53 protein-coding genes, 1 tRNA gene and 1 pseudogene (1 of these 55 running past the window's edge) are annotated in these 57,671 nt (G+C 51.1%); 44 read left to right on the top strand and 11 right to left on the bottom strand.

All coding sequences use genetic code 11. The features are described 5' to 3' along the window. Positions 1-380, top strand: a pseudogene (locus tag LIZ87_RS12060) (cell wall-binding protein); the annotation flags it as partial. Positions 381-541: 161 nt separating this feature from the next. Here LIZ87_RS12060 and LIZ87_RS12065 read toward each other — a convergent pair. Beyond that, on the bottom strand, positions 542-835 hold the full coding sequence (locus LIZ87_RS12065; RefSeq protein ID WP_227147284.1) for a hypothetical protein: 294 nt from the start codon (positions 833-835) through the stop codon (positions 542-544). Between the two features lie 5 nt (positions 836-840). Continuing rightward, on the bottom strand, positions 841-1,203 hold the full coding sequence (locus tag LIZ87_RS12070; RefSeq protein ID WP_227147287.1) for a hypothetical protein: 363 nt from the start codon (positions 1,201-1,203) through the stop codon (positions 841-843). 187 nt (positions 1,204-1,390) lie between these two features. On the opposite strand from LIZ87_RS12070, the gene LIZ87_RS12075 reads away from it, so the two are divergent. Next, complete coding sequence (locus tag LIZ87_RS12075) at positions 1,391-1,594, top strand: hypothetical protein (RefSeq protein ID WP_227147290.1); 204 nt, start codon at positions 1,391-1,393, stop codon at positions 1,592-1,594. A 306-nt stretch (positions 1,595-1,900) separates the two neighbouring features. Further along, positions 1,901-2,155 (top strand): YlmC/YmxH family sporulation protein, encoded by a 255-nt coding sequence (locus LIZ87_RS12080; protein ID WP_227147461.1) that lies wholly within the window; start codon positions 1,901-1,903, stop codon positions 2,153-2,155. 361 nt (positions 2,156-2,516) lie between these two features. Here the strand turns inward: LIZ87_RS12080 and aroD are convergent, their stop codons facing one another. Continuing rightward, positions 2,517-3,275: a type I 3-dehydroquinate dehydratase gene (gene aroD / locus LIZ87_RS12085; RefSeq protein WP_227147293.1), complete on the bottom strand. Its 759-nt coding sequence runs from the start codon at positions 3,273-3,275 to the stop codon at positions 2,517-2,519. Between the two features lie 314 nt (positions 3,276-3,589). On the opposite strand from aroD, the gene nrdR reads away from it, so the two are divergent. From nrdR to LIZ87_RS12100, 3 genes are read left to right on the top strand one after another with little or no spacing between them, the layout of a single operon-like run. After that, positions 3,590-4,042, top strand: coding sequence for a transcriptional regulator NrdR (nrdR, locus tag LIZ87_RS12090; RefSeq protein WP_227147296.1), 453 nt, complete (start codon positions 3,590-3,592; stop codon positions 4,040-4,042). An 18-nt stretch (positions 4,043-4,060) separates the two neighbouring features. Further along, positions 4,061-4,567: a YqeG family HAD IIIA-type phosphatase gene (locus tag LIZ87_RS12095; protein ID WP_178316749.1), complete on the top strand. Its 507-nt coding sequence runs from the start codon at positions 4,061-4,063 to the stop codon at positions 4,565-4,567. A gap of 25 nt (positions 4,568-4,592) precedes the next feature. After that, positions 4,593-5,459, top strand: a complete 867-nt coding sequence (locus LIZ87_RS12100) for a shikimate dehydrogenase (RefSeq protein WP_227147299.1) — start codon at positions 4,593-4,595, stop codon at positions 5,457-5,459. A 148-nt stretch (positions 5,460-5,607) separates the two neighbouring features. On the opposite strand, the gene LIZ87_RS12105 is transcribed toward LIZ87_RS12100, so the two are convergent. Beyond that, positions 5,608-6,153 (bottom strand): shikimate kinase, encoded by a 546-nt coding sequence (locus tag LIZ87_RS12105; RefSeq protein ID WP_227147303.1) that lies wholly within the window; start codon positions 6,151-6,153, stop codon positions 5,608-5,610. Between the two features lie 360 nt (positions 6,154-6,513). Here LIZ87_RS12105 and efp point away from each other — a divergent pair, with 360 nt between their 5' ends. The 4 genes from efp to LIZ87_RS12125 all read left to right on the top strand — a co-directional run bounded on the left by efp (position 6,514) and on the right by LIZ87_RS12125 (position 12,917). Beyond that, positions 6,514-7,071, top strand: coding sequence for an elongation factor P (gene efp / locus LIZ87_RS12110; RefSeq protein WP_178317322.1), 558 nt, complete (start codon positions 6,514-6,516; stop codon positions 7,069-7,071). A 100-nt stretch (positions 7,072-7,171) separates the two neighbouring features. Beyond that, positions 7,172-8,959, top strand: a complete 1,788-nt coding sequence (gene argS, locus LIZ87_RS12115) for an arginine--tRNA ligase (protein ID WP_178317321.1) — start codon at positions 7,172-7,174, stop codon at positions 8,957-8,959. 96 nt (positions 8,960-9,055) lie between these two features. Continuing rightward, the gene (locus LIZ87_RS12120; protein WP_227147305.1) at positions 9,056-12,202 is read left to right on the top strand and encodes a DEAD/DEAH box helicase; all 3,147 of its coding nucleotides are present in this window, start codon (positions 9,056-9,058) and stop codon (positions 12,200-12,202) included. Between the two features lie 79 nt (positions 12,203-12,281). Next, positions 12,282-12,917 carry a flavodoxin family protein gene (locus LIZ87_RS12125; RefSeq protein ID WP_178316068.1) on the top strand — a complete coding sequence of 212 codons (636 nt, stop codon included), beginning with the start codon at positions 12,282-12,284 and terminating at the stop codon, positions 12,915-12,917. Between the two features lie 492 nt (positions 12,918-13,409). Here LIZ87_RS12125 and LIZ87_RS12130 read toward each other — a convergent pair whose 3' ends face one another. Further along, a complete protein-coding gene (locus LIZ87_RS12130) occupies positions 13,410-13,796 on the bottom strand; it encodes a pyridoxamine 5'-phosphate oxidase family protein (RefSeq protein ID WP_227147308.1) in 387 nt (128 codons plus the stop codon). Between the two features lie 176 nt (positions 13,797-13,972). Here LIZ87_RS12130 and LIZ87_RS12135 point away from each other — a divergent pair, with 176 nt between their 5' ends. The 13 genes from LIZ87_RS12135 (at position 13,973) to LIZ87_RS12195 (ending at position 26,604) form a co-directional block, all read left to right on the top strand. After that, the gene (locus tag LIZ87_RS12135) at positions 13,973-14,362 is read left to right on the top strand and encodes a winged helix-turn-helix transcriptional regulator (RefSeq protein ID WP_227147311.1); all 390 of its coding nucleotides are present in this window, start codon (positions 13,973-13,975) and stop codon (positions 14,360-14,362) included. A gap of 296 nt (positions 14,363-14,658) precedes the next feature. Beyond that, a complete protein-coding gene (locus tag LIZ87_RS12140; protein ID WP_227147314.1) occupies positions 14,659-15,231 on the top strand; it encodes an NADAR family protein in 573 nt (190 codons plus the stop codon). Next, positions 15,224-16,090, top strand: coding sequence for an NUDIX hydrolase (locus LIZ87_RS12145; protein WP_178314512.1), 867 nt, complete (start codon positions 15,224-15,226; stop codon positions 16,088-16,090). Before LIZ87_RS12140 ends, LIZ87_RS12145 begins: the two co-directional genes overlap by 8 nt. Before the next feature lies 1 nt (position 16,091). Beyond that, on the top strand, positions 16,092-16,907 hold the full coding sequence (locus LIZ87_RS12150) for a TIGR02452 family protein (protein WP_227147317.1): 816 nt from the start codon (positions 16,092-16,094) through the stop codon (positions 16,905-16,907). A gap of 129 nt (positions 16,908-17,036) precedes the next feature. Beyond that, positions 17,037-17,522 (top strand): MarR family winged helix-turn-helix transcriptional regulator, encoded by a 486-nt coding sequence (locus LIZ87_RS12155; RefSeq protein WP_178314516.1) that lies wholly within the window; start codon positions 17,037-17,039, stop codon positions 17,520-17,522. Beyond that, positions 17,523-19,352, top strand: coding sequence for an ABC transporter ATP-binding protein (locus tag LIZ87_RS12160; protein WP_227147320.1), 1,830 nt, complete (start codon positions 17,523-17,525; stop codon positions 19,350-19,352). Continuing rightward, on the top strand, positions 19,349-21,259 hold the full coding sequence (locus LIZ87_RS12165) for an ABC transporter ATP-binding protein (protein ID WP_227147322.1): 1,911 nt from the start codon (positions 19,349-19,351) through the stop codon (positions 21,257-21,259). Before LIZ87_RS12160 ends, LIZ87_RS12165 begins: the two co-directional genes overlap by 4 nt. Before the next feature lie 228 nt (positions 21,260-21,487). Next, the gene (gene rsxC / locus LIZ87_RS12170) at positions 21,488-22,813 is read left to right on the top strand and encodes an electron transport complex subunit RsxC (protein ID WP_178314751.1); all 1,326 of its coding nucleotides are present in this window, start codon (positions 21,488-21,490) and stop codon (positions 22,811-22,813) included. Between the two features lie 15 nt (positions 22,814-22,828). After that, complete coding sequence (locus tag LIZ87_RS12175) at positions 22,829-23,770, top strand: RnfABCDGE type electron transport complex subunit D (protein WP_227147325.1); 942 nt, start codon at positions 22,829-22,831, stop codon at positions 23,768-23,770. Further along, positions 23,767-24,381: an RnfABCDGE type electron transport complex subunit G gene (locus LIZ87_RS12180; RefSeq protein WP_178314747.1), complete on the top strand. Its 615-nt coding sequence runs from the start codon at positions 23,767-23,769 to the stop codon at positions 24,379-24,381. The genes LIZ87_RS12175 and LIZ87_RS12180 overlap by 4 nt, the downstream gene beginning before the upstream one ends. An 11-nt stretch (positions 24,382-24,392) precedes the next feature. Continuing rightward, positions 24,393-25,211: an electron transport complex subunit RsxE gene (rsxE, locus tag LIZ87_RS12185; RefSeq protein WP_227147328.1), complete on the top strand. Its 819-nt coding sequence runs from the start codon at positions 24,393-24,395 to the stop codon at positions 25,209-25,211. A gap of 12 nt (positions 25,212-25,223) precedes the next feature. After that, positions 25,224-25,799: an electron transport complex subunit RsxA gene (gene rsxA / locus LIZ87_RS12190; RefSeq protein ID WP_178314743.1), complete on the top strand. Its 576-nt coding sequence runs from the start codon at positions 25,224-25,226 to the stop codon at positions 25,797-25,799. 16 nt (positions 25,800-25,815) lie between these two features. Further along, a complete protein-coding gene (locus LIZ87_RS12195) occupies positions 25,816-26,604 on the top strand; it encodes an RnfABCDGE type electron transport complex subunit B (RefSeq protein ID WP_227147331.1) in 789 nt (262 codons plus the stop codon). 88 nt (positions 26,605-26,692) lie between these two features. Here the strand turns inward: LIZ87_RS12195 and LIZ87_RS12200 are convergent, their stop codons facing one another. Further along, entirely contained in the window at positions 26,693-27,409 is a 717-nt protein-coding gene (locus LIZ87_RS12200; RefSeq protein WP_227147333.1) for a GntR family transcriptional regulator, read from the bottom strand. A 137-nt stretch (positions 27,410-27,546) separates the two neighbouring features. Then, a complete protein-coding gene (locus tag LIZ87_RS12205; RefSeq protein ID WP_227147335.1) occupies positions 27,547-28,029 on the bottom strand; it encodes a nucleoside deaminase in 483 nt (160 codons plus the stop codon). 582 nt (positions 28,030-28,611) lie between these two features. On the opposite strand from LIZ87_RS12205, the gene LIZ87_RS12210 reads away from it, so the two are divergent. The 7 genes from LIZ87_RS12210 (at position 28,612) to LIZ87_RS12240 (ending at position 35,899) form a co-directional block, all read left to right on the top strand. Next, a complete protein-coding gene (locus tag LIZ87_RS12210) occupies positions 28,612-29,442 on the top strand; it encodes a cell wall hydrolase (protein ID WP_227147337.1) in 831 nt (276 codons plus the stop codon). 126 nt (positions 29,443-29,568) lie between these two features. Next, on the top strand, positions 29,569-30,033 hold the full coding sequence (locus tag LIZ87_RS12215; RefSeq protein ID WP_227147339.1) for a YhcH/YjgK/YiaL family protein: 465 nt from the start codon (positions 29,569-29,571) through the stop codon (positions 30,031-30,033). Between the two features lie 218 nt (positions 30,034-30,251). Continuing rightward, positions 30,252-30,734 (top strand): GntR family transcriptional regulator, encoded by a 483-nt coding sequence (locus LIZ87_RS12220; RefSeq protein ID WP_178315319.1) that lies wholly within the window; start codon positions 30,252-30,254, stop codon positions 30,732-30,734. Then, the gene (locus LIZ87_RS12225) at positions 30,727-31,626 is read left to right on the top strand and encodes an ABC transporter ATP-binding protein (RefSeq protein ID WP_227147341.1); all 900 of its coding nucleotides are present in this window, start codon (positions 30,727-30,729) and stop codon (positions 31,624-31,626) included. The genes LIZ87_RS12220 and LIZ87_RS12225 overlap by 8 nt, the downstream gene beginning before the upstream one ends. Then, entirely contained in the window at positions 31,580-33,949 is a 2,370-nt protein-coding gene (locus tag LIZ87_RS12230; protein ID WP_227147343.1) for a DUF6449 domain-containing protein, read from the top strand. Before LIZ87_RS12225 ends, LIZ87_RS12230 begins: the two co-directional genes overlap by 47 nt. 54 nt (positions 33,950-34,003) lie before the next feature. After that, positions 34,004-34,076, top strand: a tRNA-Ala gene (locus LIZ87_RS12235). A gap of 155 nt (positions 34,077-34,231) precedes the next feature. Then, positions 34,232-35,899, top strand: a complete 1,668-nt coding sequence (locus LIZ87_RS12240) for an acetolactate synthase large subunit (protein WP_227147346.1) — start codon at positions 34,232-34,234, stop codon at positions 35,897-35,899. A gap of 27 nt (positions 35,900-35,926) precedes the next feature. Here LIZ87_RS12240 and sdaAA read toward each other — a convergent pair whose 3' ends face one another. Both sdaAA and sdaAB read right to left on the bottom strand, forming a co-directional pair. After that, positions 35,927-36,859: an L-serine ammonia-lyase, iron-sulfur-dependent, subunit alpha gene (gene sdaAA / locus LIZ87_RS12245; protein WP_227147349.1), complete on the bottom strand. Its 933-nt coding sequence runs from the start codon at positions 36,857-36,859 to the stop codon at positions 35,927-35,929. A gap of 103 nt (positions 36,860-36,962) precedes the next feature. Then, positions 36,963-37,622, bottom strand: a complete 660-nt coding sequence (gene sdaAB / locus LIZ87_RS12250; RefSeq protein WP_178317388.1) for an L-serine ammonia-lyase, iron-sulfur-dependent subunit beta — start codon at positions 37,620-37,622, stop codon at positions 36,963-36,965. A gap of 424 nt (positions 37,623-38,046) precedes the next feature. Here sdaAB and LIZ87_RS12255 point away from each other — a divergent pair, with 424 nt between their 5' ends. The 12 genes from LIZ87_RS12255 to LIZ87_RS12310 all read left to right on the top strand — a co-directional run bounded on the left by LIZ87_RS12255 (position 38,047) and on the right by LIZ87_RS12310 (position 51,827). Further along, positions 38,047-38,631 (top strand): VanZ family protein, encoded by a 585-nt coding sequence (locus tag LIZ87_RS12255; protein WP_178317387.1) that lies wholly within the window; start codon positions 38,047-38,049, stop codon positions 38,629-38,631. Between the two features lie 99 nt (positions 38,632-38,730). Continuing rightward, positions 38,731-39,051, top strand: coding sequence for a PD-(D/E)XK nuclease domain-containing protein (locus LIZ87_RS12260; protein ID WP_178317386.1), 321 nt, complete (start codon positions 38,731-38,733; stop codon positions 39,049-39,051). A 112-nt stretch (positions 39,052-39,163) separates the two neighbouring features. Continuing rightward, entirely contained in the window at positions 39,164-39,367 is a 204-nt protein-coding gene (locus LIZ87_RS12265; RefSeq protein WP_227147352.1) for a hypothetical protein, read from the top strand. Next, positions 39,364-40,395 carry an FtsW/RodA/SpoVE family cell cycle protein gene (locus LIZ87_RS12270; RefSeq protein WP_227147355.1) on the top strand — a complete coding sequence of 344 codons (1,032 nt, stop codon included), beginning with the start codon at positions 39,364-39,366 and terminating at the stop codon, positions 40,393-40,395. The genes LIZ87_RS12265 and LIZ87_RS12270 overlap by 4 nt, the downstream gene beginning before the upstream one ends. Positions 40,396-40,400: 5 nt before the next feature. Continuing rightward, positions 40,401-43,172: an NACHT domain-containing protein gene (locus tag LIZ87_RS12275; RefSeq protein ID WP_178317384.1), complete on the top strand. Its 2,772-nt coding sequence runs from the start codon at positions 40,401-40,403 to the stop codon at positions 43,170-43,172. Positions 43,173-43,357: 185 nt separating this feature from the next. Beyond that, positions 43,358-44,431: a histidinol-phosphate transaminase gene (hisC, locus tag LIZ87_RS12280; protein WP_227147357.1), complete on the top strand. Its 1,074-nt coding sequence runs from the start codon at positions 43,358-43,360 to the stop codon at positions 44,429-44,431. 45 nt (positions 44,432-44,476) lie between these two features. Next, entirely contained in the window at positions 44,477-45,619 is a 1,143-nt protein-coding gene (gene ytvI / locus LIZ87_RS12285; protein ID WP_227147362.1) for a sporulation integral membrane protein YtvI, read from the top strand. A gap of 39 nt (positions 45,620-45,658) precedes the next feature. After that, a complete protein-coding gene (locus tag LIZ87_RS12290) occupies positions 45,659-47,017 on the top strand; it encodes an MATE family efflux transporter (protein ID WP_227147364.1) in 1,359 nt (452 codons plus the stop codon). A gap of 30 nt (positions 47,018-47,047) precedes the next feature. After that, entirely contained in the window at positions 47,048-47,500 is a 453-nt protein-coding gene (locus tag LIZ87_RS12295) for a DUF523 domain-containing protein (RefSeq protein ID WP_227147367.1), read from the top strand. Next, entirely contained in the window at positions 47,497-49,476 is a 1,980-nt protein-coding gene (locus LIZ87_RS12300; RefSeq protein ID WP_227147370.1) for a L,D-transpeptidase family protein, read from the top strand. Before LIZ87_RS12295 ends, LIZ87_RS12300 begins: the two co-directional genes overlap by 4 nt. Positions 49,477-49,652: 176 nt before the next feature. Further along, complete coding sequence (locus tag LIZ87_RS12305) at positions 49,653-50,159, top strand: DUF6465 family protein (RefSeq protein ID WP_227147373.1); 507 nt, start codon at positions 49,653-49,655, stop codon at positions 50,157-50,159. 177 nt (positions 50,160-50,336) lie between these two features. Continuing rightward, positions 50,337-51,827 (top strand): RsmB/NOP family class I SAM-dependent RNA methyltransferase, encoded by a 1,491-nt coding sequence (locus LIZ87_RS12310; protein WP_227147377.1) that lies wholly within the window; start codon positions 50,337-50,339, stop codon positions 51,825-51,827. A 128-nt stretch (positions 51,828-51,955) separates the two neighbouring features. On the opposite strand, the gene LIZ87_RS12315 is transcribed toward LIZ87_RS12310, so the two are convergent. Together LIZ87_RS12315 and LIZ87_RS12320 are read right to left on the bottom strand one after the other, a co-directional pair. After that, complete coding sequence (locus LIZ87_RS12315; RefSeq protein ID WP_178315457.1) at positions 51,956-52,906, bottom strand: RluA family pseudouridine synthase; 951 nt, start codon at positions 52,904-52,906, stop codon at positions 51,956-51,958. Further along, positions 52,903-54,174, bottom strand: coding sequence for a DNA polymerase Y family protein (locus LIZ87_RS12320; protein WP_178315455.1), 1,272 nt, complete (start codon positions 54,172-54,174; stop codon positions 52,903-52,905). The genes LIZ87_RS12315 and LIZ87_RS12320 overlap by 4 nt, the downstream gene beginning before the upstream one ends. 193 nt (positions 54,175-54,367) lie before the next feature. On the opposite strand from LIZ87_RS12320, the gene LIZ87_RS12325 reads away from it, so the two are divergent. Together LIZ87_RS12325 and LIZ87_RS12330 are read left to right on the top strand one after the other, a co-directional pair. Beyond that, positions 54,368-55,579 carry a D-alanyl-D-alanine carboxypeptidase family protein gene (locus LIZ87_RS12325; RefSeq protein WP_227147464.1) on the top strand — a complete coding sequence of 404 codons (1,212 nt, stop codon included), beginning with the start codon at positions 54,368-54,370 and terminating at the stop codon, positions 55,577-55,579. A 112-nt stretch (positions 55,580-55,691) separates the two neighbouring features. After that, on the top strand, positions 55,692-57,671 hold the 5' portion of the coding sequence (locus tag LIZ87_RS12330) for an SH3 domain-containing protein (RefSeq protein WP_227147380.1). It continues 306 nt past the right edge of the window; 1,980 of the gene's 2,286 nt are visible here — the first part of the coding sequence; its start codon is at positions 55,692-55,694; its stop codon lies off the right edge, out of view.

Here is a 57,671-nt window from a genome sequence, read left to right on the forward strand (position 1 = left end):
CCGGAGGCTGGCGTAAGGGCCTGGTGTGTGTCCGGCGCTACATCCAGGATGATCCCCACAAGTCCGGCTGGCAGCAGGAAGACGGGGGTTGGAGGTTCTACCTGGGCAATACCGGGGAATACGTCCGTAATTCCTGGTACCTGGATGAGGATGGCAAATGGTACTGGTTCCGCGGGGACGGCCTTATGGTTCATGATACCTGGTATCAGTACAAGGGCGCCTGGTACTACCTGGGCAGTGATGGAGCCATGGTGACAGGCCAGCTCACCGTGGATGGCAAGTGGTATGTTATGGACGCTGAGGGCCGGATAGTAACGGAGCCAGTGACACTCACGCCCGATCAGGATGGGGCGCTGCAGTGGCCGGGACTGGGAGAATAGAAAAATGTCCTGCCTTATTATTACTTGACAAGATAAATTATCTACTATATACTTAACATAGTCTCCTACGGTGGATGCTCCGCAGGACGGTCCCAACAGCAAACCCGTTGGGCGCGAATTGAAATATTTATCGTTTTGTTCCAGTGATAGCGGTCATGGTATTACTCCATGGCCGCTTTTCCGTCTCCATAGCATTCAAAAAATGCTTCCGCTAGCTTTGCCAGCTCATCGGGAGTCAGTTTGGACTTAAGCTCATCCGGAATCCTCTCATAATTGGCCTGGAAGGTTTCTGGATATCGACCAAGGCTGCATGCCTTCTTAACGAGCTCCAGCTTGTACATGCTGGCCAGCTCTTCTGCGGTAATTTCCCCGTTCTTCACCGCCGCTTTTCCGGCAGCGGTCAGAATGGACATAACCTCTTTTTTGCTAACAATTCCTACTCCATTGATTTTCATGTTGTTTACCTCCCGATATACTCTTTTTTGAGTGCGTCTACATCATCATATCTACCACATACATACTGGTTTGTGGCCATATCAACATAGCCGCATTTGTACTGGCCTTTGTATCTTCCTGCCATGGTATAGCACCGAATGGACAGGTATGTGCGGCCCTTGTCTTCTCTGGTATAAACCTCACGGTCAATACCGAGGTGGATGTACTTGCAGTTGTACATCATATCCTCAAGATTCTTTTTCAACTCTTCGATCATATTCTTTGCTTCCCTCCATGCTTCCTTGAGGCCAACTGAAATGGTCATTCCAAACTTTTTAACCAGTTCCCATGCCCTTTTCATGATCTTGCTAAGATTGTATTTCTTCATTTCACTGACCTCCATCTCTTTGTTATGTATATATAATAGCATAAATTAGGCACTAATGCAATATGTAATATTACACAAAATTAAGCACTAATAAGACAAAAGGATTGTGAATTTTTATTAAGCACAAATGTTATTGACAATTAAGCACAAATACAATATAATGTCATTAAAAAATGGAGGTGTTGCTATGTCTGGATTGACAGCAGAGGAAAAAGCGAGGAAGAATAGAGAAGCAGTAAAAAAATGTATGAAAAACAAGGATAGGATAAACGTTATTTTGCCAAAAGGAACGCTTGACAGAATAAACGCATACGGGTTAAAAACGAATGCTTTTGCAAAAGAGCTGATTCTTGCTGAGCTTGATCGCATGGATAGAATGAAAAAATCATAGAATTAAGCACAAAACTATTAAATGTTAAGCACTAATATACTATAATAAAGACTGGAACAGACAATAATGAAAATAGATTTCTTAAAATATAAGAATTTGGATAGGCCGTTAGAATAGCACAAGAAGGGCGGGGATTACTCCCCGCCCAATATTATTCCTCCAAACACTCAACCATAAAAGCGATCCCGGCTTTAAAGCCCATTATCCATCCATACTCCTGGCCGCAGCTGCTGACCTCCAGGCAGATCTCCTGCAGCTAAATGTATATCGTGTATCTTGCAATTATTTTACTGATATCCAAAAAGTATTTATGACTTAAAGCAGAAGGAAGTCATCAATGTGAAGGACTGTAAACGGCTGGGGTTTGTGGGAGATGTGGATTTTGATATAAAGACGGGCTGCATGCTGGCCCTGATCGTCCCAGGACCTGGCTGTATATGCGGATTTCTGGGGCGGGAGAAGGAGTATGTGATCCCCTTCTGCGATATCTGCCAGGTGGGAAATGACATCATACTGGTGGACCTCAAGGAGAAGGAAAATACCGAAAAGGTGAAATGCTGAAGGGCAGCAGGCTGTACATAAAAAGGAGTACCGGACGCGGATGGGGGATGGACCGGTACTCCATGAGGAAGATAATGGTATAATATCGATAGATATTATACCGCGCCGGTTCGGTTCCGACCAAAGGGAGGAAACACACCGCCCGAACCGTGTGCATCCCCCGGAAGGGTATCATGACCGAAGGACATGGTACAATATCGGCAGATATTATACTGTGCCGGTTCGGTTCCAACCAACGGGAGGAAGAATACTGACCGAACCGCGTGCATCCCCCGGAAGGATAGCAGGTCCAGAGGACATGTTGATATTATACCACAGGCAGGGTGGGGGGAAAAGGTGGTTTACTGAAACAGGAATATATTTACAAACTTTTATGTATGATCTCCAAAACCGTCTTTAGCTCCCCTGCATCGATCTGGCCGGGAGCAGATGCAGCCCCGGCAGTGCCAAAAGTGCCGCAGGAGCCGAATACCTCGCCGCAGAGCCTGCTGATAAGGCCTGAGCCCTTCATGGACATGGTGATGATGGGACAGGACAGGCTCTTTTTGGCCTCCAGGGTGGTCTCCAAAAGGGCCAGCACGTCCTCCGGGCAGCCGGGCATCACGGCGATCTTTGCGATATCAGTGCCCAGCTCCTCCATACGGCGGAGGCGTCCGATCATCTCCTCCTTGGAGGGAGTTGCATAGAAATCGTGATTTGACATGATGACCTTTACGTCTCGCTCCTTTGCCAGGGAGATGAGCTCCTTTACTGTCTCCTCTCCGGCAGACAGTTCGATATCGACCATATCCACCAAGCCGGAGGTGATGGCTGTGGCTGTCAGGGATTTATACTGTTCCCCTGTGGCTTCCATATTCCCGCCCTCCGGAAAGGTGCGGAAGGTGAAAAGGAGGGGCATTTCTCCCAGCTGCTCTCGCAGGCTCCGGAGGATGTTAAGAACACGGCCTTCCTCGAAAATAGACTCCTGCCAGTCAGCTCTCCACTCCACAATGTCGGCTGCTGTCCGGGCGATAGCGGCCGCATCAGCAAAAAGCTCCTCTGGTGTTTTCGATACCAGGGGAACAAATATTTTGGGTATGCCCACTCCGAGGGTGGTCTTTCTGATCGTTACATGATTCATAGGGATCCTGCCTTTCCGTTGCTTGTTTGTAACTGTTCCGTACCCTTACAGTTACGAGCAAAAATCCATTTAAAATCGGCTTCAACCATGGGATTTTTGCCTTCTGGCCCAGGTTATCGTACGGTCAGCGCAGCAAGTGCGCAGACCTACTGAACAGTTAGCTTGTTTTTACTATTATAAGCAAAAAAACATGGTTCGTCTATAGGATTATGGAAGAAATCCAATGGACAGGCCATAAAGTTCTTGCACTGAAATAGGGATTAAGTTAAAATAAATGCAGCATAAACTCGTGAAAAGAAAGGAAGTACAGCCATATGAAATGCCCATACTGCAATGAAGTGGACACAAAGGTGATCGATTCCCGGCCGGCAGACGACAACAGCTCCATCCGCAGAAGGCGCCAGTGCGAGCGCTGCGGCAAGCGTTTCACCACGTACGAAAAGTTGGAGACCATGCCCCTTATGGTCATCAAAAAGGACAACTCCAGGGAGGCCTATGACCGCTCTAAGATCGAGTCAGGCATTATCCATTCCTGCCATAAACGCCCTGTGTCCCCCCAGCAGATCAGCGCTATGATCGATGAGATCGAAAACCAGATCTTCAACAAGGAGGAGAAGGAAATTCCCACCTCTGCCATCGGTGAGCTGGTGATGGAGAAGATCAAGGACATGGACGAGGTGGCTTATGTGCGTTTTGCTTCCGTTTACAGGGAGTTTAAGGATGTAAACACCTTTATGGAGGAGCTTGGAAAGCTGCTGAAAAAGTAGGAAGGACGAGTAAGAAATATGCTGGAAGCATTTTATCCGAGCTGCAGGTCGGAGTCCATATACAAGATCCCTTTTGCAGCCTATTACTCCAAAGGGATCAGGGGAGTCATTTTTGACATTGATAATACCCTGGTTCCCCATGATTTCCCGGCGGATGAGAGGATCATTGGATTTTTTAAGGAACTCCACAGCCTGGGGCTTAAGACCTGCCTGCTCTCCAATAACAAGGAGCCCAGGGTCAGATCCTTTGCCGGGAAGGTGGAAAGCAGCTACATCTATAAGGCAGGAAAGCCGGGGAAAAAGGGATATGAGAAGGCCATGGAGCGCATGGGTACGGGCAGGGAGGAGACCATTTTTGTGGGGGACCAGCTGTTTACCGATGTGTACGGCGCCAACAGGGCGGGCATTTTCAGTATTCTCGTAAATCCCATCAATCCCAAGGAGGAGATCCAGATCGTGCTGAAACGCTACCTGGAGCGCCCGGTGCTGTACGCCTATAAGCGAAAATGCGACAAAAAGAAATGACAGATTAGGAAAAGAGGAAAAGACAATGGAAATTAGCGGACATACAAGGATGCTTTGCCTGATCGGAAGCCCGGTGGGACATTCCGGTTCCCCGGCAATGTACAACTACAGCTTCCGGAAATTGGGGATCGATTATGCCTACCTGGCATACGACATCAAGGAGGAGGAGACGGCGGAGGCCGTGAAGGCCTTAAGGCTTCTTAATGTCAGAGGCTTTAACATCACAATGCCCTGCAAGACAGCTGCTCTTGCCTGCTGTGACGAGCTCTCAAAGGCAGCTGAGCTGATCGGTGCCGTGAATACAGTGGTCAATGAAAATGGAAGGCTCATCGGACACAATACGGACGGACTGGGCTGGGTGCGCAACTGCCGGGAAAATGGCTTTGAGATCAAGGGAAAGAAGATGACCATCGCAGGCTCCGGCGGAGCGGCTACTGCCATTGAGATCACCTGCGCCTTAGAGGGGATCAGAGAGATGTCCATCTTTGCCTTGAAGGATTCCTTTTTTGCAAATGCAGAGGCAACTGTGGAGAAGATACGGGCCCACGTGCCTGGCTGCAGAGTGAACCTGTATGATCTGGCAGATAAAGAGACATTCTATAAAGAGATTGGAAGCAGCGACATTTTCACAAATGCCACAAGAGTGGGCATGAAACCGATGGATGACCAGAGCTTGGTAGAGGACACCGGCATGTTCCGCAAGGATCTCGTGGTATCGGATGTGGTGTATAACCCCAGGACAACAAAGCTTCTGGCAGATGCAAAGGCTGCAGGCTGCAGGACGATCCCCGGCATCGGAATGCTGCTCTGGCAGGGCGCAGAGGCTTTTAAGCTCTACACAGGCCAGGAGATGCCGGCAAAAGAAGTGATGGAGAAGTATTTTTCGGAATAAGGGAAAAGACGCTCCGCAGAGATGCACACGCCGCGCGAAGAAAAATGTGCTCTAAAAAGCAGAGCACGCGCGGCGGCGTGCAAAGCGGTGGGATCCCTCATGAGTGAGGAGGGTGGGGTGCTGAGGCGGGCTTGCCCGCTTTGTTCCTTTATTCTGCGTTGTCTAAGGCCAGGAGCTTGGAGATGATCTCCTCGCATATCTGGTCTGCGCTCTTGCCGTCTGTGGCAATGGAAATATCAGCGGCGGCTTCATAGAATGCCCTGCGCTTTTCAAGAAGGCCGCTTATGTATTCCACGTTCATATTGTTGTTTAAAATGGGCCTGGAATCGCTGTCCTTTACACGCTCATAGATGGTTTCCGGCTTGGCGGTGAGCAGCACCACATGTCCGCTTTTTTTCATGTGCTCCGTATTTTCACTGCGGATCACCACGCCGCCTCCGCAGGATACGATGGTCCTGCGCTGATTTTGAAGCTCGATGAGCGTATTGCTTTCCAGGTCACGGAAGTAAGCTTCCCCATATTTTGCAAAGATGTCCGTAATGGGCATCCCCTGCTTCTGGACGATCATGTCGTCCATCTCCATCCGCTCCATGCCCAGCTTCTTTTTTAATTCCCCTGCAATGGTACTCTTTCCCGTACCCATGAAGCCGATGAGGAAAATATTGTAATCAAAGAGTTTGTTTGATGAGTCCATACCTTTTCTCCTTTGGAGACCAGCCAGGCGTGTCTGCCATGGCCGGGTCATTTTCTACTTTGGCTATTATAGCAGGAAGAGGGGTATTTTGCAATTAAATTGTATCTTGAGCTTCCGCTGGCTGCCGGGGTGCAGCATGCGGAAGCCCAAAATTGTATCAGTACGTTAAAGCGCTGGAAGGGAAAAAGCGCGGATGATGGAGAAATGACAGAAGAAATTTTACAGAGGGACAAAAAAGAACTTGAAAATGGCGCTTACATAGTATAGAATATAGAAGATTAGAGACTTAGCGGGCGCGAATAGCATCTTGTCTCGCCAAGATGCTAAGTGTCCTGAACGAACTTAAGGAGGAATATCTTTATGATATCAGCAGGCGATTTTAGAAACGGTGTGACACTGGAGATTGACGGACAGGTTGTCCAGATCCTTGAATTCCAGCACGTTAAGCCAGGCAAGGGCGCTGCATTCGTACGTACCAAACTGAAAAATGTTATCAATGGAGGCGTAGTAGAGCGCACCTTCCGTCCAACTGAGAAGTTCCCACAGGCAAGGATCGACCGTGTGGACATGCAGTATCTGTATGCAGACGGCGACCTTTACAACTTCATGAATACAGAGAACTATGAGCAGTTAGCTCTGAATCAGGATATCATCGGCGATGCCCTGAAATTCGTTAAGGAGAATGAGATCTGTAAGGTATGTTCTTACAATGGCAACGTATTCTCCGTTGAGCCGCCTCTGTTCGTAGAGCTGGAGATCACAGACACAGAGCCAGGCTTCAAGGGTGATACCGCAACAGGCGCAAGCAAGCCTGCAACGGTTGAGACAGGTGCAACTGTGAGCGTGCCTTTATTCGTAGAGATTGGTGACAAGATCAAGATCGATACCAGAACCGGTGAGTATCTGTCCCGCGTATAATCATCAGACAGAGGAAATTGGAAGCTAAGGATGGAATTGCTCCGGCTATGTATGGCCGGGGCAGTTTTTCGATTACATGGAATGAAGGAGAATTAGGACTGTGAAGAAGATTCTGGAAATGATGGAGCAGGAGCTGAAAAGTGCCTTTGAGGCCTGCGGCTACGAGGGAAGGTTTGCAAAGGTCGTTCTGTCTAACCGCCCGGATTTGTGCGAGTACCAGTGCAATGGGGCCATGGCAGCGGCAAAGGCCTATAAAAAGAAACCGATCGACATTGCAACAGCAGTGGTGGAGAAGCTGGCAGGCGGGGAGGAGCACCCTGTATTCTCGGAGGCAGCAGCTGTGATGCCGGGCTTTATCAACCTAAAGCTTTCACCAGTATTTCTGGCTGATTACATGGCCGGCATGGCAGAGGCTGATAAGCTGGGGCTGGAGGCTCCTGAGAAGAAGGAAACGATCATTGTGGATTACGGCGGGGCTAATGTGGCAAAGCCTCTTCATGTGGGCCATCTGCGCGCTGCCATTATCGGCGAGAGCATTAAGCGCATGGGACGTTTCCTGGGCCATAACATGATCGGCGACGTGCATCTGGGAGACTGGGGCCTGCAGATGGGCCTGATCATCGAGGAGCTGCGGGATAGAAAGCCGGAGCTGGTGTATTTTGATGAGAGCTTTTCCGGGGAGTATCCAAAGGAGGCCCCCTTTACCATCAGTGAGCTGGAGGAAATCTATCCGGCTGCCAGCGCCAAGTCAAAGGTGGACGAGGCATTTAAAGAAAGAGCCCATGAGGCGACCCTGAGGCTTCAGAAGGGTTATGCTCCCTTCAGGGCGATCTGGAAGCATATCATGGAGGTCTCCGTAGCGGATTTAAAGAAGAATTATTCTAACTTAAATGTGGACTTTGACCTGTGGAAGGGCGAGAGTGATGCAGAGCCCTACATTGAGGACATGATACAGATGCTGATCGACAAAGGACTGGCCTATGAGAGCCAGGGAGCTCTTGTGGTGGATGTGGCAGAGGAGACAGACACAAAGGAGATCCCTCCCTGCCTGGTACGCAAATCAGACGGAGCTTCCCTCTATGCAACCTCTGACCTGGCGACCATTGTGGAGCGTGAGGAGGATTTTCAGCCTGACCGCTATATCTATGTGGTGGATAAGCGCCAGGGAATGCATTTTGAGCAGGTATTCCGCGTGGCAAAGAAGGCAGGGATCGTAAAGCAGGATACCCCCATGATCTTCCTCGGCTTTGGCACCATGAACGGAAAGGACGGAAAGCCCTTTAAGACGCGTGAGGGCGGCGTTATGCGCCTGGAAAAGCTGATCGCTGAGATCGACGAGGCGGTGTTCAACCGGATCATGGAAAACCGTACCGTGTCTGAGGAGGAAGCAAGGGAGACGGCAAAGAAGGTGGGCCTTGCGGCCTTAAAGTACGGCGACCTGTCTAATCAGGCCTCCAAGGATTATGTATTTGACGTTGACCGGTTTATTTCCTTTGAGGGAAATACCGGGCCCTATATCCTTTATACCATTGTCCGCATTAAATCCATTCTCGCAAAGTATAAGGAGAACGGCGGCCGGATAAGTGCGGAGGGCACGGAAAAGCACATCCTTCCTGCAAAGGGAGAGTCTGAGAAGGCCCTGATGCTCCTCCTGGCAAAATACAACGAGGTGCTGGAGAACAGCTTTGCGGAGACAGCTCCCCACAAGATCTGCCAGTATATCTACGAGCTTGCCAATGGCTTTAACAGCTTTTACCATGACACGAAGATCCTCTCTGAGGAAAATGAGGAGCAGAAGGACAGCTATATCGGCCTGATCACATTGACAAAGCGCGTTCTGGAGGCCTGCATTGACCTCTTAGGCATTGAGGCTCCGGAGCGTATGTAGTCTTCCTGGCGCGGAAATATGCGCAGTGCCTGAGGAGTCCCAGCCCTGCGGCTGCAGAAGCTTGACTGGGAGACACCGAAAGGATGGGGCAGGTAAATGAAGATCGCTAAGATGAATACGACCAGCTTCTGGAAGGGAGAGGTCAGAGTAAGGGGCCTGGTGGAGGACCAGGCCCAGAGCTATGAGGTAAGCCTTTATCTGAAGGAGCGTCAGGTAAGGGATTATTCCTGTACCTGTGAAAAAGGGAATTCTTATAAGGGCATGTGTGCCCATGAGGAGGCCCTTTTTGCGTATTATGAAGAATACCGGAGCCAGGCATCAAAGCCGCCCGTCCACACCTCCTCCCAGGTGCATACGATGATACGGGAGTATACCAACAGGGAAGTGGCAAAGATCCTGGCAGAGGAGGAGGCCGGGCAGGTGACGCTTGCGCCGGTGATCCTCCTTGAGGGCCATGCAGTGCGCCTGGAGCTTAAGGTGGGGAAGGTATCCGGCAGCCGCCTCTATGTAGTAAAGGACCTTCGGGCCTTTCGGGATGCCGTGGAGCAGGGAGCCTATGTGGAATATGGGCGGGAACTGGCATTTCACCACCAGAAGCAGGCCTTTGAGGAGGGAAGCAGGGAGCTTCTTTCCTTTGTGCTGGAGATGGCGGAGAGCCAGAATACGGCAAGAGAGCTGGAGATAAGCAGGATGAACAGGGACCGTCTGTTTGAACTGCTGGAGAGAATGCCGGACCTGGGGATTGAGGTGCAGCTCCCCACAGGGATACGCAGCCGGCTGGAGCTTGTGAAAGAGGATCCGAAGCCGGCCATTGAGATCAACAGCTTTGGCAGGGACGGGATCCAGGTGCAGCTTGCCGGGGTTTCCGGAGGAAGGCCTGTCCAGGCCAGTTTCCGGGGAGAGCGGAGACTGTACCTGGTATCAGGTTCTCTGCTGTACCGCTGCAGTGAGGAGTTCACGGCCGCTTTTTGTCCTTTTTTAGAGCAGATGACGAAGGAACGGGATCAGTGCGTCTATGTGGGTGAGAAGGATATCCCCCTGTTTTATGAGCGTGTGGTCAAAGCGCTGCAGCCCTATTGTAGCATAGCTGCAGGGGAGGTGGAGCTGGAGGCCTACAGGCCAATGCCCTTAAAGGCAGAATTCCGTTTCGATGCAGGGAATGAGGGGGAGCTTTACATGGAGCCTGTCCTCTCCTATGGGGATCACTCCTTTCATCCGGTGGAGGATGAGAACCTTCCCAGGACCATCTGCAGGGATGTGCCGGGAGAATTCCGCATCAGTCAGATCATTAACAAATATTTTAAGTATAAGACGGCAGATGGGAACCGCCTTGTCATAAAGGGGGATGAGGATGGGCTGTTTCGCCTGCTGGACTCCGGACTGGAGGCTTTCCGGGCAGTGGGAGAGGTGTATCTGTCGGAAGGAATGAAAAAATGGAAGGTGCTTCCGACGCCAAAGGTTTCGGTGGGCGTGGGACTTTCCGCAGGCTGGCTGGATCTGACGGTGGACACAGGCGATCTGGGAGGACAGGAGCTGCCCGCGATCCTTGCTGCCTACCGTGAGAAGAAGAAATATTACCGGCTGAAGGACGGGCAGTTTGTGATGCTGGGAGAGGGCGGCCTCTTTACGGTGATGGATCTGGCCCAGCAGCTGGGAGTTGGAAAAAAGGAGCTGCTTTCCGGCCATATACGCCTCCCTGCCTACAGGGCCCTCTATCTGGACTCCGCGCTGAAGGAGGGAACCGGAGTGGCCTACTACCGGGAACAGCTGTTTAAGGCAGTTGTCCGCGGTATGAAGTCGGTGGAGGACAGCAGCTATCCTGTGCCTGCTTCCATGAGTGAGGTGCTGCGGGAGTACCAGAAAACGGGCTTTCGCTGGCTTAAGACCCTGGAACAGTGCGGATTCGGAGGCATACTGGCAGATGACATGGGGCTGGGAAAGACCATACAGGTGATCGCCCTTTTGGAGGATGCCTATGAAAATGGGGAAATGCTTCCTTCCCTGATCGTATGTCCGGCATCCCTTGTGTTTAACTGGGAGCATGAGGTGAGAAGATTTGTGCCGGGGAGAAGGGTGCTTTCTCTGGTGGGAAATGGAAGCCAGAGGGAGGAACTTTTGCAGGCGTTAAAGGAGAAGCCTGGGGAGTTTGAGATCATCGTTACCTCTTATGATCTGCTGAAGCGGGATATTGCATTGTATGCGGGAATGGAGTTCCGGTTTCAGATAATCGATGAGGCACAGTATATTAAGAATGCGGCTACCCAGAGCGCAAAGGCTGTGAAGTCTGTGAGAGCGCGGGCCAGATTTGCGCTGACGGGGACTCCTGTGGAGAATCATCTGGGTGAGCTGTGGAGCATTTTTGATTTCCTCATGCCTGGTTTTTTGTTTGGAAGCCAGTTTTTTCGGAAGGAGTATGAGGCTCCGATCGTGAAGGATGGGGATAAGGAGCGGCTGGAGCGTTTGAGACGTCTGATCGCCCCCTTTGTGCTGCGCAGAGTGAAGCGGGATGTATTAAAGGAGCTGCCGGATAAGCTGGAGCAGGTAGTGTATTCCGGCTTTGGGGAGGAGCAGAGGGCGCTTTATGCGGCCAATGCCCTGGTGCTGAAGGAAAAGCTGGAAAATGGCAGTCTGGGGACAGCCGGAAGTGAGAAGCTCCAGATCTTGTCAGAGCTTATGAGACTGCGCCAGCTCTGCTGTGATCCGCGCCTTTGCTATGGGAATTATAAGGGGGAGTCAGCAAAGCTGGAGACCTGCATGGATCTGCTGAAGAGAGGCGTGGAGGGCGGACACAGGATTTTGCTGTTTTCCCAGTTTACATCTATGCTGGAGCTGATCGAGAAGCGGTTGAAAAAGGAGGGGATCGCCAGCATAAAGCTGACCGGGACTACGCCGAAGGAGCAGCGGATGGAGATGGTGTCCGAGTTCCATCAGGGCGGGATACCGGTGTTCCTCATCAGCCTGAAGGCCGGAGGGACAGGGCTTAACCTGACGGAGGCGGATATCGTGATCCATTATGATCCCTGGTGGAACGTGGCTGCCCAGAATCAGGCTACGGACAGGACACACCGGATCGGTCAGGAGAAGCAGGTTACGGTATATAAGCTGATCGCGAAGAATACGATTGAAGAGAATATCCTGCGGCTTCAGGATATGAAGCAGGAGCTGGCAGAGCAGGTGGTGACAGAGGGAAATGTATCGCTGGCTTCTCTGAGCAGGGAGGATATTTTGGAAATGCTGTCGTGATGAGGCGGCAGCAGAATGCAGCTGGGTGCGGCGGCAGGCTGTGCCCGAAAACGGTTTGAGAATGAAAGGAGAGAATAAGATGAAGGTTTTGATGCTGAATGGAAGTCCCCATGAGAAGGGATGTACGTATACGGCGCTGTGCGAGGTGGCTGGTGAGCTGAATAAGGCAGGGATCGAGACGGAGATCCTGCATGTGGGCGGAGGGGCTGTCCATGGGTGTATGGGATGCGGCGGCTGCGGAAAGCTGGGAAGGTGCGTGTATGGGGATGATCTGGTGAATGCGGCGGCAGAGAAAATGAAGGAGGCGGATGGGCTGATCGTTGGATCTCCGGTGCATTATGCGGCGGCCAGCGGGGCTATTACCTCTTTTCTTGACAGGCTGTTTTATTCCGCAGGGAAGTATATGGCTTATAAGCCGGGGGCTTGTGTGGTTTCGGCCAGGAGAGCGGGGACTACGGCAACGCTGGATCAGCTGAATAAGTATTTTATGATCTCTCAGATGCCGGTGGTGTCTTCCCAGTATTGGAATATGGTCCATGGGAGCTGTCCGGAGGATGTGAGGAAGGATGAGGAGGGGCTGCAGATCATGCGGACTCTTGGGAGGAATATGGCTTGGATGCTGAAATGCTTTGAGGCGGGGAGAAATGCGGGTGTCTGTCTGCCGGAGAGGGAGAGCGAGCGTAAGAGGACGAATTTTATTCCTGCGAAGCAATGAGCCAAGCAGACGTGCCTGCACGGATATTTGGTGGTGCTGTGTGACGGCGGCGCACGTTTAGCATTGAACGAAGTGAAACGTAGACCTGCCGCGAGGGTCGAATGCCCTGCAGCTTGATGCGGGGTATTTGACCGGTGATATTGGTCCGTAAGGTACGCGGGAGCCGGGCCAGGCCATGGGCTTCGGGGGCTGCATATCGCGGAAGGAAATTCTGCGCTTTTTCCAGCCAAGAATTTCTGCTTCCGCTCTATGATGCCCCCGAAGCCCATGGCCTGGCCCGGCTCCCGCTGGGATACTCCGGAATAATTGGCCTGATTCGTTTAATTTTATCGATTTTCTGCAAATGAGTTAGCCGGTTCCGGTGCACAGAGCACCACGGCGGCGCGCAAAGCCCTTGGGGATTGAAGGGTTGGGGAGCTGCGGCGGATAGGAATATGTCGCTTGCGCGATCCGCCGCAGGCGGAGAATCCTGCGGAGCAGGATTCTTTTTTATCAAAGCTCCTTATTATTGTCCTTATTCGGAGTGGTTACGATGATGCGCTCCGGGGTGATGATGAGTGCGCCTTTGGCGGTTAAAGCGCCTTTGAAGAGGTCGGCGGCCATTTTTTTGTATTTGTCCACAACTGGGCCTTCTGTGACGTACTGGGCAGAGCCTTTGATCTGGTAGCCCTCCATGGTCTTCATGTTGCAGGCAGAGACAGCCACCCGGCCGTTTGCCAGGACGTTGTTTAAGGTGGTCTTCAGGAACACATCGCCCACTGTCAGCTTTCCATCTTCTGTTACGTCTTTAAAGCCCACCGGCACAGCGTTGGGCTCATCAGAGCAGGTTGCCAGATACCACATGTTTTCCTTCAGTACCTTGATCACATTTTCGTTCATTGCATTTTCCTCCATTCTTTTTGGCTCTTGAGCTTATCCTTATTTTACCGCAGCAGGCTTTGAGAAGAAAGACAGCAGCGAATTAATAAGTTACTATGAAATTTCATAGCAGCTTGCGATAGAAAAGTATGTTGCGTATAATAACAGATAGGGAATAGCATAGAGGAGGAAACGGGATGTATCAGCATAAATTGGAAAAGGATATCCGCTGTCCGTTGGAATATGGACTGGCAGTTTTTGGGGGAAAATGGAAATCCAGGATCATATGTGTTCTGGCAAGGAAGAAAGTGCTCAGGTACAGCGGCCTGCGGGGGGAAATGGGAAATATCACGGATGCGGTATTGGCTTCCGCTTTAAAGGAGCTGATCGCGGACGGGATGGTAGAACGCCGCTCCTACGATGAAATACCGCCGCGGGTGGAATACCGCCTGACAGAAAGAGGAAGGACTGCGGTCCCTATCCTTTTAAGCGTCTGCAAATGGTCTGTGGAACTGTTAAAGGAAAATGGAGGAAAGGGGGCTGCCCCGTGCAGAAAATGCTACTATGATTTTTCAGACAGGGCCTAGTGTACTGACACATTTATATATTGGCGAATTATAGCACGACTATTACAAAACCGTCACATAAATATGTTTAAAAAACAAGAAAAAATAAGCTCTCAAGCTTATTCAGAGTGGCGGCTTTTCCGACACTCTGACGGTTCGGGGAATAGGGTTCCCTGAACCGTTTTTTTATAAAGAAGTTGACAGATCATAGGAACAACTGTATAATATAGACATTAAGATAATATCAAATTGATAATATCAAAATGATCTAAACAAAGAAACGGTTTTGACGCAGGTACAGGGAAGGAGGAACAGCCGTGAAGATTTATCATCTGGATGATCTGAAGAAAGCATATCATGCTGGTGAACAGGTAAAATTTCTGTTTTTCTGGGGACATACGCCCAGGCCGGACGGGCGTATCAGCGAGGCCTGCCTGAGCCAATGGTGGAGCTGCCGGTTTGAGGTGGAGGGGGTTTTCTACAGCTGCGCAGAGCAGTTTATGATGGCGGAGAAAGCCAGGATGTTTGGTGACAGGGAGATGCTCGGGAAAATTATGGAGGCGGTTCACCCCAAGGAGATGAAGGGATATGGACGGGCTGTGAGAGGGTTTGATAAGGAGAGGTGGGACAGCTCCTGCTTTGAGATCGTAAAGCGGGGGAATATGGCGAAGTTCTCCCAGAACCCAGAGCTTTGGGCCTTTTTGAAAGGGACGAAAAAGCGGATCCTGGTGGAGGCGAGTCCCAGGGACAGGATATGGGGGATCGGGATGGGAAAGGATCATCCAGATGCCCTTTGTCCTCTGAAATGGAGGGGAAGGAATTTGTTGGGCTTTGCGCTGACGGAGGTAAGAGATCGGCTGCTGGAAAAGGAGGAGGGCTGCTGTGAGTGATGAGATCAGGGATAAAAATGGTTTGACGGAAAGGGAATTTTTGGCGGCCTACAGGCCGGGAGATTATGCCAGGCCTTCGGTGGCGGCGGATCTTGTGATCTTTACGGTTACGGATGAGGATGAGGAGAATTACAGGAAGCTGCCTGAAAAGGAGCTTCGGGTGCTGCTGATCAGGAGAGGAGGCCATCCCTATCTGGGCTGCTGGGCCTTGCCGGGGGGCTTTGTGCGCCCTACGGAGACAACGGAGCAGGCGGCCAGAAGGGAGCTTTTGGAGGAGGCTGGAGTGGATCAGCCTTATCTGGAGCAGCTCTACACCTTCAGCCAGCCGGGGCGTGATCCCAGGATGTGGGTGATGAGCTGCTCCTATATGGCGCTGATCGACTCCAGCAAGGTGACACTTCAGGCAGGAGACGATGCGGATGAGGCAGCCTGGTTTCGCCTGACCTGCAAAAAAAGGCAGGTGGAAAAAGGCCGGGAGAGATGGGAGCTGGCGCTGTCCCACGGCGATATCCGCCTGACAGCTGCCCTTGAAAAAGAGGAGGGCATGACCCTTGCAGCATGCAGCATTTCCGAAAATGAGGGCCTCGCCTTTGACCATGCCAGGATCATTGCCTATGCGCTGGAGCGGCTGCGGGGAAAGCTAAAGTATACGGATCTGGCTCTTCACCTTATGCCGGAGTATTTTACATTAACGCAGCTTCAGCAGGTGTATGAGGTGGTGCTGGATGAGGAGCTTGCCACAGCGGCCTTCCGCCGCAGGGCCGCGTCCATGGTGAAGGAAACAGAGCGTTATACGCAGAATGAGGGACACCGTCCCTCCAGGCTCTATCAGAGGAATGGAAAGGGAAAGGAGGTTTAACATGGATCGCAAAGCAGTTGCAAGAGAGACCCTGGGTATTATGGAGCGGGGATATTATGAGTTTGAGGGGAAACGGGTGGACGTGAAGGTACAGATGGAGCAGTCCATAAGCGGCAGCCTTCTCTTTTCTCCGGAGCAGGGAAAGAAGATACTGGAAAAATATGGAAAGAGTACGGAGGATCCTGGCTTTTCCGGGAAGACGAGGGTAGAAAATATTTCTGCGGTAGATGCGGTCCGAAGACTGACGGAGGAAGGACGCCACAGGATAGGCGTGCTGAACTTTGCCAGCGCGAAGAATCCGGGAGGCGGCTTCCTGAACGGGGCAATGGCCCAGGAGGAAAGCTTGGCGGCTTCCAGCACGCTGTACCGGACGCTGACAGCCCATGAGGAATACTACCGCGCAAACAGAGGACAGAGTTCCATGATGTATACGGATCACGCGATCTACTCCCCGGATGTGGCATTTTTCCGGGACGGGGGCTTTCGGATGGTGGAGCGGCCGGTCACGGCCTCTGTGCTGACGCTGCCTGCGGTGAATATGGGGCAGGTGCTGCGAAAGGGAGAGGACGAGAGCCTGGCAGAGCAGGTGATGTACCGGAGAATGAAACTGGCACTGGCGATCTTTGCCCGTCAGGGGGCGAAAAATCTGATCCTGGGAGCCTATGGCTGCGGCGTATTCGGAAATGATCCGGTAAAGATCGCGGCCTGGTGGAAGGAGCTTCTTGAGGGAGGAATGGGACAGTATTTCGATTCTGTTTTCCATGCAGTGCTGGATAAGTCCCGGGATCAGCGCTGTCTGAAGGCATTTCTGAAATAGGCATATCAAAAAAGGCAGAAAAAACACAAATTATTCCTTGCATTTTCGCAATAAAGCCATTATACTCTCATATAGTTAATTAGCTAATTATAAACTGGCTAATTATTTTTTGGAAAGGAGGACAGAAAAATGGATGTTATAAGGTGTCACAAACGGCTGGATTCTCCCGAACACCAGCTGATACATAAATTCATCCATATCGGAAGGTATCACCGCGGCTTTATGGAGAATATGCTGAATAAGACCGGGGTTTACAGGAGCCAGCACCAGATCCTCATGTATGTGGCGGAGAATCCCAATGTGTCCCAGAAGGAGCTGGCCGGGATGTATGGGGTGTCCGGCGCTACCATTGCGGTTTCTCTGAAAAAACTGGAGAAGGGCGGTTATATCAGCCGTGCGGCCGACGAGAAGGACAGCAGGCTGAACCATATCACGGTCACAGAGAAGGGAAGACAGGTGGTGGAGGACAGCCTTCACCTGTTCCGCAGGATGGAGCAGTGCATGTTTGCAGGCTTTTCGGAGAATGATATGACCATTCTGGGGCAGTATTTTGACAGGATGTATGAAAATCTGAAACAGAGCCAGGAGCTTTTGGCAGGGAAGGAGGACCGCTAAGTGAAACGGTACGGAAAATACGTAAGGCCCTATCTCAGTGCGTTTATCATAGGGCCTATTTTAATGCTGACAGAGGTATTTGGCGAGATCATGCTGCCAAAGCTCATGTCGCTGATCATCAACAATGGTGTGGCAAGCAGAGATATCCGCTACATCATTTCCATGGGCATTGTCATGGTGCTCACCTCCTTCGTGATGGCGGCGGGAGGCATTGGCGGAGCCTATTTTTCTGCAAAGGCGTCCATCTGCTTTACCAGTGATCTGAGAGATGACATGTTCGCAAAGGTACAGGAATTTTCCTTCAAAAACATTGACTCCTACAGCACCGGCTCTTTGGTGACAAGGCTTACCAATGACATCCAGCAGATGCAGAATGTGCTCATGATGGGGCTGAGAATGCTCCTTCGGGCGCCGGGTATGCTCATAGGCGCCCTGATCATGGCATTTATGATGAATTCTTCCCTGGCGGTGATCATCCTGATCGTGATCCCTGTGCTGACGTTGTCCATCGTCCTCATTCTAAGGACCGCCTTTCCGCGTTTTACTGCCATGCAGGAAAAGCTTGACAGGCTGAATTCTGGTATCCAGGAGGCTCTCACCAATGTGCGTGTCATCAAGTCCTTTGTCCGTGAGGGGTATGAGGAGGAGAAGTTTAAGGGAATGAATCAGGATCTAAAAGACAGCAGCCTCCACGCCATGAAGGTAGTGATCGTCACCATGCCGGTGATGATGCTGGCGATGAACATCACAACCCTGGCGGTTGTGTGGTACGGAGGAAACCTGATCATAGGCGGTTCTATGCCGGTAGGAGACCTGACGGCATTTACCACCTACATTGTCCAGATACTGATGTCCCTTATGATGCTGTCCATGGTGCTCCTTATGACCTCCAGGGCCATTGCCTCAGTGAAGCGTGTGAACGAGGTGATGGATACGAAGATCGACCTGACAGACCATGAGGCGCAGAGAAAGGAGCTTCTTGTAAAGGAAGGACGGGTAGAGTTTGAAAATGTGAGCTTCAGCTACTCTGGAAGGGAGGATGAGCTGGAGCTTGCGGATATCAGCTTCCAGGTGGAGCCGGGCCGGACACTGGGCATCATAGGCAGCACAGGAAGCGGAAAGACCACCCTTGTCCAGCTGATCCCCCGGCTGTACGATGCCACAAAGGGCCGGATACTGGTGGACGGCGTGGATGTGAGGGATTATTCCCTTCTGCACCTTCGGGAGGGCGTCGGCATGGTACTTCAGAAAAATGTGCTCTTTTCAGGCACCATTGAGGAGAACCTTAAGTGGGGCAGGGAGGACGCCACAGAGGAGGAGCTGCGGCAGGCAGCAGAAAATGCCCAGGCAGACGGCTTTGTGACAGCATTTTCAGAGGGGTATCAGACAGAACTGGGCCAGGGAGGCTCCAATGTATCAGGAGGCCAGAAACAGAGGCTCTGTATTGCCCGCGCCCTGTTAAAAAAGCCGAAGATACTGATCCTGGATGACAGCGCCAGCGCAGTGGATACGGCCACAGAGGCCAGGATCCGGGAGACCTTTGGCACGGAGCTGAAAAGTACCACAAAGATCATCATTGCCCAGCGGATTGGTTCCGTGGAAGGGGCGGACAATATCCTGGTACTGGATGAGGGCCGCATCATTGGACAGGGAAGCCATGAGGAGCTTTTGAAGAGCTGCAGCGCCTACCAGGAGATCTATTATTCCCAGAGAGACAAGGAAGAGACCGTGCCGCCAGGCCAGGCGGTCTGTCCCGGGGAGGACGGCAGGCCAAGCCTCAGCAAAGAAGACAGAGAAAAAACAGCAGGAGAGGAGGCAGGAAAGGTATGACGGAGGAACAGAAGCTGATAAGCTTAAAACGCCGGTATGGCCGCAGAAAGGCCGCAGGAGGTCCGGGAGGCATAGGAGGGCCCGGAGGGCCCGGAGGTCCAGGGGGTCCGGGAGGTCCTGGCGGCCCCAGGCGGAAGATGGGAGCGGGCGGCAGGCCAAAGGACAGCAGAAAAACCGTAAAACGGCTGATGAGCTATGTAAATGAAGACAGGCCCAAGATGCTGCTGGCATTTTTCTGTGTGATCCTCAACACGGCAGCCACCCTGCTGGGCTCCTATATGCTGCGGCCGATCATCAACCGCTACATTGCGCCTACAGATGGAAGCCGGGGCGATGCCGCAGGACTTTTACGGGCCTTGCTGCTTTTAGCCTGTGTGTATATCATCGGAGTGATTGCCAATTATGCCCAGGCAAAGGTAATGCTGACCGTTGCGCAGAATGCACTGCAGAAGATGAGAAACGAGCTGTTCTGTAAGCTTCAGGAACTGCCTGTGCGTTTTTATGATACAAACCCCAACGGTGACCTGATGAGCCGTTTTACAAATGATGTGGATACCATCGGGCAGATGCTGAGCAATACGCTGGTCCAGCTGTTCTCCGGGGCCTTGAGCATTGTGGGAACCCTGGCCCTCATGCTTTATACCAATATCATCCTGACCCTTGTGACGGTCATCCTGATCCCTCTTATGATGAAAGCGGGAGGGGCAGTGGCAGGCCGGAGCCAGAAATATTTTACTGCCCAGCAGGCTGCCCTGGGAGCGCTCAACGGCTATATTGAGGAGACTGTCACAGGACAGAAGGTGGTAAAGGTCTTCTGCCACGAGGAGACGGCAAAGGAGGAATTTAAGCTCCTCAATAAGGAGCTTCGCAACAACCAGATCAAGGCCCAGTTCTTCGGAGGCATCATGGGGCCTGTGATGGGCAATTTAAGCCAGGTGAACTATTCCCTGACAGCCTGTATCGGCGGCCTCCTGTGTGTGCTGCGGGGCTTTGACGTAGGTGGCCTTACCGTATTCCTCAATTTTTCCCGGCAGTTTTCCCGTCCTATCAACGAGATATCCATGCAGGTGAGCAATGTCTTTTCTGCCCTGGCAGGTGCGGAGCGCGTGTTTGCCGTGATGGACGAGGAGCCGGAGGCTGCGGATGAGAAGGATGCCGCAGCTCCTGAGCACATTGAGGGCCATGTGGTGCTGGATCACGTAACCTTTGGCTACGACCCGGATAAGGTGATCTTAAAGGATATCAGCCTATATGCAAAGCCGGGCCAGAAGATCGCCTTTGTGGGTTCCACAGGAGCAGGAAAGACCACCATTACCAACCTGATCAACCGCTTTTACGATATCCAGTCAGGTTCTATCACCATGGACGGGACCGACATCCGTTCCATGAAGCGTGATGTGCTGCGGGAGAACATTGCCATGGTGCTCCAGGACACCCATCTGTTCACAGGCACGATCATGGAAAATATCCGCTACGGCAGGCTGGATGCCACAGATGAGGAGGTCATCCAGGCAGCAAAGACAGCCTCGGCCCACTCCTTTATCATGAGGCTTCCCCACGGCTATGATACAGTGCTGGAGGGAGATGGAGCGAACTTAAGCCAGGGGCAGAGACAGCTCTTAAACATTGCCCGCGCCGCTATTTCCAAGGCTCCGGTGCTCATCCTTGACGAAGCTACCAGCTCCGTGGATACCAGGACAGAAAAGCACATTGAGCACGGCATGGACCGGCTCATGGCGGACAGAACGACGTTTGTTATTGCCCACCGGCTTTCTACTGTGCGCCGGGCCAATGCGATCATGGTTTTAGAGCACGGAAGGATCATTGAGCGGGGCGATCATGAGGAGCTTTTGGCACTGAAGGGCCGTTACTATGAATTGTATACAGGAATGAAAGAACTGGATTGATTGGCAGGAAATTAACAATCAAATTAAAAAAATAACGATAGAATTCTGTATTGTATACAAGGTTGTTTTATGTTATACTGAAAAAGTTGTAAGAGGGAACTAGGCAGATCCGTACGACAAAAGCTGACAAAATGCAGCAGGCCGTTCCGAGGCATTGGTCCGCCCGGAGCGCCCTTTGACTGTACAAAGCAGCGCAACGCAATATTTAAAGAAAGAGGGGAAGAATCCATGGGTTTGGCGACTTTTAAAGGCGGCATCCATCCATATGAGGGGAAAGAGCTGTCAGAGAACAAACCGGTAGAGGTTCTGCTGCCGAAGGGCGATTTGGTTTATCCAATGTCACAGCACATTGGTGCTCCGGCAAAACCGCTTGTAGCAGTAGGCGACCACGTACTGGCAGGCCAGAAGATTGGAGAAGCAGGCGGCTTCATTTCCGCCAATGTCATTGCTTCCGTGTCAGGAACAGTGAAGGCGATCGAGCCGAGACGCGTGGCAAACGGCGCAATGGTAAACTCCATCATCGTACAGAATGACGGGGAATACAAGACCGTAGAAGGATTAGGCGAGGACCGCGATCCATCAACGCTGTCAAAGGAAGAGATCAGAAACATCGTGAAAGAGGCTGGTATTGTAGGTCTCGGCGGTGCCGGCTTCCCGACCCACGTAAAGCTGACACCAAAGGATGAGAATGCCATCGAGTATATCCTTGTAAACGGCGCAGAGTGCGAGCCGTATCTGACAAGTGACTACCGTCTCATGATCGATGAGCCGGAGAAGTTAGTAGGAGGACTTAAAGTTATCCTGCAGCTCTTTGACAACGCAAAGGGCGTGATCGGAATTGAAAATAATAAGCCGGAAGCGATCAAAAAGCTTACCGAGCTTACAAAGGACGAGCCGAGGATCAGTGTATGTCCGCTTCTCACAAAGTATCCTCAGGGCGGTGAGCGTTCTCTGATCTATGCGATCACAGGCCGCAAGGTCAATTCCTCCATGCTTCCTGCTGATGCAGGCTGCATCGTTGACAACGTTGACACGGTTATTTCTATTTATATGGCAGTCTGCAAGTCCACTCCGCTTATGCGCAGGGTTGTGACGATCACAGGCGATGCCGTTACAGATCCAAAGAACTTCAATGTAAAGATCGGTACGGATTTTTCAGAGCTGGTAGAAGCAGCAGGCGGCTTTAAGACACAGCCGGAGAAGATCATCGCCGGAGGCCCTATGATGGGTATGGCTGTCTTTAGCCTGAACATACCAGTGACAAAGACCAATTCCGCTCTGTTATGCATGACAAAGGATGAGGTTGCGGCCAATGAGCCCACTCCCTGTATCCGCTGCGGACGCTGCGTAAGCGTATGTCCCAGCCATATCATCCCTGTGATGATGATGGATGCAGCGCTTCGCAATGACTGTGAGCAGTTTGAGAAGATCAATGGCATGGAATGTATGGAGTGCGGAAGCTGTACCTTCATCTGCCCGGCCAAACGTCCGCTGACACAGGCATTTAAGGAAATGCGTAAGACAGTTGCGGCTAACCGCAGGAAGAAAGGGTAGGAGGGGACAAACGCTATGGAGAAATTATTAAATGTATCATCATCCCCGCATGTGAGAAGCAAAGATACCACCCACAGCATCATGCTTGACGTGGCAATTGCAATGCTGCCTGCCAGCGCCTTCGGCGTGTATCATTTTGGCTTACATGCATTATTGGTAATTATCGTAACAGTAGCGGCCTGTGTGCTCAGTGAGTATGTTTATGAAAAGCTGATGCACAAGCCATGCACCATCAGCGACTGCAGTGCCCTGGTAACAGGTATGATCCTGGCGCTGAACATGCCTCCGGAAATCCCTGTATGGATCCCGGCTCTGGGCGGCATATTTGCCATCATCGTTGTAAAGCAGGTCTACGGCGGTCTGGGCCAGAACTTCATGAACCCGGCTCTGGCAGCAAGATGCTTCCTGCTGATCTCCTTTGCAGGCAAGATGACAAACTTCAGCTACAGCGGCTTTGACGGTGTATCCGGTGCAACTCCTATGGCAGTGTTAAAGAGCGGCGGCGCAGTGGATGTGCCTGCGATGTTCATCGGCCTGATTCCAGGAACCATCGGTGAGGTTTCCGTGATCGCCCTTCTTATCGGAGCAGCATACCTGCTGGCGAAGAAGGTCATTTCCATCCGCATTCCCGGTACATATATCCTGACAGTGGCAGTATTCGCCATCCTGTTCGGCGGACATGGCTTTGACATGAACTATGTACTGGCTCACCTGTGCGGCGGCGGCCTGATCTTCGGCGCCTTCTTTATGGCAACCGACTATGTTACCAGCCCTATCACTCCCAATGGCCAGATCGTATTCGGTATCCTGTTGGGCGTTCTGACCGGACTGTTCCGTATCTTCGGCGGTTCCGCAGAGGGCGTTTCCTATGCGATCATTATCAGCAACATCTTAGTTCCGCTGATCGAGAAGGCAACCCTTCCAAAGGCATTTGGAAAGGAGGGCAAGAAAGCATGAATACAAAGGCATTTATGAAGGATGCAGTCATCCTGTTCATCATTACACTGGTTTCCGGCTGCCTCTTAGGAGCAGTTTACCAGATCACAAAGGAACCCATTGCCCAGGCAACGATCGCTGCCAACAATGCGGCATACAAGTCCGTATTTGCAGAGGCTGAGACCTTTGAGGCAGACGAGGCCATGACAGCTGCCATTGAGGGCTGCAACGCAGATCTGGCAGGCATGAGCTTCGGCGGCGTTTCCGTGGAAGGCGCATTAAAGGCAGTGGATGCTTCCGGCAATCAGCTGGGATATGTTATCACCTCTGTGTCCAACGACAGCTACGGCGGTGCAGTAAGGATCTCCGTAGGCCTGAAGGAGGATGGCACGATCACAGGCATTGAGTTCCTGGAGATCAGCGATACCCCAGGTCTTGGCTTAAAGGCAAAGGAGCCTGATTTCAAGGATCAGTACGTTGGTAAGACAGCTGCAGAGCTGACAGTCACAAAGTCAGGCAATGCCGGCGATACTGAGATCAACGCCATCAGCGGCGCTACCATTACATCCAATGCAACAACCAATGCAGTGAATGCAGCTCTTTACTATATGCACAACTGCATTAACCAGTAGGAGGTGGGAACATGAACAAATGTACAGAACGTTTATATAACGGTATTGTGAAAGAAAATCCTACCTTCGTCCTGATGCTTGGTATGTGTCCGACACTGGCTGTTACCACATCTGCCATCAATGGACTGGGCATGGGCCTTTCCACAACCGTAGTTTTGCTTTTTTCCAACATGATCATTTCCGCCATGCGTAAGATCATCCCGGACCGCGTGCGTATTCCGGCATACATCGTTATCGTGGCATCCTTAGTTACCATTGTTCAGCTGCTCATGCAGGCATATGTGCCCAGCTTATATTCTGCTCTGGGTATCTATATCCCGCTGATCGTGGTAAACTGTATCATCCTGGGCCGCGCAGAGTCCTATGCGTCTAAGAACGGCCCCCTGGAGTCCACCTTCGACGGCATCGGCATGGGCCTTGGCTTCACCATCGCTCTTACCTGCATCGGCCTTGTGCGTGAGATCTTAGGCTCCGGCGCTGTGTTCGGTCATGTGATCATCCCTGAGGATTACCACATCTCCATCTTTGTGCTGGCTCCCGGCGCATTCTTTGTACTGTCCATCCTGACAGCACTGCAGAACAAGTTCAAGGCTCCTTCTGCAACAAACGGCTCTGCTCCGAAGTCAGAGCTTGCCTGCGGCGGCAACTGCTTAAGCTGTAATGGCTGCGCGAGCATGGAGAACCACATGAAGCTGGCTGAGAAGAAGGCAGAGGAAGCGTTAAAGGCAGCAGAGGCAAAGAAAACAGCGGCCTTAAAGGCAGCAGAAGCAAAGAAGGCGGCAGAGGCAAAGAAAGCAGCAGAGGCCGCAGCAGCCAACAAGGCAGAGTAGGAGGGTGGATAAATGAAAGAGTTATTATTGATTGCCATTGGATCCGCTCTGGTTAATAACGTAGTCTTAAGCCAGTTCTTAGGACTTTGTCCGTTCCTCGGTGTTTCCAAAAAGGTAGAGACTTCAGCAGGCATGGGTGCGGCAGTTATCTTCGTTATCACCATTGCATCTGCTGTAACAAGCCTGATTTATACAGGAATCCTTGTAACCCTGCATCTGGAATACCTGCAGACCATCGTATTCATCCTGGTGATCGCAGCCCTGGTGCAGTTCGTAGAAATGTTTTTAAAGAAATCCATGCCGTCACTGTATGAGGCTCTGGGCGTATACCTGCCTCTGATCACTACCAACTGTGCGGTTCTTGGTGTGGCACTTACAAACGTACAGAAGTCCTATAACTTCGTGCAGAGCGTTGTCAACGGTATCGGTATCTCCGTAGGATTTACCATTGCTATCATCATGTTAGCCGGTGTCAGGGAAAAGATCGAACACAATGACGTGCCTTATTCATTCCAGGGTTCCCCCATTGTTCTGATCACCGCAGGACTTATGGCAATCGCATTTTTCGGATTTTCCGGATTAATTTAGAAGGGGGAGATGGAAAATGGTAACAGGAATTATTTTCGCGGCAGTGGTAGTTGGTATCCTGGGTATTCTGATCGGTGTCTTCTTAGGCGTTGCCAGCGAGAAATTTAAAGTAGAAGTAGATGAGAAGGAGATCCTGGTAAGAGCAGAGCTTCCCGGTAATAACTGCGGCGGCTGCGGCTTTGCAGGATGTGACGCCCTGGCAAAGGCCATTGCAGCCGGCCAGGCAGATGTAGGAGCCTGCCCCGTAGGCGGCGCTCCTGTAGCAGAAAAGATCAGCGCTATCATGGGCGTTGCAGGCGGAGCTTCCGAGAAGAAGGTTGCTTTCGTAAGGTGTAAGGGAACCTGCGATAAGACAAAGGTGCAGTACAACTACTACGGCATTGATGACTGTAAGAAGGTATCCGTTGTTCCGGGCTCAGGCGAGAAGGCCTGTGCCGTGGGATGTATGGGCTATGGCTCCTGCGTCAAGGCCTGTGCATTTGACGCTATCCATGTGGTAGACGGCGTAGCTGTTGTGGATAAGGAAAAATGCGTTGCCTGCGGCAAGTGCGTGGCCTCCTGTCCAAACAACCTGATCGAGCTTGTTCCTTACAAGGCAGAGCATCTTGTACGCTGCTCCAACCACCAGAAGGGCAAGGACGTAAAGGCAGTCTGCGATTCCGGCTGTATCGCATGTACCATGTGTACAAAGCAGTGTGAGTTTGACGCCATCCACATGGTGAACAACCTGGCTGTGATCGACTATGAGAAATGTACAAATTGCGGCAAGTGTGCTGCAAAGTGTCCGGTGAAGGTCATTGTTTAAGCTGTGACACTGGAATAATAGGATGAAAAAGAAGGGGACTGGCAGGTTCAATCTGTCAGTCCCTTTTTTGGCTGCCGGGAAGCAGCTGTTAATATCGGATATTCTTCTGGCGTATCATATTAAATTTGACAATGGCTGTGTTGATATATTCGTTGGCAAGAATGAGAGGGGCGTCGTTGGAGCTGTAATTGACGCTCCTTAAATACAGGAAGGGTCTTGTTCCCAGCTTCTCTAAATCCGTATATTGGGAGAGACCGGGGACCTCGGTGGTCAGAATGGTGTCGATCTCTACTTTGTCCCATTGGATCCTCTGGCCGGAAAGGCTGTAGATGTATTCGTAAATGGAATTTTCATAGCTGCTGAACTCTGCAAAGGAGTCTTCTCCGCCAATAAGGGAAAGACTGAAATAATCCCGGCAGAAGGCGCATAGAGTATTGTCTGCAAAGAAAAATTTCTCTGCAAGGATCAGCTGCTCCTCCGGGCTCATGTGCAGGGCCTGACAGACAGCCTCCTCTCTGGGAACCCTGGCAATGCTAAGAAGCTTTACTGAGGGCTGATAGCCGCTGTTCTGGATCATCTGGGTAAAGTCCATGCAGGGGTTGAAGGTGACCTTTACATTAAGAGAATCCACATTGACAAAGGTTCCCTTTCCCTGACGGCGAAAGACAATGCCTTCCGCTGCCAGATCGTTCAATGCCTGCCGGATGGTTATGCGGCTTACGCCGATGATCTCTGCCAGGCTTTCTTCTCTGGGAAGTTTATTTTTTTTCGAAATCCATATTGCGGATATAGGTAAGTATCTCACGTTTTGCCTGTTCTGAAAGAGTCAGGGCATTGAGTCTGCGGTATTCCAATTTAGTAGCCCCCTTGCATTGTGATATTACCATTATAAAGGGTGGTTTGGGCATTCATCCCCGAAGTAGTGGTCAGGAGATCATTCCATCAATCCCAATAACCCTCATGTACTTTTGCTGCTTCGGCTTCCACCTCAGCCACAGGCCCGATCACCTGGATGTCCTTCTGTCCTCTGGCAAATACTTCGCGGCACGGCAGGTCAAAAGTGGGATTTTGTTCATGGCTGCCTGTTAATTCCAGAAGACGGCGCTCTGTCATGCCGTACACCACCCGGCCGATATTTGCCCAGTAGATAGCTCCGGCACACATAGCACATGGCTCCGCTGTGGTATACAGGGTACAATCCCAGAGATAATCCTTCGAGTATTCATGTGAAGCCCTTGCAGCCAGAGTGGCCTCCGCATGGCCAGTACAGATTCTTTCCGTGATCTCAATATTTCCCTGTTCCATGATAATATCGCCCTCTTTGTTGACCAGAAGGGCTCCGAAAGGGGTATTTCCGTTGGCTCTGGCCTCCCTGGAGATTTCGATGGCCCTTCTTAAGTAGAAAGCATGGCTTTGGTAACTCATAGTAGTTTTCCTCCTAGTTTATTAAGAGATATTAGGTAATAGGTATTACCTTTATAAAAACTATCCTATCATAGGAAAAGGCGTATTGTAAATATGAAATATAAACAAGGTTTGCCGGTGTTTTATACAAGAAAACCAGCCTTTGGATATTTTGCATAATCCGTTTTTGGATAATACTGGAGAGAAATTGTGAAAAATGGAAAAAGTGGGGGATAAACCCTATTTTCCGCCATTATTCGACGGAAGATGCGGAAAGTAAAAAATAGGAAGAAATCCCATAAAATCGTGGATTTTAGTTAACATAAAGCAAAGGACAGAAATCGTGAGATTGAAAATGAAAATTAATAATTAACAATAATGTAACAAAAACGTAAAATAGTAGACGGCATTATGCACAATAAATTCCATAAAATAAAGATAAATATGGACTAAACGAATAAGATAAATTACAAATATTTCAAAACGAATAAAAATTGTAACAAAGATGTTAAAACTCTGTTGACTCTAAATGAGAAATCCCATATAATTAGCCCAATATCCCAGAAAAACATGCATAAAGTGGGAGAAGAGAGAGGAATTTGTATGCTTACATTACATTCATTCCTTCATGCGGTGTTCCTTTTTGTGAAGTCCCTGACTGTAAAGGTGACAAAGGAAATGCACCGCACCTCATCCGTTCTTATGACAGGTATGATGGTAGTTGCAGTGGTTGCATTTTCTGCAAACGGTTTTGGCGGGAGCGGAAAGAATGCGCTGGCAGCTCCGATCATAGAGGAGATGGAAGAAGAAGCGGAGGAAGAGGAGACAGAAGGAAGCAGTCTTGTTACGGAAGCAAAAATACAATTCGGACTTTTCGATACAGACAGCGAGGGCCAGCAGTTTGCAGGCGCGCTGCTGGAAAAGAGTGTCCGTGAGAAGCAAAAGAGGCAGGCAGCCGCGCAGACAGAGATCGAGGCACTGCAGAAACAAATATTAAAGGAAAAACAGGAAGAAGAGAGACGCAGGAAGGAAGAAGAGGAGCGGAAAGCCGCCAGAAGGATATCCGTGTCTGATGAAGATTATCAGATATTGCTCCGCATTGTCCAGGCAGAGGCCGGGGGCTGCGATGCAAAGGGAAAGATCCTGGTAGCCAACGTGGTGATAAACAGGGTGCTTTCCCAGAAATTCCCAGGAACAGTCAAGGCTGTGGTGTATCAGCCATCCCAGTTCCAGCCGGTATCCACGGGCGTGATCAATTCCGTTAAGGTGTCGTCTGAGACGATTTCATGCGTGGACAGGGCCTTGTCCGGTGAGGACTACTCCTCCGGCGCTCTCTATTTTATGAACAGAAGGGGCTCAGGAAGCGCTGCATCCTGGTTTGACAGCCGGCTCACCTATTTATTTGCCCATGACGGCCATGAATTTTTTAAATAGGGATTGAGTTTCCCCTGCCTTTTGGTGTATACTGAAGGGGCAGATAAGCAAGAAGCTGCCGGGAAGCAGGGGCGTGAGCAGCCTGTTCATTCCCAGCGGACTTTAGGGACAAAGGAGAATGGGAACATGATTTTTGATGAGAAGAAAAATCTGGATTTTTACAGAAATTTAGGCATCGAGGGAAGATATGCCAAGGCAGTGGATTTTTTACAGAACACCGATCTGGCAGCACTGGAGCCAGGCAAGTATGAGATCGATGGCAAGAATGTGTATGCCAATGTCAGCGCTTATACCACCATCCCGTGGGAGGAGGCCAAATACGAGGCTCATGAGCATTACACTGACATCCAGTATGTGATCGAGGGCAGCGAGATCATGACCTATGCTCCTGTACACGAGATGACAGTCAGGACGCCTTATAATCCTGATAAGGATGTGGTGATCTTTGAGAATACCACCCAGGGCCTTCAGATCGTCACTGGTCCGAACCAGTACCTGATCTTCCATCCATGGGATGCCCACAAGCCAAAGGCAGCCAATGGCGAGCCGGCGCCGATCAAGAAGGTTATTGTGAAGATTAAGGAAGATTAATCGTTTTGCCATATTTGACAGATCATAGAAATGCCGCGTTGCTGTTTGATTTCAGCAGGGCGGCATTTTTGCGCCCAAAAGCGGACACTGTTTTTTCACTTTTCTTAAGAAAATCTTCTATTGTGTGCCATGTCAATATATGGTATCCTAATAAAAGAAAAGTGTATTAGTATGATTAATACAGATAAATAGTACACGAAAGGAGAGGGGGATGGCAGATGATTGTACTGGATTACAGGGACCGCAGGCCGATTTATGAGCAGGTGATCGAGCGGTTTGAAGAGCTGATGTTCAAGGGCGTGCTGGTACAGGATGCGAAGCTTCCGTCTGTGCGGAGCCTTGCCACAGAGCTTTCCATTAATCCGAATACTATTCAGAGGGCATATACAGAGCTGGAGCGCCAGGGCTATATCTATTCCGTGAAGGGAAAGGGCAGCTTTGTGGCGGACTGGAGCCGTGTCAGGACGGGCATGGTAAAGGAATGGGAAAAGGCCTTTGATGAAGCAGTGATGGAAGGCCTGCGCATTGGCATGACAGAGGAGGAAATGGAGGCGCGGTTAAAGCGGATGGCCAAGCAGGCAGCTGAGAGCGGCAGGATGCAGGACGCCAAAGAGAGAGGCCGCTTTGAGGCAGCCGCAGAAGGAAGCCCTGGGCCGGCAGATGGGCAAATGACAACAGAAAGGGGAGAAAGCCATGATTGAAGCAGTGAACCTGACAAAACGCTTTGACGATATACTGGCAGTGGATCACATCAATGCAACCATAAGGGACGGCAGCGTATTTGGCCTCATTGGTACAAACGGCGCCGGCAAGTCCACCTTCCTGCGCCTGGCAAGCGGAGTATTGAAGCCGGACGAGGGACACATCACCATAGACGGACACGAGGTGTTTGAGAATCCGTCAGCAAAAAAGCGTTTTTTCTATATCTCAGATGAGCAGTTCTTTTTCAGCAATGCAACGCCTCTTGAGATGATGGTATATTATAGGAAGGTATACCCTGAATTTGATGCAGAGCGGTTTCACAAGCTTATGAAGAATTTCGGGCTGGATGAGAAGCGGAAAATCCACACATTTTCCAAGGGAATGAAAAAGCAGGTGTCTGTCATCTGCGGTGTCTGCGCAAACACGGACTATCTGTTCTGCGATGAGACCTTTGACGGCCTGGATCCTGTGATGCGCCAGACGGTCAAGAGTATTTTTGCAGCGGATATGGAGGACAGGAATCTGACGCCTATCATTGCCTCCCACAATTTGCGGGAGCTGGAGGATATCTGCGATCATGTGGGACTGCTCCACAAGGGCGGCATTCTGCTGTCCAGGGATCTTGACGACATGAAGCTGAATATCCACAAGATCCAATGCGTCCTTCAGCCGGGAATGGAGCCGGAGGATCTGGTGGCCCTTGACAAGATATCCGTCGAAAAGAGGGGAAGGCTCAACACGCTGACCGTGCGGGGCACCAGAGAGGAAATCGAGGCAGTGCTGTCCTCCTATTCCCCGGTATTTTATGAGTGTATCCCTCTTTCCCTTGAGGAGATCTTTATCAGTGAAACGGAGGTGGCTGGTTATGACATCAGGAAGCTTGTTCTTTAAGTTGCAGAGGGAGGACCTGAAGCGCCGCGTGTGGGCCATTGCCCTTTTGCTGCTGGCCTTCTTTTTTGCAATGCCTGTGAACCTGGCGCTTAACATGGAAAATGCAGAAAACACCCATTATTTCCGGCACAATAACTATGAGCCTTTCATACAGGACGGCAGTATGCCCCAGCAGCAGTATCAGGAAAGGCTGCAGGCCTTGAAAACCATGTTAGTGGAAGACCAGGCCGGATTTGGGAATGGCCTTCTGATATTTTTGATGCTGACAGCCGCAGTGGTGATCGGTGTCTCCAGCTTTTCTTATCTTCATAATAAGAAAAAGGTGGATTTCTACCACAGCATTCCTGTGAGGAGGGAGCTGCTGTTTGGAGTGCAGTTTGCGGACGGCATTCTGATCACGGGAGCAGCATTTCTGATCAATGCCTGCCTGCTGGCAGGAGTATCCCGGGCTTACGGCGTGCCTGTTTCCTCCATTATGGGGTGCATATCCAGAAGCTTTGGACTGAATATGCTCTATTACTGCCTGAATTATGTGGTAGTGACTGTGGCTATGATGATGACGGGAAATATGATTGTAGGCCTGCTGGGCACGGGAGTTTTCTTCTTTTTTATGCCTGGGCTTATGCTTCTGCTTATGGGGTACTGCGAGACCTTTTTCATCACAACGCCCCATTCCGCCTGGAGTTCTGACGGATCCCTCCTTTTGTGGGGGATGAAGTACTTATCGCCCTTCAGCGCCTATATTATGGCTGTGTCACAGGAGTTCCAGAAGGGAGAAGGCTATACTCTGGCACTGATCAATACGGTATTTGTATTTTGTGCGCTGACAGTGCTGTCACTGGAGCTTTACCGAAAACGTCCATCCGAGGCAGCAGGAAAAGCCATGGCATTTAAGAGGAGCATGGCTCCTATCCGTATTATTCTGGTGCTGGGAGCGGGCCTTGCCGGGGGAATGTTCTTCTGGGCACTTCAGAGCAGCTTAAAATGGGGGCTCTTCGGAATGATAGCAGCCGTAGTGCTGTCCCATTGTATTATTGAGATCATCTATCATTTTGATTTTAAGAAGCTGTTTTCCCACTGGATCCAGCTGTCCGTCTGCCTGGCGGCAGGAGTTCTGTTTTTCTTAAGCTTCCGCTACGACTGGTATGGCTATGATTCCTATATGCCCGGCAAGGAGGACATTGCCTCTGTGAGCGTGGATATTGGAGAGGACAGTGACTGGGTCTGGGGAAATCCGGCTGTGCAGGAGGGACAGAGAGGCAGCCTATCCTTTGAATATCCAGTCCGGTATAAGCGCCTGGAGCAGGAAATGAGGGTAACAGACGTGGATACCGCCCTGATTCTGGCAGAGGAGGGCCGCAGGTATGTGCTGGAGGACAGGGAATACCGCCTGGGCAAGGAGAGGGAGGAGAACTATGCAGAAGGAGAGGCCGCGCTGTTAGATCCCGACAGTGCATCCAGTGTCTCCGTTATCGGCGGGGCAGACGGTCCGACCTCAGTGTTTGTGGCAGGAAAGCTGTCAGAAAAATACTATACCCAGATGACCATCACCTATCAGATGAAGAATGGGCGCAGCGTAAGCCGGAGCTACTATTTCTATCTGTCCGAGGTAATGGACGCCTACAGAAAGCTGTATGAGAATGAGGAGTATAAAAACGGACTCTACTATATCTTAAATGAGACGCCGGAGAAATATGCCCTGGCCCGGTATGAGGAGGGCACTTTCAGCAGCATGGTACAGGATGGCGCTGACCTGGGACGCCTGTTTGATGCCTATAAGAAGGATCTGGCAGCTCTGACCCTGGATCAGAGAATAGAAGAAAGCCCTGCAGGCAGTCTTAACTTTGTGAGCAGGGAGGTCTATGACTATGTAAACCAGAGGAAGGAGGCCTTGCTATCATACTATGGGTCAAGGAAGAGCCATTCTGATGCCGCAGTGGAATATATGCTGGATAATACCCAGTCATGGCCGGTATATCCTTCCTTTACAAATACCATAGAGGTATTAAAGAGCCTGGGAATCGAGCTGGGAAGCTCTTTCAGAGCGGAGCACGTGAAGCGCATCGAGGTGAACGTTTGGAACAGCCGCTACAATGGAGAGGGGAACGGCACCCTTATGTTTGATGGGGAAGAGGAGATCCGCCTTCTCATGGAGCATATGGTAGAAAGCGAAATGTGGCAGCTGGATGGATTTAAGGACGCGCTTCCGGTATCCAACGTGGAGATCTTTATGGACGATGGCAGCACCATGCAGGGAGTATTGGTGGCAGACAATATGACCCCGGAGGTTCTGCAGCTGTTTGCAGGAATTTCCTTTGAATAGCAAATTCTATCTTGAAAAGCCGGAAAAAAAGAAATATAATAGGAGGAGGTAAAAGGGCTCGTAGCTTAGCTGGGAAAGCGCTGCGTTCGCAACGCAGAGACCGTGGGTTCGAATCCCATCGGGTCCATTTACTATCTGACAGAATGGAAAAGGGTTGACATTTTTCCGGAAAAAACTATAATCAAAGAAGCAACGGAGCATTTATCAGGCGGGCAGTCTGGTATGTGCTCCGTTGTTTTTGGTTTACAGAATGCAGAAAGGAATATTACAGAGGGAAGAGACATGTCAAAGATTGCGATGAAAAGGGAGAGAAATACAGCGGACTTTATGGTCCAGTGCCTGGAGGAAGAAGGAGTAGAATATATCTTCGGTATTCCAGGGGAGGAAAATCTGGCGGTGATGAATGCCATTGAAGAATCCGATATCCGTTTTATCACGGTGCGCCATGAGCAGGGGGCGGCATTTATGGCAGATGTATACGGAAGGCTCACCGGAAAGGCAGGCGTATGCCTGGCAACATTGGGGCCTGGGGCTACCAACCTGATCACAGGCGTGGCGGATGCTGACAGCGATGGTGCGCCTTTGGTGGCGATCACGGGACAGGTGGGAACGGAGCGCATGCATATTACCTCTCACCAGTTCCTTGATCTGACAAAGCTGTTTGAACCAATTACCAAGAGGACGAAGATGGTGGTGCGGCCTGATACCATGGGCGAGATCGTCCGTCTGGCCTTCAAATATGCAGAGAGCGAAAAGCCGGGGGCAGCCCACATTGACCTGCCGGTAAATATCGGAAAAATGCCCGTTGCGGATACAGAGAAGCCCTTAAAGAAGAAGATCGCGCCCAGGGAGCTGGCAGAGCTGGAGTTTATACAGGACGCAGCCGGCCTGATCTTCCAGGCCAAATCTCCGGTGATCCTGGCTGGAAGCGGCGCAGTGAGGGCAAGGGCGGCAAAAGAGCTGACAAAGTTTGCCCAGAAGCTGAAAATCCCGGTGATCAATACCATGATGGCAAAGGGCATTATCCCATTTGACAATCCCTATTCCATGTGGACCATCGGCATCCCTCAGGCGGACTATCAGAATAAGATCATGGAAAAGGCAGACCTTGTCATTGCCGTGGGATATGATATTGTGGAATACGCTCCGGCCAAATGGAACGGGGACGGAAAGCACTCCATCATCCATATCGATGCCAGGCCTGCCCACATCAACAAGCTGTACCAGCCGGAGGTCGAGGTGGTGGGAGACATCTCCGATTCCCTGGCCCAGATAGCCAGAAGGACAGCCAGGAATGCAGAACCCCAGGAGGCGTTGGAGATCAAGAAGGCTATGGTGGAGGAATACCGCCAGTATCAGGAGGATCCCTCCTTCCCCATGAAGCCCCAGAGAATATTGAGCGATATCAGGAAGGTAATGGGGCGGGATGATATCCTGATCTCCGACGTGGGCGCCCATAAAATGTGGATCGCCAGGGATTACCAGTGCTATGAGCCCAATACCTGCATCATCTCCAACGGCTTTGCCACCATGGGGATCTCTGTTCCCGGAGCCATGGCGGCAAAGCTGGTAAACCCGGATAAAAAGGTGCTGGCAGTCAGTGGAGACGGCGGCTTCATGATGAACTGCCAGGAGCTGGAGACAGCCAGGAGAGAGGGGATCCCCTTTGTCACCCTGATCTTCAATGACTCCAGCTACGGCCTGATCAAATGGAAGCAGATGGACCAGTATGGGAAGAGCTGTTTTGTGGACTTTACCAATCCCAATTTTGTGAAGCTGGCAGAGAGCATGCACATGATCGGCTACAGGATCGAAAAGGCCGAGGACCTGGTGCCTACCCTGGAGAAAGCCTTCCGGCAGACAGTGCCCGTGCTCATTGACTGTCCGGTGGATTATTCGGAGAATACGAAGCTGACGGAGCATTTGAGGGAGCTTATGGGGAAGCTGTAAAGAGAACTATGATAAGGTTTTATGGCCTTAGGAGGAGCACCCGCTGCATCCGGAGCACCCGCCTCCCTGCCGGGGAGTACCAAACACAAGCTCATGGAGCTTCCTTCCGGTGGGAGTGGCTGCCAGGCCGCCTTCTGCTGTCTCCTTCAGCGCAGAGGACATGGACTCTCCGACCTTTTTCATGGTCCAGATGACCTCATCGGCGGGAATAGCGCTTTCGATGCCTGCCAGAGCCAGCTCTGCAGCCACAAAGGCGCCTGCCACGCCGGAAGCATTCCTTTTGATACAGGGGATCTCCACCAGTCCGGCAACGGGATCACATACAAGGCCCAGGATATTTTTCAGGGCGATGGCAATGGCGTGTTCCACCATCCCTGGTGTGCCGCCTGCCAGCTCTACGATAGCAGCAGCTGCCATGGCAGCCGCGGAGCCGCACTCCGCTTGGCAGCCGCCCTCAGCGCCAGCCAGGGAAGCATTGTTGGCGATCACCATGCCCACGGCAGAGGCAGTAAACAGGGACATGACACAGTCCCGCCTGGAGCAGCCCTTTTCCTGCTCCATGGTGAGAAGGGCCGCCGGAAGGATGCCGCAGCTTCCGGCAGTTGGGGCAGCCACAATACGCCCCATGGAGGCATTGAGCTCTGAGACGGCCAGAGCGCGGTAGAGAGCGCCGGACAGGAAGGAACCGGTCAGACTCCTTCCGCTTTCTGAAACCTGGCGCATTTTAAAAGCACTGCCGCCGGTGAGTCCGCTGGTACTTTTTAAATGCTCATCACAGCCAGGGGCAATGCATTCTGCCATAACCTGGTAGTTTGCCTCCATTTGACGGTAGATGGTTTCCTCCGGCAGCTCCATCTGCTCCGCCTGCTGCTTTAATACGATAGCAGAAATGGGAAGGCCCCATGTTTTGGCTGCCCCTGTGATGGAGGCAACGGAAGAATAATGAAAGTCTAATTCCATAAGTGTTTTCCTCGTCTTTCTTCACTGTTCAGTAAATTCATTCCCGCGGCAGCGGGCAAAGCGGAATTACGCCGCGCAAGCAGCCAGCCGCCGGAAAACCTGGCTATATGGGCTGCAGCATGGTGCTGGAGTACACATTGTCCAGAGTTTTGATTTTTTCATTCAGCTCCTCGCCGAACAGGCCGTCCACCTCAATTGTCATGACAGCCTCGCCGCCCCGTTTCTGGCGGGACAGCCGGAAATTGCAGATATTGGCCCCGGCCTCTGCCATCACCTCTGTCACGGAAGCGATCGTACCAGGCGCGTCTCTGTGCAGCACGATCAGGGTGGTCTGCTGCCCTGTAATGGAGACTGCCATGCCGTTGACCTCTGTCACGAGGATATTTCCGCCGCCTACGCTGCTTCCAAGCAGGGAAACCTGCCGCCCGGTGGAATCTGTCAGGGTGACTCTGGCTGTATTGGGATGGGCTCCGTCAATGTCTCCAGTGGAAATATTCACCTGAAGCCCCTGTTCCCTGGCAAGCTCCGGCGCCTGGCGGATGCGGCTGTCGTCCGTTTCCATGCCCATGATACCGGCGATCAAAGCTTTATCCGTACCATGCCCTTTATAGGTTTTGGCAAAGGAGCCGTGGAGCAGAATATCCGCCTTTACAGCAGGAGCGCCGAGAAGCGCCCTGGTAATACGTCCGATCCTCGCTGCCCCTGCTGTATGGGAGCTGGAAGGCCCGATCATAACCGGCCCCAGAATATCAAATACGTTCATAAGAAGTATTCCACCTTTCTGTCGATACATGTATAGATATACTTCCCTATATTATAAATGAAAAAACGGGGATAGGGAAGAAAAAACGTTCTCCTCTTAAAAAATTTGGAATTCGCTGTCATACTATAAAATAGGAAAGAGCATATTCGGAAGGTATCCGTCATTCGGGCGTGAACCTTTTCTTTTTGATGAAAATACAAAAAATTACGTATTTGAACAGAAAATACAGTCGGGAAAAGAGCTGGAATTAGAATAGTTACCTGGGCAGACGGTTACAAAGGCCCTGACCAGCTATAGGTGTATCGGCATTTGCATGCTGGCCAGCATAAGGGCTTGTAGGGATTCTGTTTTTGAGGTATTATAAAAAAGTATTTTGTGGATATGATTGAAAATATTATATGTTAGCAGATGATAGAAGGAGCCTATGGATTTTGTAACTGACTTATACAACTACTATCCGGAAAGCCTGTCTGATTTTTGGAAGGGCGCTGTTATTGCTGTTATGATTCTTACAGGGGCGGCGGTCTGGAGAATGTATTGCGTGAAGCTGGCGAGCAAGGGCCAGGCGATTGCGTTGACATTGCTTATTACTTATTTATTTTCCGTATACGCCGCTACGGTGTTTTCAAGGCCTGTGCATGCGGATTATTCCTATGAGCTGCTGCCCTTTTGGTCGTACCGGGCGATCCGGGGGGGCGAGAAGAGCCTGATAAAGGAGAATTTTTATAATGTGTTAATGCTTATGCCGGTGGGACTTCTGCTTCCTGCGGGCGGCGTATTTGAGTTTACCATGAAGTGCAGGCATAAGCGCAGTGCACTATCTGCCGGATATGAGAAAAAGAATGCTTTCTATACAATATTAGCTGGCTTTCTTGTCTCCTTATCTATTGAACTGATGCAGCTGATCTTTAAACGCGGCTTGTTTGAATTTGATGATATGCTGCATAACACGATAGGGACGGCGATAGGCTATGGGATTTATCTGGGGATCAGATGTCTGTGGTATTAGGAAAAGTGTATCAACGGTATGGTCAGGCTTAGAAGGAAATATTTGGAAATAATGTGTCAGTGATAATCTCGGTGTGTAATTTGCTATTATAGGCTTTTAATGATAAAATCGAAGTATGCTGGGTGGATCATCGATGATGAGGTTCGGGAGATGCTTCATTATTACGGGCAGGATGAGCATTATGAAACGGTAAAAGAGTGGTATGCTGGCTACCGGTTCGGAAATGCGGATGTTGGCATTGTGATCGAGGGAAAGTATGCAAAAAGTGGGAAAGAGGAAGCGGAGTGCAGGGAAGCTCTGAAACAGATCATTAATAAGCGGTATATGGATTCACTGCACCAGGCTGGGATCCATAGGATACTGAAGTATGGAATTGCCTGCAACACAAAGAAATGCCGGGTTATGCTGGAAATAGAATAGTTATCTGAGCGGACGGTTATATGGAAGGTAGGCAGCGGCGGCTTCAAAAAAGCCCGGAAATCGGCGGTGTTCTTAAGAACATTTTGCAGGATTTCCGGGCTTTTTGCAGATTATGGGTGTAACACAGAAGGAATATCCTCATATTTTGAAAGAAATGTTGTTCTTTGTCGATCCAGACAGTATAATAAGGAAGGGGGGAGAGGGGGATTTCTTCTCTTGTATGGAAGTACTGGAGGTTATGGCATGGAATTTGAAAAATCAGAGAATGGTTCCGTTGATAGAGAGGATAATGTTCTTTATTATAGTGGAAGGATGAAGAAGCGGATGCTGTTTATCCCTGTGGCTCTGACCTTTGGGGGAATTTTCTTTCTTTATCATATGAATAATACGATTGAAATCTTTGGTCCTGCATATTTTGCGGAAAGACAGGGGGCTGGTATGGTATTGGGACTGTTCCTTGCTCTTCTGATATCCAGAATCGATTATCATTTGGTTGCAAAAATATCTCCCTGGATCCTGCTGGCCTGCATCTGCTTGATCCGGGCCGGGGAGTACGGTTTCGCTCCCGTACATACCGGACGAGATAACATGTGGCTTCAGATCGGTCAGATCGACCAGCTTCGCGTCAGCTTTCGGGAGCTTATAATGACAACGGCGTGCGCCATGACAGCAAAGCTGGCAGTCCGCAAGAAGGGGGAGCGGGTTGGCTGGGATTTCCTTATACAGTATATGCTGGTGGCTTATGCATTTGTACTTCTCCACAGTCTTTACGGGTTTATGATGTATACTTTTATGGTATGCGCGATCCTTTTTATAAAATGCCCAAAGCTTGCAGGGGCTGTTTTCACGGGAATACTGATACTAGGTGTGATGATAATATTGGATTCATACGAGATGAGGGAGGATTCTTTTCTTGGCATGGCCCAGGAGTCCGTCTATGCCATGGCTTCAGGAGGCTGGTTTGGGATAGGCCTGGGCTCTCAGACAGCGGCCTTTCATATGGATGAGATGCAGAGCAGCTTTATTATGTCTGGGATCGTCCGGGAGATCGGCTGGTTGGGAGTAAGCTCGGTACTTCTTATATATCTCGCTTTCTTTTGGGATGGGGTAATGATCGCTTTTAAGGCCGCCGACAGGCTTGGATTTTATCTGGCCGCTGCTATAATGGTAACATACATGATCAGACTTGGACTGAATCTGCTGATATCCGTTGATCTTATTCCATATACGCCGGTAAGCATTCCTTTTATAAGCTACGGCGCTTCGGTCCTGTTAAATGATTTTATTCTGGTGGGAATCCTGCTGAGCATTTCCAGAAACAGCCCGGAACCAGCAGGGAGGTAAGGAACATGATGATATTTGTTATTGCAGGTATAGCAGGCCTGATACTTTTCGCTCTGCTGCTGGTAGTTGTCCTTCGGGCAAGAAGCGGGAAGGAAGAAAATACAAGGGAATACTATGCCTTCAAATGCATCGCCCTTCTGATCGGTCTGGCAGGGGATGCGATCGCAACGATCATGGCTCCCAGTTCAGTCTGGGATTTTCTGGCAGCATTGTTCCATGTTCGATCTCAGGACTCGGAGCTCATTGCCCTTATCAGCAGAATTTTGATCGTGTTCATATTCCTGCTGTGCTGGCTGCTTGTTTACAAAACGTATGCGCATTGGAACGGTCCAGTCAGCCGCCGTCAGCATCAAAGAGACACCCAGGAGATGGAAAGCGGTAGCATGCTGGAGGATTTTCTTTTGGTTGCCTCAGGGGGAGTGAAAAGGGACTTTGATTTGAAGGTTTACCGGCCGGCAGCGGATTTTGAGGAATATCAGGAAAATGAGATTACGAAGGAGCTGCCCTGGCATATTGAATTTGCAAAAATTTATATGCTGATGTCAAATCAGGCTCATATTGATGTGAAGCAGGACTGGCATTCGCAGGAGCACTGCTTTATCTCTTCCTATTCTGCAGAGCATAAGATTGCCATATATTGTTCCAGCAGGGTTCCGTCTGATGAACAGGTGGAAGCCTATATTGCCTATATCCATCAATTACATAAAACATATTTCCGCATTGTGGTCGCAATAAAGGAAGGCGGAGGGAAGGATTATGTCAGATCCGTAGGAGGAGAACAGATAGAATATATATTCAAGGAAAATGCCTTGGACCGCCTGGTTGATTTCTCTGAATATTTCAGGGCAGTGGAGGCGCTGTACAATCAGCCCCTGATGGGAAGCACCCAATTTACAATCGAGGATGTTTATGTGGAGCCTGTCTGCGCGGAGGGAATGAACGGCGCGGATCATAAGCTGAATGGATATGTGGAGGAGTGGCTTAAGGAGGATGGAAACAGACAGCTGGCTTTGCTGGGTGATTTTGGTCAGGGAAAGACATTGTATTCCATTTATCTGACATACCATATGATCCGAAGCCAGTCAGAGAGGATCCCTATTTTGATCCCTCTCCGCAATAAATCGCCCCGGAATTCAAATCAAGCAGAGATTTTATCCTATTTTGCGGTTCAGTATGGAATCAGCGCAGAAGCATTGCTCCTTCTGAATGCCAATGGGCGTTTGCTGCTGCTTTTTGACGGCTTTGACGAGATGGATCTGATCGGTAATGATGATATTCGGAAGCGCCATTTCAAGAGTCTGTGGTCGCTGGTCATGCCCAAAAGCAAGGTGCTGATTACCGGACGGCCCAACTATTTTCTTGATCCGCAGGAAATGAAAAGCGCGCTGGGGCTGCGGGCAGGTACAGAGGAGCTTCCATATTGTCAGGAGCTTTTTCTGCAGCCATTCAATCAAGATCAGATTTTGGAAGCGCTGCGGAATGCAAAGGAATCCGTACAGAAGGGTATTCAATATATTTTGCAGAATAACATTTCCAGATCCTTTTTGGATTTGATCAGCCGTCCGTCACACCTGTTTTTGGTCAGCCTGATCTGGGAGGAAAGGGAGCTGGAAAAGAAGTATCATAATCTTTCCTCTGCTACCATTATCAACGAATTTCTGCAGAATTCCTTTGAACGGCAGGCTGCAAAGGGCGGATCTGCGCCATATTTCTACCTGTCTCCAGCTGAGCGGGAATATTATATGACTGGCATTGCCGTTAAGATGTACAAGATGGGAGAGACGGCGATCACTTATGAGTCCTTCAATGATGCCATTGTGGACTTGACAGATATGTTTCCGGAGCAGTTAAGCCTGGAAAATCCGGTGTTTATGGACCTGCGCAACGGTAAGTCTGTAAGCGATTTTGCACAGGAAGATATCAATTCCATGCGTGCTATTATGAATGATGTGAGAACCTGCGGCATTTTGGTGAATGATTATGTGAACAACGGATTGGCATTTGCTCATAAATCTTTTTTCGATCTGCTTGTGGCTAAGTTCTATATGGGGAAGGTTCTCCGGCTTCATGACTCGTCAATGATAATATCAGATACACTGTCCTCTGTCAGTGCATACAATCTGAAATCCAGAGGGGATTTTGCCGTAAGGAAATTGCTGGCAGAATTAATTGCCTCCAGGATCACTATGAATATGAAAAGCACCAGTGAGAGTATAAGATGTAAAAAAATGTTTGAGCAATGTCAGAAAACCATTATGCATTTTCCCATAAGGTTTTCCACTCAAAGGCTTTTTGATATGTGTCTGAAAAAGCATAAAAGGATGAGGCCGATCGGTTATCACGAACGCAGGAGCCTGCGCGAAGCCAGAAGGCTTTCGATGGTATTTTTGATGGCTCCTTTGATGATGGTCCTATATCTTGGACGAGGAATCCAATTAACGATGCAGTACAGGGAAGAGGCTCTTAAGTTTTACCGCATGATCAGGCTGACGAAGGGTGCTGCGGTCGGTGGATCGCTGACAGCTTCTTATAAGATCATAGCCTTTGTTTTCCTTGGTGTTTTTGTAGGATGGCTGGCGGCCTGCCGCGTTGGTGAGATCATGATGGTTTCTTTCCGGAATAAAGCGGACATTGTCCTGCTGACCTGGTATTATACCTGTTTGGAAAATCACGTGTCATACAGAACACTCAGCAAATATTTTTCGCAGGAGGATTGGCATGTGTTTTTGAAATACGCTGAGGGGAGGAATCTGGAGAAGGTTTTAAATGAATTCTGAAACATACAATGCTTTGGGAGAGCTTGAGTTTCCGCGGTGCAGCTTGCGGAAACTCAAGTTTGGGAGAGGGATTGACAATCCCTCCAATGAAAGCTACAATCATACATATCATTAGGCCGGCAGCTGCAAAAGTCATGATACCAGATTTTCCAGCCCGCCGTTACAGATGGAAGGAGCATGGAAGCATGAGACCATGGGAAAATAATATACGACAGGTAGTGCCCTATGTGCCGGGAGACCAGCCGAAGGGGGATAAATTGATCAAGCTGAATACAAATGAGAATCCATACCCTCCGGCTCCGGGAGTGGCAAGGGCGCTGGCGGAAATGGATATCGACCGCTTTAGAAAGTATCCGGATCCGGCGGTTACCGGATTGACGGAGGCTCTGGCAGAGCGCTATGGGCTTAAGCCGGAGCAGGTGTTTGTGGGAGTGGGTTCGGATGATGTGATAGCGATGGCATTTTTGACATTTTTTAACTCGGAAAAGCCTGTTCTCTTTCCGGATGTTACCTATTCTTTTTATAAGGTATGGGCAGACCTTTTCCGTATCCCTTATGAGACGCCAAAGCTGGATGCTGCTTTCTGCATCAGGCCGGAGGATTACAAGAAGGAGAATGGAGGCGTGATCTTCCCGAATCCCAATGCACCGACCGGAGTTTATATGCCCCTGGACCAGGTGGAGGAGATCATAAAGAGCAATCAGGATGTGATAGTTATTGTGGATGAGGCATATATTGATTTTGCAGGTGCCTCAGCACTGGAGCTGTTAGACCGCTATGAAAACCTGCTGGTGGTGCAGACCTTCAGCAAGTCACGGTCTATGGCTGGTATGCGTATCGGCTTTGCCATGGGACATCCTGACCTGATCAGGGCGTTGAATGATGTGAAGTATTCCTACAATTCTTATACCATGAATATGCCTTCCCAGATCCTGGGAGTTGAGGCTGTGAAGGATGAGGCCTATTTCCAGGAGACAAGGCAGAAGATCATTGATACCAGAGAGCGGGCAAAGGTGCGCCTTAGGGAGCTTGGCTTTACATTCCCGGATTCCCAGGCCAACTTTATTTTTGCCTCCCATTCCCTGGTACCTGCAGAGCAGATCTTTGAGGCTCTGAAAAAGAATCAGATTTATGTGCGCTATTTTCACGCTCCCAGATTGGACAACAGCCTGCGTATCTCCATAGGTACGGATGAGGAGATGGAGCAGCTCTTTACCTTTTTGGAAGGATATTTGAAGGAGGCTGCCTCCGGGCAGTAGGCGACAGCAGATCATTGCCGGGAGCGCAGTTTGACGGGTGATCGTATGGACAGAAATGATAGACAGGAAGAGGGATGGAAGCATTACCTGCGCCTTCTCATCAATATTGGGATACCTGGGGCGGGATGGCTTCTTTTGTGCCTGCTGGGACCAAAGCTTTTGGCATTTTTCATGCCCTTTGTGATCGGGTGGGTGCTTGCCATGATCGCGAATCCGCTGGTCCGTTTTCTGGAGAGGCGGCTCAGGCTTGTGAGAAAGCACAGCTCCCTGCTCATTGTGGCAGGAGCCCTGGCTCTTGTGATAGGGGTGATCTATCTTCTGGTATCCAGGAGCATTTCCATGCTGGGTGCATTTATCAGAGATCTGCCGGAGCTTTATGCCAGTATGGAGGCGGATGTGATGAGGAGTATGGAACAGGCAGACCGCCTGCTCCTCTTTCTGCCGGATGATATTCAGAAGACCTGGTCGGATATGGGGAGCAATCTGGGCTCCTATCTGAGCATGGCAGTGGAAAAGGCGGCTTCCCCGACAATGGAGGCGGCCGGGACAGTGGCAAAAAGTATTCCGGCCATGCTGGTATACTCCGTGGTGACGATCCTGTCTGCCTATTTCTTTATTGTGGACAGAGAACCCATCATGGAATTTATCAGAGGACATATGCCGCAGTGGGCCCAGGGATATCAGCTTTACCTGAAACGGGAGGTCTGCCGTCTGGTCAGCGGCTATTTTATGGCCCAGTTTAAGATCATGGGCGTGGTGTGGTTCATTCTCACAGCAGGCTTTCTGGTGCTGGGAGTGGGGTATGCGCCCTTGTGGGGCCTGCTGATCGCATTTCTGGATTTCCTGCCTGTGTTTGGGACGGGGACGGTACTGGTTCCATGGGGGATCATCAAGCTGTTGGGAGGAGAATACGCCTTTGCCGCAGGACTCCTGCTGCTCTATGTGCTGACCCAGGTGATCCGTCAGGTGGTGCAGCCGAAGCTGGTGGGGGATTCCATGGGCTTAAATCCGCTGCTGACCCTTTTTCTGCTTTACCTTGGCTTTAAAATGAACGGGATCGCAGGTATGATCCTGGCAGTGCCTTTGGGCATGTTTTTTATGAACCTGTACCACTATGGGGCATTTCGGAATATAACGGAGAATTTCCGGACCCTGGTCCGGGATATCAATGAGTTCCGCAGAAGGTAGAGAAAATCAGGCGCATATAGGTTTTAGGAGAAGTGTACGATGAAATTGGAAAATAACCTGGATACGGACCAGGTAAGAGGGCTGGTATGGAGGCTGGCATTTCCCTCCATGCTGGCTCAATTTGTCAGTGTGTTATATAGTATTGTGGATCGTATGTATATTGGAAATATCCCGGATACGGGGGCTTTGGCTCTGGCCGGGGCCGGAGTCTGCGGTCCGATCGTCACCCTGATTTCTTCCTTTGCAAGCTGGGTGGGAGTGGGAGGCGCGCCTCTCATGAGCATCCGACTGGGACAGAAAAATGAGAGGGCGGCTTACCAGATCGTGGCTAACTGCTTTGCACTCCTTGCAGGAATGGCAGTGTGCATCATGGCGGCAGCATATCTGTTCAAGGATCAGCTGCTTCGGTGGTTTGGTGCAAGCCAGTCCATTTTCCCCTATGCAGATGCGTATTTGAGCTGGTATCTTGTGGGGACGGTGTTTGCCCTTTTGTCAACAGGTATGAACCAGTTTATCATCTGCCAGGGATATGCAAAAATGGGAATGCTGTCGGTGGTGATCGGGGCCGTATGCAATATTGCCCTTGATCCTGTGTTTATTTTTTATTTTCATATGGGAGTTAAGGGGGCAGCGGTTGCCACGGTGATCTCCCAGGCAGCTTCCTGTGCCTGCGTTCTGGGCTTCCTCTTTGGAAAGAGGCCCATTGTGCCAATTACCTTTGGGGGCTACAGGCGGAGGATCATGCTCCAGGTGCTTATGGTGGGGCTTTCCCCCTTTTTGATCATTGCATCTGACAGTGCGCTGATCATTGTGATGAATATGGTGATCCGGCACTATGGCAGCACATCGAGAGGTGATATGCTGTTGGCCTGCAATACCATTGTCCAGAGCTTTATGCTGATGATCACCATGCCGCTGGGAGGAATTACCGGAGGCACGCAGACTGTTCTGGGGTATAATTATGGTGCAAACAGGCCTGACAGGATACGGAAGGCGGAGAAGCACATTGTTTTTCTGGGCCTTGGGTTTACGGCGGTCATGTTCCTGATCGCCAGATATGGTTCTGGGATGTTTGTGGGCCTGTTTACAAGGGATGAGGCCTATAGGGATATCAGTATGTGGGCGATCCGGGTGTGTACTCTGTGCATTGTGCCCCTGGCTGTCCAGTATACGATCGTAGACGGCTTTACGGGCATGGGGATCGCGAAGGTGGCAGTGAGCCTGTCCATGTTCCGTAAGCTTATCTATTTTATGGGAATGCTGGTGCTCCCGGCTGTGTTTGGCGTGGAGGCGGTATTTTTTGCGGAGCCTGTTTCCGATGGGATCGCCTGTATTTCTTCGTCGTTGACCTTTCTTCTGCTGAGCGGAAGGATATTGGGAGACGGAAGACGGCTTTAACTTTGATACATAATAATGAAGGAGCGGAATATGAATATATTGGTTAGCGCCTGCCTGTTGGGCGTGGAGTGCAGATACAGCGGGGATGGAGCAGTGGCTCCTGGGATAAAGGAACTTCTGGGCCATTACAGCCTGATCCCTGTGTGCCCTGAGATCATGGGAGGTCTGGCTACCCCCAGGACGCCTGCGGAGAGACAGGGGAACCGAGTGGTTACAAGGGATGGCGAGGATGTGACGGCTGCCTATGAAAGGGGAGCGAGGGAGGTCCTGAAGCTGGCAAGGCTTCTTGGCTGTCAGGCAGCCATTTTGAAGGAGCGCAGTCCATCCTGCGGCCGGGGACGGATCTATGACGGGACATTTTCCGGGATCCTGACAGATGGGAACGGAGTGTGCGCAGAATTGTTGGAATCAGAGGGCGTAAAGGTATATGGAGAGAGCCGGATCGCACAGCTTCTGGAGGAAGCGGAAAGGCAGAAAGCATGAGTGAGAACGAGAAGCAGCGTGTACCCAGGAGCAGAAGCCGTTTGGCATTCCAGGAGCGGAAGCAGGAGCAGAAAAAGAGGGCGCAGGCGGCCGCAGTAATCGGACTGTTTGCAGCGGCCCTGTGTATCGGTCTTTATGTGTATAAGGCTCAGGGCTTTTCCGATACCTACCTTCCCCACACAGTAGTCAATGGAATCGAGGTGTCGGGAAAGACGGCAGAGGAGGTAAAGTCCCTGATCGGCCAGGGGGTGAAGGAGTACCGCCTGGAGCTTGCTTTAAGAGGCGGGGAGAAGGAAACGCTGACAGGAGAGGAGATCGGGCTTCACACGGTATTTGACGGGAGCCTGGAGGAGATCATCCACCAGCAGAATCCCTATGCCTGGCCCAGATATCTCCTAAAAGGGCCGGATTATGATATCCGGACCATGATCGACTATGATGGGGAAATGTTAAGGGAGCGGATCAAAAATCTGTCCTGTATGGATGGGGAGACGGCTGTGCCTCCTGCAGATGCCTATCTGTCCGATTATATCCAGGGCCAAGGCTATGTCATTGTCCCTGAGGAGGAAGGAAATACGCTCAATGAAGGGCTGGTAGAGCAGGCTGTGGTCAGGGGAGTAAAGGATCTTTCAGCGACTGTGGATCTGGAGCAGGAGGGCTGCTATCTGGAGCCCGCTGTCCGGTCTGAGGACGAAGGGCTGAGGGCGGCAAGAGACGCCAGAAACCATTATGTAAATGCCGTCATCACTTATATATTTGGAAGCAGCAGGGAGGTGCTGGACGGAAGCAGGATCCACCAGTGGCTGATAACAGAGGGAGGACAGGTGAGCCTGGATGATTCCCGGATTTCAGAATATGTGAAGGAGCTTGCTGCAAAGTACAACACGGCGTACAAAAAAAGGAGCTTTCGGACCAGCTATGGGCAGAGCGTTGAGGTCAGCGGAGTTTACGGCTGGCGCATCGATCAGGCAGAGGAGGCAAAGGCTCTAAAAGCAGCCCTGGAGGCAGGAGAGAGCAGTGAGCGTGAGCCTGTATATGCCCAGAAGGCAGCCAGCCATGACGGGAATGACTACGGGACCACCTATGCGGAGGTGAATCTGACTGCCCAACACCTGTTTTTCTATAAAGACGGAGAGAAGATACTGGAATCTGATTTTGTATCAGGTAATGTATCAAGGGGGCACACAACGCCGCCTGGCCTTTTCAGCCTTACATATAAACAGAGGGATGCAGTTCTGAGGGGAGAGGGCTACGCCACTCCTGTCAAGTTTTGGATGCCCTTTAACGGCGGTATCGGATTCCATGATGCCAGCTGGCGTTCCTCCTTTGGAGGCTCGATCTATAAGACCAGTGGTTCCCATGGCTGCATCAATATGCCCTATGAGGCCGCAAAAACCCTGTTTGAACATGTATACGCAGGAATGCCTGTTATCTGCTATAATCTGTCCGGGACAGAAAGCGGAAAGGCAAGCCAGGCATCGGGAAAGGCCTCTGCGGGTACAGGGGCAGGAAAAACATCCCAGAGCGGGGCACAGCCCGCTTCTTCCGTGCCGCAGCCCGCGGCTCCTCAGGGAGGCCAGGCAGCACAGCCCACAGCGCCTGCCGCGCAGCCTGCAGTGCCGGAGGGAGGCCAGCAGGTCCAGCCGGCAGCTCCGGTAGTCCAGCCGGCAGGTTCAGGCGGTCAGACAGGAGCTTTGGGAACCCAGCCTGGGGCTGCTGAGGGAGGACAGGCGGCCGGACCAGGCGTGACAGGTGCTGTACAGGGAAGCCAGCAGGTTGAACCTGCTAAGCCGGAGGAGACCCAGCCATCATCGCAGCCATCAGAAGGCTCCGGGGGCCAGGCTTCCGGTGTGCTGACTCCCGGTGTGACCATTGCTCCTGTGGATAATTCAAAGGCTTCCAATGGACCTGGCAGCTACGGTCCGGCCTTCCAAAATTCCGGTCCAACGGAAAAAGCAGGTCCCGGAGTACCGTAAAAAAGCCGCCGTTTTTGGAGAAAAATGGAATATTAGGAAGGAAAAAGGCTGGTTTTTGCTGTGATTTTGTTGACAAACCGGGAAAAGCATCATATAATGCCTTTATTGCATCTGGGGATTTACATAAAGTTTAGATACATATATTTATAGTAAGAATGTCAGGGAGGACATGGATTATGACAGAAGTGAAAAAGGAAGCGGAGGCAGTTGTCCAGGCTGAAGTAAAGGCAGCTGCACCAGTGGAAAAAGAGACAAAGACAGCAAAGAAGACAACAGCGAAGAAGACCACAGCAAAGAAGGCTGCAGAGCCAAAGGAAGCTGCGGAGAAGAAGCCAGCGGCAAGGAAGACCACAGCAAAGAAGGCCGCAGAGCCAAAGGAAGCTGCAGAGAAGAAGCCAGCAGCAAAGAAGGCTGCAGAGCCAAAGGCAGCAGCAGAAAAGAAGCCGGCAGCAAAGAGGACTACAGCAAAGAAGGCTGCGGAGCCGAAGGCAGCTGTGCATTTCCAGTTTGAGGGAAAGGACATTGTTGCAAGGGATGTGCTTGATAAGGCTGTAAAGGCATATCAGGAGGCACATGAAGGTGCAGAGGTGAAGGAGATCGAGCTGTACATTGTAGCCAGCGAGGGAGCCGCTTATTACGTAGTAAACGGCGAGGCATCTGATGACTACAAGATCATCCTGTAAGGCTGTAGGTGCCCTGTCTCACGAAACATGAACGAGACAAGACACTCGCATCTGCCGGAAAGAGATTTTCAAACATGTTTTAAAAAAGGAAGCACATGGGGCTGCTGTATCGGATGGATGCAGCAGCCTTCCTTTTCTCTGTCATGTAACAAGGTAAAAGAGCGCAAGGAGGAAGGTATGACACAGCTGCCGGAGGGCTTTAAGAAGCGGATGAGAGAACTGCTGGGGGAGGAATATGAGGCATTTGCCGCCAGCTATGAAAAGGAGCGTGTCCAGGGACTGCGGTTTAACAGCCTGAAGACGGCAAAGGGCCGTGAGGAAGGCTGGGAGACGGGGCTGGGAGCAGATATGGCGGACGTTGTCCGTGAGCGGGAAGGGCTGACCCTAAAGCATATTCCGTGGGTAAAGGAAGGGTATTATTACGGATCAGGCAGCAGGCCGGGCAAGCATCCCTTTCATGAGGCAGGCTTGTATTATATCCAGGAGCCCAGCGCGATGGCAGTGGCAGAGCTTTTAGATCCTGTGCCGGGAGAGCTGGTCCTGGATCTCTGCGCAGCTCCCGGCGGCAAGTCCAGCCATATTGCATCCAGGCTAAAGGGCAGAGGACTTCTCGTCTCCAACGAGATCCATCCCACCAGGGCTAAGATATTGTCTCAGAACATGGAGCGTATGGGTGCCGTTAATGTGGTTGTGACAAATGAGGATCCCCGGCGTCTTTCCGGGCGCTTTGAGGAGTTTTTCCACAAGATCATTGTTGACGCTCCCTGTTCCGGCGAAGGGATGTTCCGCAAGGATGAGGAGGCCAGAAATGAGTGGAGCGAAGAGCATGTGAGGATGTGCGCTGACAGACAGACGGAGATCCTGGATCGTGCAGCCCGGATGCTGCGGCCGGGAGGGAGGCTGGTATATTCTACATGCACCTTTGCCCCGGAGGAGAATGAGGGGACGATCCTAACATTTTTAATGGAGCACAAAGATTTTTATCTGGAGAAGGTACCTGCATATGAGGGATTTCTGGAGGGACGGCCGGACTGGGCCTCCTACAAAAGGCAGCTTCCCTGCAGCACAGAGGAGATCCGGGACTTCCATCTGGAGCATACTCTGCGCATCATGCCTCACAGGCTGGAGGGAGAAGGGCATTTTATTGCAGTGTTAAGAAAAAAGGAAGGGGATGTCAGGGAGCAGAAGAGAAAGGAACCCGCCTATCTTGACAAGAAAAAGGAGAAGGAATGCATGAAGTCTCTGGAACAGTTCCTGAGCGATACCTTACAGTCCCCGGAGAACTACCGGAAGCGGAAGGAATATGTGATGTTCGGAGATCAGTTATATCTTCTTCCAGCCCAGATGCCGGATATGAAAGGTCTTAAGGTACTGCGGCCCGGCCTCCACATGGGAACTCTCCTGAAAAACAGGTTTGAGCCCTCCCACGCCCTGGCCCTGGCACTGCTGCCGGGAGAGGCAAAGGGATCTTATGAAATGTCTGCAGATTCAGAAGCTGTCATCCGCTATCTGAAGGGAGAAGCTCTTCCCTGTGAGCCTGAAAGGCTTCACGGCAAGGAAAAGGGCTGGGTGCTGGTGTGCGTGGATGGAATCAGCCTGGGCTGGTGTAAGCTGGCAGGAGGCATTTTAAAGAACCACTATCCCAAGGGACTGCGGTGGAAGGGATAGAGGTACTGTTCACGGCCGATATCCCGCGAGGTGTTTTTTGTGAGTGAAGCGCAGCAAAAGTCACAAAAAACCCGAGGGTTGCGGCGCCAAACCGCGTTTTTTGCGGTTTGTGTGCATCGCGGAGCGCGTTATTGCTCACAGAACGGCTGCTTTTTAGCCGGGCTGTGAACAGTAACGGGATAGGAGGAAAGGCAGAGCCGTTCCATATCCTCAGGCAGCCGGGCGGTGAAAACCAAAGGCAGTCCGGTGAGCGGATGGACAAACTCCAGCTTATAAGAGTGAAGCGGCTGCCTTCCGATCAGGCGGTAGTCGGGATTGTATAAGAAATCGCCGGGCAGGGGGTAACCGATGGAGGCCATATGGACGCGTATCTGGTGTGTGCGTCCTGTCTCCAGGCGCAGGCTTACCAGTGAAAGGTCATTTTCCGGGTGATAGGAAAGGCGTTTATAGTGAGTCACAGCCCTTTCTCCATGCTCCTCATCCACGTGGCGCTCGATGGTGGAGCCCTCCACCCGCCCGATAGGGCGGTCAATGGTCCCGGCTTCCGGGATCCTGCCGCAGACAAGGGCCAGGTATTCGCGCCTGATCAGCCGCTTCACCATCTGGTCGGAGAGAATACAGGCGCTGAGCATATGCTTTGCCAGGACAAGGAGGCCTGTGGTGTCACGGTCAAGGCGGTTGATGGCCCTGTAGACAAAGGGCTCCCCCTTCTGCCGGTAATACCAGGCAACGGCATTGGCCAGCGTGTTGTCAAAATGGCCCTGGGAGGGATGAATGGGAACTCCGGCATCCTTGTTGATCACCAGGATGTCTTCGTCCTCATAGACGATCGAGAGGGGAAGGGGCACCGGAAGGATCGTTTGGGAGTCCCCGTCCTCTGTGAGAAGGACAGTTAAGACCTCCCCTTCTATCAGGCGTCGGTTGGAGAAAATGGGCTCTCCGCCCATGGTAAGGCCGAAGGGGGTATTCTTTAGATGGATCAGGAGGCGGTGGGAATATCCCTTGCTTTTTAAAAACTGCAGGGCCGTCATACCTGCCTCCTGCCCGGTAATGGTATAGTTGATCTGTCGTTTGATCATGGGTTGATATCCTCGTTCCTGTTGAGATGCTTTTTCTTGCTGGCAGCATGGTCTGCCACGGCATCCTTTTGAAGGAAGCTGGCCCGCTTGATGATATCCACGCCGTAGCGGCTGCGGATGGAGTCAACGGCCTTCTCAAATTCTTTCTTTTTCCTGGCCTTGGGGTCATCAAAGAGGCTCATCTGCTGAAATTCTTCATCGGAAATCTTTCCGGCCCTTACGCCCATCAGGCGCAGAGGCGTCCTATCCCAGAATTCCTTTAGCAGCTGGCAGGAGTACTGATACAGCTCGGATGTGGAATCAGTGGGCTCGGAGAGAGCCATCTGGTGGGACCTTGTCCGGAATTCCCAATCCCGCAGCTCCACGCAGACATTGCTGCACAGTACGTGATCCGCCCGCAGCCTGGCTCCCACGGTCTCGCAGAGGGAGAGGAGCACCTGGCAGGCGCTGTTGTAATCGGAGATATCCTGGGACAGGGTAATGCTGTTGCCGTAGGCCTTGTTGATGGGATCCCTCTCTGCCACCGGGGAGTCGTCTATGCCATTGGCATATTGATGGATAAGAACTGCGTATTTTTCACCCAGATGGGCCTTTAGGAGGTCAAGGTCACAGGCGGCAAGCTGGCCAATGGTGTGCAGCCCCAGATTTTCCATTTTCTTCTGGGCGGCACCGCCCACGAAAAACAGCTCCCGAATGGGAAGAGGCCACATTTTAGCAGGGATCTCCTCCCTGAACAGTGTATGGCATTTGTCCGGCTTTTCAAAGTCAGAGGCCATTTTGGCCAGAAGCTTATTGGGAGCGATGCCGATATTTACGGTGAAGCCCAGTTCGTGTTTGATGCGTTCACGTATCTCATTTGCCACGTTGAGAGGACTGCCGAACAGATGGATGGTTCCCGTCATATCAAGAAAGGTCTCGTCAATGCTGAATTTCTCGTGGTCCGGCGTGTATTCGTCCAGCAGCTTCATCATCCGCCGGGAGCATTTGATATAGAAATCGAAGCGGGAGGGGACCACTACCAGATCGGGACATTTGCGCAGGGCCTGGGAAAGGGGCTCGCCGGTGACAACGCCGCAGCGCTTGGCAAGAGGTGACTTCGCCAGCACGATCCCATGGCGAGTAGAGGCATCTCCCCCTACGGCAGAGGCAATGGTGCGCAGGTCCAGGGCCTCAGGGTCCTGGCTCAGCCGGTAGACACATTCCCAGCTCAAAAAAGCGGAATTTACATCAATATGAAATATCAGTCGGTTCTGTGGTGATCCTTCCATAAGACCTGGCAGCGGCTCCTTTCTTCTGCATCATAATAGCTTCATTATAACAGAATGTGTGTTCGGTTTCAAGCGATCTGCCTGTAATAAATCGGTATTCTATGGAATAGGATGCAATAAAGGCAAAAAGGTGGCGGCTTGTTTGAAGCGTTGTTTTCTATTTTTATTGATCTGCTGTATCCTGTTTCCGGGCCTGGGAGAAGCATGGGCGGTGGAGGAAGGCTCTGACAGCAAGGAGCCGCAGGCTCTTACTCTCTATGCCCAGTCAGCTGTCCTTATGGATGGGGACAGCGGGCGTATCCTCTATGGAAAGGGGCAGGAGATCGTGCGCCCCATGGCAAGCACAACAAAGATCATGACATGTATCCTGGCGCTGGAGCTGGGCAGTCTGGATGATAAAGTGACAGCGTCTGCCGAGGCAGCATCCCAGCCAAAGGTCCATCTGGGGGTCAGAAAGGGGGAAGAATACAGGTTGAAGGACCTGCTCTATGCCCTGATGCTGGAATCCTATAACGATGCTGCTGTTATGATCGCGGAGAGTGTTGGCGGCAGTGTGGAGGGCTTTGCTGGTCTGATGAATGAGAAGGCAGAGGAACTGGGCTGTACGGATACCTATTTTATTACGCCGAATGGCCTGGACGGAGTTAAGACGGATGAGAATGGCGAGGAACACATCCATTCTACCACGGCAGCCGATCTGGCAAGGATCATGCGTTATTGCGTCAGCCAGTCTCCTAAGAGAAAAGAATTTTTAGAGATTACGGGAACCCAGAATTACAGCTTTACAGATACCGAAAAAAAACGCTCCTTCCAGTGCACCAACCACAATGCACTGCTCCATTCCATGGAGGGAGTGATATCCGGAAAAACCGGATTTACCGGAGGAGCGGGCTATTCTTATGTAGGGGCATTGAGGAGTGAGGGGCGGACATATATCATTTCCCTTCTGGGCTGCGGCTGGCCGCCTCACAAGACCTACAAATGGTCGGATGCAAGGCAGCTCTACCGCTACGGAATGGAGCACTACAGGCTGGTGGATGTATTTGAACCGAAAATATTAAGTCCTGTGCCTGTGAGAGGGGGCATCTGCTGGGAGGAAGGGGAACATGCGTCCCAGGTGGAGCTTTCCTGGGGAAAGGATGGAGAGGAAACAGGCCTTCCCGTCCTTCTGAGAGAGGGGGAGCAGGTGGAGGTGACAGAAAGGATCCCTTCCTTTTTAAATGCGCCGGTGGAAGCGGGACAACAGGTGGGAAGTGTGACCTACAGCCTGGATGGCCTGGTCTTAAAAACATATCCTCTTTATGCAAAGGGAGCCGTGGAGCAGATGACCTGGAGGAAGGCGGGAGTGCATATTTTGGAATGTTTTCTGATCATGCCTAATTATTTAAGCTTTTCTTACAAATAAGTGGAAACTGTGAACTTTCCTGCGTTTCAGTTGACATGGGGCGGCTTTTGTCATTATAATAGGATTAATGTCATAAATTTACATGTCGAATTCTACAGGAGAACCATACATAATGAAGGGAAAAATATATAAAAGAGGTCTGGCGCTGATGCTGGGCCTTGTGCTTGCGGCACAGGGAACAGGGCTGGGCTTTCGGCCTTTTCATGAGATATTTGATTCCTATGCATATACAGGGGCGGCCACAGTAAAGGCCTCCTCTCTTAATGTCCGCAGCGGAGCCGGAACGAACTACTCCTCCGTAGGCAGGCTGGCAGCAGGGACATCGGTAAATGTGATCGGAGAGCAGAGAGGTACGGACGGCAATGTCTGGTACCAGATCCAGTACACAGGAACAGGCGGTGCGGTGAATACTGGCTTTGTTTCGTCTGCTTATGTGCGTCTCCCTGTCTCTTATTCTGCTGATTCCAATTTTGAGGCATATCTGACTTCGCAGGGATTCCCGGAAAGCTATAAAAATGGTCTAAGGCAGCTCCATGCCCAGTATCCCACCTGGGTGTTTAAGGCAAAGAATACAGGCCTGGACTGGAATACAGTGATCGAAAATGAATCTCTGCTGGGACGCAACCTTGTGTCCTCAGGCAGCGTCTCCTCATGGAAATCAGTTGCAGACGGCGCCTACAACTGGGATAACAGTACATGGACAGGCTTTGACGGGAGCAACTGGGTGGCGGCCTCTGAGGATATTATCCGTTATTACATGGACCCCAGGAATTTTTTAGATGAGACCTATGTGTTCCAGTTTCTGTCACACGGATATAATTCCGCTACTCAGACAAGAGAAGGCTTAAGCAGCATGGTAGCCGGTACATTCTTATCCGGCACCACCACCTCTACAGGCACAGGCGGAAGCGATTTTTCGGCAGGTTCGGGAGGCAGCTCCAGCAGGACTTCCACGAAGGGACCGGGAAAAAGCAGCTCCTATGATGACAGCCAGCATGGCCCTGGAGTATCGGGAAGCAGCGGTTCCTCCGGCAGCCAGAGCAGCGGCTCCTATAGCGTGAGCCTGTCCGGGCCCAGCGGGACAAGCACCGGCAGCGCAAACGGTGCGGGCCAGGGGAGCCCGACCAGCGGCAGCCAGGGGAGCCCGTCCGGCGGCAGCCAGGGAAGCACAAACGGAGCCAGCCAGGGAGGCGTGAGCGTCAGCCTGGAAGGCCCCCAGGCCTCTGTCACACCAAGACAGCATAATTTTGTAGCAGTCAGCGTCAGCCTGACGCCGCCAGGGGCAGACAGCTCCCAGAGCGGTCCTGTGGGGACTGCAGGAACCGTGACAACGGGAAATGCACCAGGCTCCTCAAATACAAGTGCGCCAGGAAGCCCTAACGGAAGCGGGACAAATGCAAGCGCAGGCAGTGCACCCGGAGGCTCCGGCTCTCCCGGCACAGCAGGCACGGTCCCGGCAGGAAGCGAAGCTACCTATATTGATATTCTGATGAATGCGGCCGCCCAGTCAGGGGTAAGCCCCTATGTGCTGGCAGCCATGATCCTTCAGGAGCAGAGTACGGACGGCTCCAGTCCGTTGATCTCCGGCAATTATTCCGGTTATGAGGGATATTATAACTTTTTCAATGTGGAGGCATACCAGTCAGGCTCCATGTCAGCTATCCAGATGGGACTGCGCTATGCGTCCCAGTCAGGCTCCTACGGACGTCCGTGGAATACGGTGGAGAAATCCATACTGGGCGGCGCCCAGAACTATGGCGACAACTATGTAAAGGCAGGCCAGAATACATTTTACTTAAAGAAATTCAATGTCCAGGGCCAAAACCTTTATAAGCATCAGTATATGAGCAATGTCCAGGGAGCAGCCTCGGAGGCGTCAAAGCTGGCCCGGGCCTATACATCCAGCTTAAAGCAGTCTGCCCTGGAATTTGAGATCCCGGTATACCAGAATATGCCGGAGGCTCCCTGCGTTGCACCTACAGGAGACGGAAGTCCCAACAACAAGCTGAACAGCCTGGGTGTGGACGGCTTTGGACTGACACCGAGCTTTAACAGGGATACAGAAAGCTATCAGCTGATCGTGGATTCCTCT

The organism is Lacrimispora sp. 210928-DFI.3.58 (assembly GCF_020554865.1).
GTDB lineage: Bacteria > Bacillota > Clostridia > Lachnospirales > Lachnospiraceae > Enterocloster.

Bases quoted from the DNA above. Each gene is read 5' to 3' on its own strand.
- LIZ87_RS12120 (WP_227147305.1), top strand. From the start codon at position 9,056: ATGAAGATCGCTAAGATGAATACGACCAGCTTCTGGAAGGGAGAGGTC.
- rsxC (WP_178314751.1), top strand. From the start codon at position 21,488: ATGGGTTTGGCGACTTTTAAAGGCGGCATCCATCCATATGAGGGGAAA.
- sdaAA (WP_227147349.1), bottom strand. From the start codon at position 36,859: ATGGAATTAGACTTTCATTATTCTTCCGTTGCCTCCATCACAGGGGCA.
- LIZ87_RS12310 (WP_227147377.1), top strand. From the start codon at position 50,337: ATGACACAGCTGCCGGAGGGCTTTAAGAAGCGGATGAGAGAACTGCTG.
- LIZ87_RS12275 (WP_178317384.1), top strand. From the start codon at position 40,401: ATGATGATATTTGTTATTGCAGGTATAGCAGGCCTGATACTTTTCGCT.
- LIZ87_RS12100 (WP_227147299.1), top strand. From the start codon at position 4,593: ATGGAAATTAGCGGACATACAAGGATGCTTTGCCTGATCGGAAGCCCG.
- LIZ87_RS12135 (WP_227147311.1), top strand. From the start codon at position 13,973: ATGTATCAGCATAAATTGGAAAAGGATATCCGCTGTCCGTTGGAATAT.
- LIZ87_RS12240 (WP_227147346.1), top strand. From the start codon at position 34,232: ATGTCAAAGATTGCGATGAAAAGGGAGAGAAATACAGCGGACTTTATG.
- LIZ87_RS12215 (WP_227147339.1), top strand. From the start codon at position 29,569: ATGATTTTTGATGAGAAGAAAAATCTGGATTTTTACAGAAATTTAGGC.
- LIZ87_RS12290 (WP_227147364.1), top strand. From the start codon at position 45,659: ATGAAATTGGAAAATAACCTGGATACGGACCAGGTAAGAGGGCTGGTA.
- LIZ87_RS12210 (WP_227147337.1), top strand. From the start codon at position 28,612: ATGCTTACATTACATTCATTCCTTCATGCGGTGTTCCTTTTTGTGAAG.
- LIZ87_RS12070 (WP_227147287.1), bottom strand. From the start codon at position 1,203: ATGAAGAAATACAATCTTAGCAAGATCATGAAAAGGGCATGGGAACTG.
- rsxE (WP_227147328.1), top strand. From the start codon at position 24,393: ATGAACAAATGTACAGAACGTTTATATAACGGTATTGTGAAAGAAAAT.
- LIZ87_RS12125 (WP_178316068.1), top strand. From the start codon at position 12,282: ATGAAGGTTTTGATGCTGAATGGAAGTCCCCATGAGAAGGGATGTACG.
- LIZ87_RS12150 (WP_227147317.1), top strand. From the start codon at position 16,092: ATGGATCGCAAAGCAGTTGCAAGAGAGACCCTGGGTATTATGGAGCGG.
- LIZ87_RS12315 (WP_178315457.1), bottom strand. From the start codon at position 52,906: ATGATCAAACGACAGATCAACTATACCATTACCGGGCAGGAGGCAGGT.
- LIZ87_RS12320 (WP_178315455.1), bottom strand. From the start codon at position 54,174: ATGGAAGGATCACCACAGAACCGACTGATATTTCATATTGATGTAAAT.
- LIZ87_RS12295 (WP_227147367.1), top strand. From the start codon at position 47,048: ATGAATATATTGGTTAGCGCCTGCCTGTTGGGCGTGGAGTGCAGATAC.
- LIZ87_RS12265 (WP_227147352.1), top strand. From the start codon at position 39,164: ATGGGTGTAACACAGAAGGAATATCCTCATATTTTGAAAGAAATGTTG.
- aroD (WP_227147293.1), bottom strand. From the start codon at position 3,275: ATGAATCATGTAACGATCAGAAAGACCACCCTCGGAGTGGGCATACCC.
- LIZ87_RS12175 (WP_227147325.1), top strand. From the start codon at position 22,829: ATGGAGAAATTATTAAATGTATCATCATCCCCGCATGTGAGAAGCAAA.
- LIZ87_RS12130 (WP_227147308.1), bottom strand. From the start codon at position 13,796: ATGAACGAAAATGTGATCAAGGTACTGAAGGAAAACATGTGGTATCTG.
- LIZ87_RS12225 (WP_227147341.1), top strand. From the start codon at position 30,727: ATGATTGAAGCAGTGAACCTGACAAAACGCTTTGACGATATACTGGCA.
- LIZ87_RS12180 (WP_178314747.1), top strand. From the start codon at position 23,767: ATGAATACAAAGGCATTTATGAAGGATGCAGTCATCCTGTTCATCATT.
- LIZ87_RS12155 (WP_178314516.1), top strand. From the start codon at position 17,037: ATGGATGTTATAAGGTGTCACAAACGGCTGGATTCTCCCGAACACCAG.
- rsxA (WP_178314743.1), top strand. From the start codon at position 25,224: ATGAAAGAGTTATTATTGATTGCCATTGGATCCGCTCTGGTTAATAAC.
- LIZ87_RS12165 (WP_227147322.1), top strand. From the start codon at position 19,349: ATGACGGAGGAACAGAAGCTGATAAGCTTAAAACGCCGGTATGGCCGC.
- LIZ87_RS12270 (WP_227147355.1), top strand. From the start codon at position 39,364: ATGAAGAAGCGGATGCTGTTTATCCCTGTGGCTCTGACCTTTGGGGGA.
- LIZ87_RS12105 (WP_227147303.1), bottom strand. From the start codon at position 6,153: ATGGACTCATCAAACAAACTCTTTGATTACAATATTTTCCTCATCGGC.
- LIZ87_RS12220 (WP_178315319.1), top strand. From the start codon at position 30,252: ATGATTGTACTGGATTACAGGGACCGCAGGCCGATTTATGAGCAGGTG.
- ytvI (WP_227147362.1), top strand. From the start codon at position 44,477: ATGGACAGAAATGATAGACAGGAAGAGGGATGGAAGCATTACCTGCGC.
- LIZ87_RS12075 (WP_227147290.1), top strand. From the start codon at position 1,391: ATGTCTGGATTGACAGCAGAGGAAAAAGCGAGGAAGAATAGAGAAGCA.
- LIZ87_RS12095 (WP_178316749.1), top strand. From the start codon at position 4,061: ATGCTGGAAGCATTTTATCCGAGCTGCAGGTCGGAGTCCATATACAAG.
- LIZ87_RS12205 (WP_227147335.1), bottom strand. From the start codon at position 28,029: ATGAGTTACCAAAGCCATGCTTTCTACTTAAGAAGGGCCATCGAAATC.
- LIZ87_RS12255 (WP_178317387.1), top strand. From the start codon at position 38,047: ATGGATTTTGTAACTGACTTATACAACTACTATCCGGAAAGCCTGTCT.
- LIZ87_RS12305 (WP_227147373.1), top strand. From the start codon at position 49,653: ATGACAGAAGTGAAAAAGGAAGCGGAGGCAGTTGTCCAGGCTGAAGTA.
- LIZ87_RS12260 (WP_178317386.1), top strand. From the start codon at position 38,731: ATGATAAAATCGAAGTATGCTGGGTGGATCATCGATGATGAGGTTCGG.
- LIZ87_RS12065 (WP_227147284.1), bottom strand. From the start codon at position 835: ATGAAAATCAATGGAGTAGGAATTGTTAGCAAAAAAGAGGTTATGTCC.
- efp (WP_178317322.1), top strand. From the start codon at position 6,514: ATGATATCAGCAGGCGATTTTAGAAACGGTGTGACACTGGAGATTGAC.
- sdaAB (WP_178317388.1), bottom strand. From the start codon at position 37,622: ATGAACGTATTTGATATTCTGGGGCCGGTTATGATCGGGCCTTCCAGC.
- nrdR (WP_227147296.1), top strand. From the start codon at position 3,590: ATGAAATGCCCATACTGCAATGAAGTGGACACAAAGGTGATCGATTCC.
- hisC (WP_227147357.1), top strand. From the start codon at position 43,358: ATGAGACCATGGGAAAATAATATACGACAGGTAGTGCCCTATGTGCCG.
- LIZ87_RS12195 (WP_227147331.1), top strand. From the start codon at position 25,816: ATGGTAACAGGAATTATTTTCGCGGCAGTGGTAGTTGGTATCCTGGGT.
- LIZ87_RS12300 (WP_227147370.1), top strand. From the start codon at position 47,497: ATGAGTGAGAACGAGAAGCAGCGTGTACCCAGGAGCAGAAGCCGTTTG.